Genomic DNA, 57671 nt, shown 5'->3' with positions numbered 1-57671 from the left:
GTTTCTTAATATTTCCTTAACATTTTTTTTACACTGATTCATTATATCTTCTTTTTACCAAAAAGTCATATGCCAAAAAGCACAAAAAAAAGCAGCTAAGCTGCTTTCATACAATTTATCGGTAGGCTATTCCAAGTACCGCTGCTAAAACGATAATAAAAGGGATCCAAAGAATAGTATGTTTTTTTTCTTTTCTTTTACGGACAATAAGCATTTCCATAAGACCAATGAGGATAATGGCAAGTAAACCTTTGACAAAATAAATTCCAGGATATTGCCCCATTATGAGCATTCCAATCCCGCTTCCCAGCATAACTATGTAGAAAAGTCTTTGAAGCATAAGAGAAATTTTTTGTTTGTTCATAAAATAGCTGATCAAGAAAAGGATGATCAGGATAGCCCATGAGGAAGCATGAGTGTGATGCAAGCCTGTTAACATTTTTAATGACGCTCCTTTAACAATGTCTATTTTGGTTCTGAGTGATAACAAACACTATCACTATTATAGCAACTCTATGTTGATAATAAAAATTAAGTTTATGAACTCGTTCTTAATATTTTGCAGTGTTGTTCACAAGTTCGCTATAATTTGAAAGTTTCCACCGCTCTATCCTGTATGTAAAAGTCCATTTTTTATGAAGTATTCCAAAAAACGACGAGTTTCTTCCTATTATACATATAAAGCGGTATTATATAATTCTGAAAACTGACTTGAAACCTATATCCTTTAGTTACAACTAAATTAAAAACTCTTTTAATCTTTAGTGGAGCAGCGGCCTTTAAGAGTGTTGGGTCAACTAATGGCCTGGTAGAGGATTCCGCCGATATTTGTTTTCGAACTATGCACTTTTGCGGTCTGCCTAAAAAACCACCCTCTATAAAGGATGGTTTTTAGTCATGCAGCGAAAGTGCTACTTCTTTAATTTTACTAAATAGCTTTTCATCCACATCGAATAAGATCTCTCTTGCTGCCTCCCATGCTGTCTCTTCTGCTTTTCTTATTAGTGCTCTGGACTGGTGATCATCACTGTCATTTAAACGGTCTGCCAATTCTTGAAGTTCTTCATCCATTGCATGGCCAATTTCATGAGCAAGTACTATAGCATAATAATTTAAAAAATCGGTAACATTGCCAAACAGCATATGACACTGCTCTTTAACGGTTTCAATATACATGGTAATCGATCTTGTTCCAAGATTATACTTACCCCCTACCAGCCTTCCATCGGGGAAACGATTCTCTAATAATACAGGTATATTTTTACCGCTTCTAATTATTAATTCAGAAGTAATTTCTTCAATAGAATGGTTAGTCATTTCACACTTCCAATATCATTTTAATAAATGAGTTTTATTTTATATTCTATATCGGAATAATTCAAGATGTTTTTAACACATACCTATTTTAGATATATGCGATTCTAAACCAAAATTTTCCTAGTAAATTTTGGAATATTTTTAAAGTTTAAAATATTATAGTCAGGCTATATATAGTACTGTAAGGCAAACTATTATGAAGGAGTGGATTAGAATGGCAAAAGAAAAAAATGAAAAAATGACTGTAGAAGAGGCAGGCCGAATGGGCGGTGAAGCTACGTCAAATAATCATGACAAAGAATTTTACCAGGAAATCGGCCGCAAAGGTGGAGAAGCCACATCCGAAAATCATGATAAAGAGTTTTACCAGGAAATAGGGCGTAAAGGCGGAGAAGCGACTTCCAACAACCACGACAAAGAATTTTATCAGGAAATTGGCGAAAAGGGCGGAGAAGCCCGAAATAACAATAAAAACAACAACAATAATAACTAGTATTTTTTTATCGAGAACCTAGCTATATTTTCCTAGCTTCTCCATAATAAAGTGTTCTTAAAACATTCAGGTGCTAGGGCAAACAGTGATGCAAATAAATTTATTTAAAAAAGGACATAGAATATTTAATAGAGTTCGCGCTGGAGAAGCCTTGAAGCAGCAGAAGGATAGATTCTACCCAAACAGATACTTTCATTTGAGAAGAACCTAGATCTTTTTTCCTAGCTTCTTAGCTAATTAAACTAAGTTATATATTTTTAAAACAAACATGATAAAAAGGAGTGTTTGGAATGGCCAATAACAAGGATCGTAAAATGACTACTGAAGAAGCAGGACGTTTAGGTGGAGAAGCAACCTCTAAGAATCATGACAAAGAATTTTATCAGGAAATAGGAAAAAAAGGCGGAGAAGCTACTTCTGAAAACCATGACAAGGAATTTTATCAGGAAATTGGCCGTAAAGGCGGGGAAGCTACTTCTGAAAACCATGGTCGTGAATTCTATGAAGAAATAGGAGAAAAAGGCGGCAACGCAAGGAACAATAACAATAACAATAACAATAAAGGATAATTATTACACGTATAAAATATAGCGGTACCCTTTTAAATAAATCTTTAAGGAACAGGAGTGTTTAATTTGGCAAATGATAATAACAAAAAAATGACTGTAGAAGAAGCTGGCCGTAAGGGTGGAGAGGCTACATCGAGAAATCACGATAAAGAATTTTACCAGGAAATTGGCAAGAAAGGCGGAGAAGCTACTTCCGAAAACCATGACAAGGAGTTTTATCAAGAAATTGGGGAAAAAGGCGGAGAAGCCCGAAATAACCAAAATAATAATTGAGATTAAGATTATTATAGAAAAGAAAGCACCTGAACTGGTGCTTTCTTTTTATTTAAATTGGCACAATTCCAAGTGGATTGACGGCATGTGTTTTATTTTGATTCCAGGGGCCATTATGCAATTCAAAGTGCAGATGCTGGCCACGGGATTCGCCAGTATTCCCCATTATCCCAATCTGCTGTCCTTTCGCAACAACCTGTCCAGAACCGGCGGATCTTGCCTTCAGATGCGCATATACTGTGGTGAATATTTTCCCATTAATGGAATGGGTAATAAAAATCACATTTCCATAGCTCGAAGAAAAATATGATTTACTCACTACTCCATCTGCTGCCGCAACAATTGCAATATTAGATCCAGAATTAGCAATATCTATCCCCATATGATTCTCCCCGCCCCGCTGTCCAAAATTAGACGACAAAATTCCATTAGCTGGAGAAGTGAATGTTCCGCTCGAAATACTTGGCCTTAAAGCAAAGCCAGGCTGGGCAAATTGATTTGCCTGATCAGCTGCCCGCTTTCGTGCAGTCTCCAAATCCGCTAGGCGTTGTTTCTCTAGATTAATAGCCTGCTGAATAGCTGCAGCCTGGGCCGATAAAAGTTCTTCTTCCTCTTTAAGATTCATCTTATGGCTATGTGTTTCTTGTTCTTGCTGTATCAGCTTATGCATTAATACTTTTTTGCTGGCTTTATGGCGTGTTTGTTCAGCTTGGAGATTTGTAAGATCATTAAGCATTGTTTGCAGACCGCTTAATTCTTTTTCCAGTACCTCTTCACTTTCTTCTAAACTAGCTTTATCTTTTTCCTGCTGATGGATAATGTCTCTATCAGCCTGCATAATTGTAGATACCGCTGAAATGCGTTCGATAAAATCACCAAAGTTTTGTGAACCCAGAAGGACTTCTAAGTATTCAACATTCCCGCCATTTTGCTGCATGGCGCGGGCACGTTCCTTTAGAAGCTCCTCTCTTTTGTTAATTCTTTCTTTTATAACTAGTATTTCTTCGTTGAGTTTTTTAACCTGGATTCTAGTTTTTTCAATGGCCGCTGATTTTTCTTCTATCTTTTTAGTTGTTTCTTTCATTCTGCTATTCAAGGCTTCTATTTCTTTAATTAAGTTTCTTTGCTGGCTTTGAAGCTTTATGATCTTATTCTCCGCTGCATGTATTCCTGATTGAACATGTGACCGCTGCAGATTTATTTTATTTTTCTTCGTTTGCATGTCTGTAAGTTTTGCTGCTTGAACAGACGGAACTGTTAATAAAGTTCCAAGACCTAGAATTGCTGCCGTGATTAATGCGACTATTTTCTTCAATCTTTTCCCCTGCCTATTTTCATAGTTATCTTTTTCTTCAAAATCTGCCATTTCATATTATAATATTGGATAAATTGACATCTTTACCCAAAATACATGACTATTATACCACTTAATTCACCACGAAATGTTTCATTTATATTTCAATTTAGTCGAATAGGTTACACTATCTCCGTACAGACAAAAAAAATCACAGCCAATTAGCTGTGATTTCGACTGCTATGAACAACCAGAAAATATATGATGAGCAACCTTATAACCCATCCGCATATTTATTTTTTAAATTCATTTTCATGATTACATTTTGATAAATCCCTATAGATGCCATGAGGAGAATTAAGGATGATCCTCCATAGCTGATAAACGGAAGCGTTATTCCAGTTATCGGAAGAAGACCAGTCGCTCCTCCTAAATTTATTAATACCTGTATGCCAATCATGGAGGATATTCCAATCAAAAGCAGACTTCCAAAAGCATCCTTACATCTTGCTGCCAGCAGGAACCCTCTTAGTACGATAAAGCCAAGACCGCCAATTACAATGGCTACCCCAAAGAATCCAAGCTCTTCAGCAATAATGGAGATGATAAAATCGGTGTGAGATTCAGGCAGGTATCCGTACTTTTGAACACTCTGGCCGAGCCCTAATCCCTTCACACCTCCTGATCCGATTGCAAGAAGAGAATTAGCAAGATGATACCCTTCATCTTTTTCAGTCTTAAAGGGCTCATTCAGACCGGTAAATCGGGAAACTCTCTCTTCTGAAACCACTGTCGAGAAATTGCCTGTAATGACAACTAACAGCCCGATAAGCGCAATCGCCATAGCAAAAATAGCCCCAAGCTTTGAAAGACTTTTCAGAGACATGCCGGAAGACATTAGGATTGCTCCCGCTATTAATAGAATGATAATAACATTTCCATAGTCTGGCTGAATCGCAATAAAAAAACAAATAGTAGATAGAAAGATCATGGTCGGCATAACAGCCTTGTCTATATTATTAATACGGTCTTGTCTTTTTGAATAGATGGCCGACAAATATATAATGACGGCAAGCTTTGCCGCTTCTGCTGGCTGCAAATTAAAGCCGCCTAATACAAGCCAGCTCTGGGCATTTCCTGCTGTATGGCCTGCGAGGAAAACCAGCAGAAGCAATCCGCATGTGCCCCCCATCATTGTAAGTAGAAATCTTGGGTGCTTATAAAGCTGATACGGAAAAAACATTGTTAAGAGCATGACAGCAAACGAGATGATAAAAGCAATTTTCTGCCTCTGATAAAAGTGGTCGTCGGCAAGTCCCCAGCGCGCTACTGCGGTGATCATACTTGAACTGTAGACCATTAATATTCCAAATAAACATAAGACGACAACAGTAAAAAATACCGGATAGTCGTAAGCTTTTAATATTTTCTTTAACATTAACCTTTTCTTCCTTCTCATAGTTCTAGTAAATTATTAAGGTCAAAAACAACAATTGTATTGTCCTTATATTACCACAAATTATATGTATTTATTTATTACATTTTTATTATATGAAATAACGAATATATGAATAAAACCGCTGCTTATTGCAGCGGTGCCCATTGCCTCGTTCTATTATTCTCCCTGATAGTCTTCCTTAATTTTATTTCCGTCAGGATTATCGCCCATTTTTTCGTATAAATCTTTATTCCCTAAGGGATGATCCTCTGTATTGCTGTCCTTGTTCATTTCTGCAGCGTACTCATGGCCAGGCTTACTGGATGTGTTCTGTCCCGTACTATCTTTGGCAGCTTCATAAAATGGTTTCGACATATTCATCCACTCTCCTTTTTTCTCTTCTCTCTACTTTTAACCCTTTCGTTAGTTTTTCAAACAGCATTCATACATATGTAAAGTTTCTGTAATCACAGTGATTTCGTCTTGTTTCTTGAACGCCTGCGATAGTAAAACACAGCTGCAGCCAGCCCTATTGATAGGAATGCCAGTATTAGCTTATCTTTTAAATCCCATTGAAGCACTGCTTTTACAGTAAGAGCCTCAATAATCAGGGCAGGAATTTTCCCCATGGTACTTGCGAGCGCAAAGCCAAGCATACTGACTTTGCTCGCTGCCCCGGCAAGTGTTACTGCGCCTGAAGGGACAAACGGAAAAATCCTTAGTGCAAGAATCAGCAAAAACGCCTCTGTCCCCTTTGTAGACTGAAGCTTATTAATGAGGATTTGACCAGATGTAATCGTAATCCTCTTGATTCCTTTTCTATAAATATAGAAACTTATTATAGCTCCCAATGCTTCTCCAGCTATTGAGAGAAAAAGCCCCTGGCTAAATCCAAAGAATGTAATATTCGCCGCGGTTAAAAATACACTGGGAACTACACCTAAAATACTGATTAAAACATTCATTAACATACTAATTAAATAGGCAAATAAACCACTTTCTTTGAACCAGCTGACAAGTATCTCTTTCATTTTAGCACCCTATAATTAATAAAATGTACTTCATTATCATACCACACTGGCTGCAGCAATTAAGCCTGCTCTTTAGAAGATTGAGAATACATGGTATAGAAAACCTGCCTGATAGAGGAAACATTCAAAATAATTTATAATAAAAACGGACACTATTGCGGTTTGCTTAAGGAGGTAAAGAATGAATCATATTAAATGGCGTTCCTTGTTGGAAATTCTGCTTGTTTCAACTAGACTGGGGCTCACTTCCTTTGGCGGCCCCATTGCCCATATTGGATATTTTCACGAAGAATATGTACGAAGAAGAAAATGGCTGGATGAACGGAGTTATGCTGATTTGGTGGCATTATGCCAATTCCTGCCTGGCCCTGCAAGCAGCCAGGTTGGTATCGGAATAGGAGTAATCCGCGGCGGCGTTCTAGGAGGAATATTCGCTTTTATTGGCTTCACACTACCATCAGTAATTGCTCTTATATTATTCGCGTACATGCTTAAGGATCTTGAATTTACTGACGCTGGATGGATACATGGATTAAAGATTGTTGCAGTAGTTGTTGTCGCCCATGCAATCATGGGGATGGCGCAGAAACTTACCCCTAGGCTGACGGGAAAATCTATCGCTCTATTTGCATTGATTGCAGTCCTTTTATCGCAAACAGCCTTTACACAGGTGGGTGTTATCTTATTATCTGGATTAATTGGTTATTTTGTATTTACTACAAAACAAAAAGAAACCGAATCTATTCAAACGACAGTTCCCGTTTCCCGTAAATTAGGCTTGTATTGTTTAATTCTATTTGCAGGGCTGCTCATGGTTCTTCCGATATTAAAAGGTACATTTCCAGCCAGCTGGATTTCTTTATTCGATAGTTTTTATCGGTCGGGTTCGTTAGTGTTCGGAGGCGGCCATGTAGTTTTGCCTTTGCTTGAGCGGGAATTCGTTCCAGTAGGCTGGCTGGACAAGGAGTCATTTCTTGCTGGGTATGGCGCTACTCAAGCTGTACCAGGTCCATTATTTACATTTGCTGCCTATATTGGAGCCGTAATAGGCGGATGGCAGGCTGGTTTATTAGCTGCTTTTGCCATATTTCTGCCCGCTTTTCTTCTCGTTTTAGGCGCATTGCCTTTTTGGCAGTCAATGCGGCTTAACTCTAAAATACGAGGAGCACTAACCGGAGTGAATGCTGCAGTTGTAGGCATATTACTTGCTGCATTTTATCATCCAATATGGACGAGTTCCATTTTAACATCCATCGATTTTGCTTTTGCAGCGGTTTTATTCAGCATGCTTGCCTTTTGGAAGCTGCCATCCTGGGTCATTGTATTAGTGGGAGCAATTGGCGGATGGGCTCTAGCGTTGTTTTAATTTAGTCCCACATGTCAGCGGCTGGTACTAGGGATATGGACATCCCGCCAGCCCTGAACAAGCTGGCTTTGTTTCACTATTTTTGATTCAGTATTATACTGCCTAACATTATAGATCTATTACAGCGTGTTTCTGTGTATAATTTTTTTAAATAATAGACTAAACCTTAGGAAAATCCACCTAAATAAGCATACAAAAAACACTGGCAATTTATTCTGCCAGTGTTTTCTGTATTAGAAAGGAACAATACCTATCGGGTTTACAGCATTAGACTTGGCTGCATTCCAGGCTCCATTATGCAGTTCAAAATGCAAATGCTGTCCGGTTGATTGCCCTGTGTTTCCCATTACACCGATCTGCTGTCCTTTCGCCACTACCTGCCCGGTGCTCACTCCGTAATTTTGCAGATGAGCATAAACAGTGGTATAAACCTGTCCATTTATAGAGTGAGAAATAAATACTACATTTCCGTAACTGCTTGATTGGTATGCACGGCTTACGACTCCATCTGCTGCCGATACCACTGGCACGTAGCCGCCGCTTGCTATATCCACACCCATATGGGTTGTCCCCCATCTTGCTCCATAGTTAGACGACAGAACTCCTGCTGCTGGTCTCGTAAAACTGCCTCCAGAAATAACTGGAGAAGGAGCTGAAGCCTGCTGTTTCTGCACTTGTACACGTTCACGCCTAGGAGCAGGAGCCTGCTGTTTCCGTACGGCAATTTCCCGCTTAGGTGCCTGATAGGAGCCCGCCCTGGCAGGTTGTTTTATCTCGACAGACTTTTCTCTGGATTTAGCTTCAGCTTCTTGTTGAGCTTTTGCTCTTTGCTGCTCTTTAGCAGCTGCTGCCGCTCTCTGCCTTGCCTCTTCCGCAGCACGCTTCCTTGCCTCTTCTAATTCCGCCTGCCGTTTTGTCTCTAAATTAATGGCCTGCTGAATGGATGATTCCTGTGCAGATAATAACTCTTCTTGCTCTCTCAGATCCATCTCGTGAGCATGTTCTTCTTTTTCTTCAGTTTTTAGTTTTTTCATCAACTCTGTTAATTGTACGATCTGCTGCTTTTGCTTAGTCTTCATTTGTTGGAGCTCATCCATCATTTTCTCTAGATTAGCTAATTTAGTCTCAACCATTTTTTGGTCATATTCTAGTTTTTGTTTATCTGCCTCCTGCTGACGCAGAATTTCTTGGTCGGCCTCCATGATCGCCGCTACAGCGCTGACACGCTCTATGAAATTCCCAAAGCTTTTAGAGTCAAGCAGCACTTCAAGATAATCTGCATTTCCCCCGCTTTCCTGCATAGAACGGGCACGCTCTTTCAACAATTGCTCACGCTGCTCCATCCGCTCTTTAATTACGATAATTTCTTTTTTCAGTTCTTCCACTTCAAGGTTCGTCTGTTGTATTTGTTTAGACTTTTCATTAATCTCCACGGTAGTTTTATTTATTAATTCAGTAAGATTTTGAATTCTAACGGAAACTGATGCCTGCTTTCCTTTAAGGTTTGATATCTCAGTTTTAGAACGGTTTATGTGAGATTCAACCTCTTGGCGTTTCTGCTGAACCTGGTGTTTTTTATCTTCCATTTGGTTTATAGTAGAAGCTTGGACAGGCTGGACGATACTTAATGCGCCTAACCCGGCAGCTAATGAAACGTGTAAAATGATATTTTTCTTCAACATGTTCCCCTCTATCCCTGGTGTGTTTTTCTCTCTATTATAAAAATTAACGAAGTTAACTATTTGAACGTGTTTCTTTTGTGCAGGCTCATTATAGCAAATATTTATCTTGAAAAAGTTACAGTTATGTTTCAAAGTTATTAAAAAATGCATGTAAAGGTTTAAAATGGATATAATTTGGTTTTGCTTTCATGATTGCTAATTTAATGATCTTTCAATATGTAAGAAATTCTAGAGGCAAAAAAGTAATGCAACATCTAAAGGCGAGGTCGCAGAAAAGAACTAAGGGAGGCTTTGTTTTCACAAAGCCTCCCTTAAGCTAAATCATATGATCTGGTGCAAGCTGACACTCAAAGGTGCCCTTCTCGATTTGAATTGTAGCATGCTCAATTCCATAGCTGTCGTGCAGCTCCCTGACGGCTCGAGCGATCAGAGCATCATTATCACTCGTTTCGGTTCTCACAAGATGTACAGTTAACACTGCCTCTGTTGTGCTCATGGGCCAGATGTGTAAATCATGGACATCTACTACCCCTGGAAGGTTTACTAGATATGCTTTTACTTTTTTCAGATCTATTCCCTCCGGAACAGCATCAAGGGATAAGTTAACAGATTCACGCAATAAGCTCCATGTGCCAATTAGGATGACTGCTGCTATTGCTAGGCTTACCACAGGATCAAGCCACTGCCATTCTGTCCATATTATAATCACTCCTGCCGCAACTACCCCAAGCGAAACAAGAGCATCGGCTGCCATATGCATAAATGCGCCGCGTATATTTAAATCTTTTTTTCTGCCTGACATAAATAGCAAAGCTGTTGTGCCATTTATAACAATACCTATAAGAGCTACTATAATTACAGTGCCTCCCTGGACAGGTGCTGGAGAGGAAAATCTGCCTATCGCTTCCCAGGCAATCGCTCCTATAGCAACGAGCAGGAAAATGGCATTAAAGAGAGCTGCCATAATGGAACTTTTCTTTAATCCATATGTCCGTTTATCAGAGGGCGCTTTCTTTCCGAGCCATACGGCAATCCATGCTATGATCAATCCCAGAACATCACTAAGATTGTGGCCCGCGTCAGCAAGTAAAGCGAGTGAGTCCCCTAAAATCCCGTAGATGACTTCAACCACAATAAAAATGGAGTTCAATATGATTCCGAATCCAAAAGCAAATCCATAATTCGCAGGCGCATGGTGATGTCCATGATGATTATGAGAGTGCCCCATACCCTCACTCCTTTATATGAATATATGTTCATATATATATTATGTACGAAAGTACAGATATGTGCCATTATCTTTTACCCTAACGTACCTATCTCATTCGTCCTTTTTGAGCTAAAAAGAAGAACGCCAATCATTACGCAGAAATTCCATTTTTTACAAAAAAGAGGGTGCCAGACTATACTGGCACCCTTATACACATACAATCTAATTATTTCAGCCATTTTACAGCTGTAATGGCTGTACCTTTACCAACTGCCGAATCAATCGAAAAATCATCCATCAGTCTTTTTACGCCAGGTACTCCAGCACCTAATCCTCCTGATGTGGAATAACCGTCTTCTAACACTTTTCTAATGTCCGCTATACCAGGGCCTTGATCTACCGCTGATATTTTTATTCCTTTTTTATTGCCGTCATGAATTTCTTCTATGGATATATCTCCTGATCCTGCATAAAGATAGATGTTCCTTGCTAACTCAGATATGGCAGTCGTGATTCTTACCTGGTCAACAGTTCCAAAGGCAATCTTCTTGGAAATTTCTCTGCCCTTTTGCCGTGCCTGTACAATATCTAATTCATGCTGAATATGAACCGTGTCTTTATTCATCATCAATCACAGCATTCCTTAATAGTTCAATTCCTTTTTCCAGGTCAAGCGCTGTCATTATATTAGGAAGACTGATTCCTAACTCAATTAAAGTAATAGCTACGGCTGGCTGTATTCCTGTTATCACAACTTTTGCTCCCATTAATTCTGCCATACTTACCATATCCCCAAGGACTTTAGCAATAAATGAGTCAATAATATCTAAAGAAGTCAAATCCAGAACCACTCCCCCGGCACCTGTAACATGAATCTTTTGTAGTAAATCCTCCTTCAGCATTAACGCACTTTGATCATCAAGTACAACTTGTATTGAAACGAGCAGCATATCGTTTAACTTCAGTATTGGAATTCTCATTTTCTGGCCCCCATGCAAAACAAACTTACCGATCCAAATCTAAAAAATAAAATAAAAAAAGCCAAAGAGAGGTCTTTAACACTCTCTTTGGCTTATGTCTAGTTCCGTGGCCTAGCTCATTTCTACCATCTATATATGATTGTTAAAAAATCGTTTAATTTCATCTGCGATAAACTGTAAATGGAATTACTAAAAAGAGAATATAGGAATCTAATTCTCTATTAAATTCACATATTATTTAAATGCCGAAAAAGAGACATAGCTTAAGAACCGAGCTTAGTATCTTAGTTCCATCATTCATTATACCTTATTTCAGGGCTAATTTCAAGAATAGTTCTTCATTTTACAGTTCAAGGAAATCCTATTTATTACTATTTACTCAAAAAATCAAAGGCATAATGTGTATTGTCGGCACCTTTTAAAACAGCTATTCGGTGATGGTGGAATCTTTCTGTTATCTATCATGTTTTTTCAAATAAAAGATGAAACACATAAATTGTCACGCGACATCCAGAAAATAAATTAGAAACAGTGTAAGAATTATATGCAGTTTCACACGTTTCTTAGATAAAAAAAGGGCTTCCATTTATCGAATGGAAGCCGCTTTCGGTTATTTATCTTTTAAGCGAAGCAGCCGCAGGCTGTTTAAGGTTACTAATATAGTTGCACCCATATCAGCAAAAATAGCAATCCAGAGCGTTAACCACCCCGGAATAACGAGGAGAAGGGCAAATAATTTAATGCCAATCGAAAACGTGATATTTTGCTTTATGATCATTAGTGCTTTACGGCTTAGCCGAATGGTAAATGGCAGTTTACTTAGATCATCGCCCATAAGAGCTACATCGGCTGTCTCGAGGGCGGTGTCAGTCCCTGCCCCTCCCATGGCAATTCCCACAGTTGATGCAGCAAGTGCAGGGGCGTCATTGACACCATCTCCTACCATGGCTGCCCGGTTATAATCTTTGCGTAATGCTTTAATAAATACTAGCTTATCTTGAGGAAGCAATTCCGCTTTAAAGGAGGACACGCCCACTTTCTGACTAATCGCCTTTGCTGTGCCGATGTTGTCACCTGTAAGCATGAATGTTTTTTCAATACCAAGTGTATGAAGCTGTGAGATTACAGAACGGCTGTTTTCTCTTACTTCATCCGCTACGGCTATCAGGCCTGCCACCCCAAGAGAAGTTCCAAGGACCATTACGGTTTTGCCCTGGTATTGTAATTCCTCAATCCCCTCTTTAATATCTGCAGGAAGATCTTTCTTTATTACTTCTGCTATATATGCCGGACTGCCTGCATGGTACCACTCTCCATTTATGATCCCTTTAATGCCTCTTCCGGTTAGAGAAGAAAACTGTTCAACCGGGATAGATTTATAGAGAATACCCTCCTGCTCAGCCTTTTTCATTATAGATGATGCAAGCGGATGCTGAGATCGGTTTTCCAGCGCTGTGAGTATGGCAAACATTTCATTTTCACTGCAGCCTTCTTCAATAACTATAAAGTCAGTCACCACCGGAACTCCTTTTGTTAATGTGCCCGTTTTATCAAAGGCAATGGCTTTAAGTGAACCCATCTCTTCTAGAAAGACCCCCCCCTTAATAAGCACACCCTTTTTGGCTGCATGACCAATCGCTGTTACGATTGCAACAGGAGTTGAGATAACAAGGGCGCATGGACACCCTACTACTAGAACGGACAAGCCCTGATAAACCCAAGTACTCCAGGAAGCATCAAAAAAAAGAGGAGGAAGAACGGCTGCCAAAAAAGCAATGACTATAATAATCGGTGTATAATACCTGGCAAACTTCTCTATGAACGCTTGGGAAGGAGCCCGTTCAGCCTGGGCTTCTTCTACAAGGTGAATAATCTTGGAGATTGTAGTATCCTCTACACGTCTAGTCACAATGACTTCCAGTAATCCTTCTTCATTTAGCGTGCCGGCAAACACTTCATCATTTACCCCTTTTTCAACTGGTACTGATTCTCCTGTAATGGCTGCCTGGTTAACAGAAGATATTCCGCTTTGCACCATTCCATCCATGGCAATCTTTTGTCCAGGCTTTACAATCATCACATCACCGATTTGAATATCATTTACCTGCACTAAAACTTCTTTTCCATTTCGGCGGACAAGTGCTTCTTTTGGAGCAATATCCATGAGAGAACGGATCGACTGGCGGGCTTTTTGCATGGAATATGACTCCAATACCTCACTGATGGCAAAGAGAATAACAACAACGGCCCCTTCACTCCATTCTCCAATGATAGCTGCCCCAATGATGGCGATCGTCATTAAAGTCTTCATATCAAATTCAAGGTGAATCAGGTTTTTCAGTCCTACTTTAAAAAGAGAAAATCCCCCTATAACAATCCCAGCCCCAAAAGCCATTATGGATTGTGAACTGCCTTCTCCATACAAGGATTGAGACAGGTATCCCATTAACACAAAAAATAATGAAACCAATATATGTGAATGCTGTTTCAAAAAAGATTCCTGCTGAATGTTTATTCCTTCTTTTTCAGGAGCAATCTTGATATTTTCAAAAGCACCTGCTCTTTCTATTTCTTCAACTGAAGCCGTTCCGTAAACAGTGAGTTTTAAGGCTCCAAAGTTTACCTTAGCCTCCTCTACTCCTTCAATTTTTTGGACATTTTTTTCAAATTTATTGGCACATCCTGTACATGAGAAATTAGAAACTCGATAAACTTGTCTTGAAGCTTCAGACACGGACTTTTCCCTCCTCCTGGTGTGCAAAGGCAATGTGGATTATTTGCTTAACATGATCGTCATCAAGGGAGTAATAAACCATTTTGCCGCGCTTTTCATATTTAGCTAATCCCAAATTGTAAAGAAGCCGAAGATGGTGGGAAGCAGCCGCGGTAGAAGCTCCAATAATATTTGCAGCGTCACAAACACACAATTCCTCTTCAAGTGAAAGCGCATAAGCAATCTTAATGCGGTTATCATCTGCCAATGCTTTAAAAATGGAAGCTACATCCCTTGTTTTCTTTTGTTTCAGCTTCTCTTTTACTCTTGTAACTGTGTCCTCATGAACACAGGTAACTTCACAAACATTTTTTTCAGCCAAAGTTCTCACCTCATTATATTCAAACATTCTTTTGACTATTAGTATATGAAATTATCAGAAAACGGTCAATGATATTCAAGTCTTTATTTGAATAATAAAAATGTTAAGCGGGATTGTAATGCTATATGGGCTATCTTATAATAAAATAACCCAAAAAATGGAGGGATGAGGGGTTATGCTGGACGAAGAAGATATTAACGATGAGATAGATGAAGAAACTTTATTTTTAGTAACTCAGACGTTTAAAGCTCTGTCGGACCCTACCCGGCTGAGAATTCTCCATTTATTGTTTAAAGGAGAGTACTCGGTTAACGGGATAGCTGAAAGTCTTTCCCTGCTGCAAAGCACAGTTTCTCATCAGCTCCGATTCTTAAAAAATCTGCGTCTGGTTAAATCTAGAAGAGAAGGTACAACCATTTATTACTCTCATGATGACGAGCATGTTATGGATATATTAAAGCAGACTATTGAGCATTCAAGGCATACTTAAAGAAAAATTCATTACAATTCATAAAAAAATGCACCTCCAATTGTCAGTTGTGTCTAACAATTGGGGTGCAGTTCAGAAAAGCACTGTTTTTCGTTTGCAGTCTATTGATTTTCACTGTTTCTATCTTTTTGTCCTTTAATAATGAGAAAGAATACAAATAAGAGCAGTGCAGCAGAAAAGACTGTCATGACTGCCGCCGCTTTAAAGGGATAGACAGTAAAAGCATATATTGCCTGAATAATTCCTATAGCTAATAATACTATAATGGGAACTCTTCGCTCCATCTTTTCACCATCCTATTCTTCCAGGTTTTAAACTCCTGGTCCCCTATTAGTTTCCTTCTTCCTTAGCTGGATTTCTGCCGGAAGTGTTTCCACCAATGGTATCTTCAGCTTGCTTAGCACGTTTGATAAAGAAAGCCAGCACAAGAGCAAGCCCTGCAATAAAGACGGATACGAAGAAAGCAAAATTGATTCCTTCTAACATAGCTTTCATCGTGATTTGCTGTTTCATGATTGCCAGCGCTTCGGGAGTCGGCTTCCCTGCAGCCTGTTTCATCGCCTCTGCTGCTAATTCTTTTGCATGAGATTCTGCCCGATTAGACATAATTGTTACAAGCAATGCCGTACCGATTGCTCCTGATACTTGCTGCAGTGTATTGTTCATAGCAGTTCCGTGTGGATAGTATCTTGGCGGTAATTGGTTTAAGCCATTAGTCGAAACAGGCATCATAACCATGGACATACCAAACATACGCAGTGAGTATAAAATAATCAAATGTGTATATGTTGTTTCGAGAGTTAACTTGCTGAACATATAACTTGTTACAGTTGTAATGATCAAGCCAATGACAGCTAACATTCTGCCGCCATACTTATCAAACAATTTTCCTGTAACCGGCGACATAACAGCCATTAAAATCGCCCCTGGCAGCAGCATTAAACCCGCATCTAGCGGAGAGATTCCCCTAATAGTCTGCACATAGATCGGCAATAGCAGCATACCCGAAAACATAGCCATAGTAAGAACCATAGAAATGACAGAAGACAAAGCATACATTGGATATTTAAAAATCCTGAAATTAAGCATTGGCTGCTCTTGTCTTAGCTGACGGAAAATAAACCAGGCTAATGCAATCGCCCCAATCGTTATAGTCGAGTATACATAAGGGCTGTCCCAGCCTTTACTTCCTGCAGAGCTGAATCCATATAGAAGTCCCCCAAAACCTACACTTGATAATAGGACTGAGAAAAAATCCAGTTTAATGGATACTTTAGCCTTTTTGTCTTTGAGCATGAAAAAGCCTATTAAAACAACTACAATGGCAATTGGTGTCACAATGTGAAAAAGCATTCTCCAGTCATAATGTTCAATGACCCATCCTGATAAAGTAGGGCCTATTGCTGGTGCACCCATTAAAACTAAACCGAAAATACCCATTGCCGCTCCCCTTTTTTCTATAGGAAAGCTTGTTAGCATTACATTCATCAATAATGGCATAAGGATCGCTGAACCCCCTGCCTGGACCATACGGCCTGTTAACAAGAGTGGAAATGCATGAGCAAAACCTGCGAGAATCGTTCCCGCTGCAAATAATCCCATAGCTGTTAAGAATAAGTTACGTACAGAATATTTTTGAATTAAAAAAGCTGTGGTTGGAATCATAATCCCGTTGACTAACATAAAACCGGTAGTAAGCCATTGTACAGTCGCTGTGTCCACTTCTAAGTCCTTCATGATCGAAGGCAGTGCGATATTGAGCAGTGTATTGTTTAAAAAAGCAATAAAAGCTCCAATCATCAGGACAGCGATAATCCCGTAAGGAGGGCGACTCGTTTTATTTATTGATTGATCCATTGTTATTTTCCCCTTTATACATTCAGTTCATTTTTTTATACTCTTGTTACACATAAATCATATCTTATACCAACGGTTCAAAAATTTCAATACAAAAAAACCCGTAATTTGAGAGATTGAATAATATAAAAATATCGTGTATTATGATTTTTATACCATCAGTACAACTGAAACTACAGGTGATAATTATGAAAGACAGGAAACAGCATGTCATAAAAATGGCTCACCAGTTATTTATCGAAAAAGGGTACCAAGCTACTTCGATTCAAGATATCCTGGATCACAGCGGTATTTCTAAAGGTACGTTTTATAATTATTTTTCATCGAAAACCGAATTATTTATTGCCCTATGCAAATCAATCTTCAAACAGCTTGAACAGTACCGAAATGACTTACTTACCGGACAGGATCCTTCTAATATTGAAATCTTTGTTAAACAAATTGAATTACAGATGAAGATAAATAGAACGAATAAGTTAATTTCTCTTTTTGAAGAAGTAATCTTTTCTAATGATGCGGAACTTAAGCAATTTATGAAGCAGGGCAACTTGATGATGCTCCGCTGGGTTTATACTCGATTTATTGACATCTTTGGTGAAGACAAAAAACCCTATTTATTAGATGCTGCCATTATGTTCACAGGAATCTTAAAATCTTCCCTAAGATACGATTCTATAGCCCATGATTCAACTGGCAGCATTCCACAGGTTGTTCGTTATTGTGTGGACCGCGCAGCGGCAATGGTTGAAGAAGTTTCACAGACTGGGGATGTATTATTTCAAATTGAGACGTTGGAAAAATTGCTCCCAGACTGCCGGATTGAGGACAAATCGTATCAGCAGGCCCTGTATCAAACAGTTTCAGAAATAAAAAGTGCTCTTCCAGACAAAGAAAAGGAAAAGTCTCTCGAACTGCTGGACTTTGTACAAGATGAATTCCTGCAAACACAAACACCGCGAAAGTTCTTGATTGAAAGTGCTCTAAGATCTTTAAAAGCCGCGGAAGTATGTAACAAACAAAAACTGCAAAAGCTAGAACAGCTGGCTGCGGATTATTTTAGGCAGATCGAGCTGTAAATGGAATGATTCAAGCTTACGTACAAGATTGATAAATAAAAACTGATCTTGATCTTAGTTTTTTGCAATCAAAAAGGCGGGATACCTTTAGGTAACCTGCCTTTTTATATAGATAAAAGGTACTTCACGCTTCTTAAAGTTCAAGATGATGTTTGGCCTTACCAAAAAACAAAAACTCAGCAGGGGCAGACTTCTTTACTCTTTCTTTCTTTCATTATCTATCTAGCGCTAAATCAGTTTATTTTTCCATAATTATGGGTATTTAGTTCATATGAATAGAATATATGACTTGAATATCTTTAAAGCGGAACTTATTCGTCTGTATAGTGAATTCCTCAGATGTACAAATAAAGAAATAAAAACAGAGATCCAAAAGGATATGAAACTTATAAAAAAAGCCATTTTCTTATTATAAGAAACTTTCTAGGACAAGGAGGGAAAATGATCTGTACGGTCTTACAAAAAGGAGTTTATTGATAAAACAGCTGTGTGCATAAGAACTGGCTGCCTTTTTTTGGGGCAGCATTTTCTTTTTTGTAAATTCCCCATATTTCAAAGGTTATTTTTATGATTTTTTACGGTTTTGAGCTATTATTTATGTGATGGTCTGCCTTAGGGCATTCATATACCCTCATAAGATAGACTCATGCTGATCACTTTATGTTTGAAGACCTAAGTTAAAGATAATAGGAGAACGGAAGCCTTATGATGAAAGATTTAAATGATCCAACTTTTGTGAAATACTGCCACACTACAACTCCCATGGAAATGTTACAGGAGTTAACAAGCGGAAACATCCGAGGATTAGATAAATTAGCTTTAAGAACGCTGTCTCAGAGAAAACAATTGCCTCTAGCAGTCGTCAATGTATTATTAGTATACTTTTTTTCTACTTATGGCAATAAGGTATATGACAGAAATTCTTTGGCTCGAGTTTACGATCACTGGGCAAAAAATAATGTTCTAACCTTTTCGCAAGCAAAAGAAGCGGCGAGCATTGATATTGTAGATATATTAGAGAATAATAAATAAACCTTTAAGGATATAGATCAATTAAGTGCTGGTATGGCTGGTGGCTTACTACAAGAATACGTTAGTTCTTTTTACACATAGGGGGAAAATAGGTTGAGAATTCCAATTTTAAAAATACAAGATATATTACTTGTTTCTGTGCAAATAGAACTGGATGATCAAAGCGCTTTACAGCTGCAGGAAGATTTATTAATTAAAATACAAGAAACTGCGGCCAAAGGCATCGTTTTAGATTTAACTTCTCTAGACATGGTGGACTCATTTATTGCTAAGGTGCTTGGAGATATTGTTTCCATGTCAAAGTTGATGGGATCCACTGTCGTAATTACTGGTATCCAGCCCGCTGTAGCTATAACTCTAATTGAATTGGGGATTACTTTAAATGATGTGCTTACAGCAATGGATTTAGAAAAAGGCGTAGATCTCTTAAGGAAAGCAGTGTAAAGATAGCACTGTGTTTTTTAAAAGGCTGTTTTAAGCGGACTAAATCCGGACTGGTTTTCAAAGATGGTATTTATATTCGGTCTAAACCAAATTTGTCCATTTACCTATTACAGGCTTGTTCTAACATACGTTCGAAGCTGGCCTTTTGTATAAACTGAAAACCTGCTTTTAGCCTACATTACTGCAGGACAGAAAAAATCCTTAGAATTTTTATCTAAGCTTACATTCTTCCTGCGAATAGAATAAAGGAACAGCCTTATTCCTGTCTAAGCGGAATAAGGCTGTTTAGTCCGTATTATAATTTGCTCTATTTACTCAGCAGTTCTATTAATAAGGGCTCTAAATAAACTTCTGAGTAAAGATCATACAACAAGTGGATTTCTTCTTGTTCCTGCTGTGTAAAAAGTTTTTCCGCTGGTAACGAAAGATTGTCTGCTGCTGCTTTCTGATTCTAAAAGCTTGGAATGATCTTCGCTAGAATGCATAAAAAATGTCTACTTAAGCAGTTACGGCAACTAGAATTTTACCCTTATTAATATCTTCCTCATATTCACGAGCCTCATCTTCATTTAATCCAAGTTCTTGAAGTGCTTTCGATAAACCCCCAGCGTTAGTTGCAAGACCGGCTACTGCTCCACCAAGTATGGTAAAGATTGGACCAGCGGCTAAAATGGGGCCAATTCCAGGGATTGCCAAGTAGCTTAGGCCGAGAAATAATCCAGTTAATCCTATTGCTCCACCAGCCGCTGCTCCTGCAACTAACCCATCTGTTTCTTTAGCTTTAACCTGATCGGCGGAAGGTCCCAGACCCTCGATATTTTTTGCAACAATAGAAATTTCTTTCATACTATAACCTTTGCTCTGTAAATCCTTTACCGCTGCTTGTGCTTGTTCCTCATTTTCGTAGATGCCTATTACTCGTTTCTCCATAATAATTTGCTCCTTTTACCTATTCTCTTCTTTTTATACCCTATCTAGGAGCTTTCAATCAGGCAAATCCTCTCTGATATCTAAGTCACAAACGTGCCCCTTTCTTACTTATTACAGTAATTTTGTGTTCCTCATTTTCCCTAAGGATAAAGTTTATCGAATATACCAGAAACAAGTAATTTTTGATTGTTCCGAGTATCACTCGATCATTGTTTTTTCAACATATTTTCATGAGAGTGCTGTAATAAAGTTTCAACCTCTATCGTTATGGTACGGTTTCATGAAGCCTGGCATAGTTCTTTCCTCAACAGGTAATTCAACGATTGCACTTGCTGCGTGGATTATTGGAGGGGTTATTACTCTGGCAAGCGGGTTAACCATTGCTGAAGTAAGTGTACGAATTTCCCAAAACGGATTCTGTTGGATTTACAAAGTACCGCTATATCCCCTAACGCCGATTGTGGCGATTCTTGGTGTGCTTTACATCGTGGGAAGTTCATTGATGAACAGTCCTTTCGATGCACTCTTATCTCTGGCGGTTACTTTAATAGGCCACCCATTTATTTTAAAGTAAAAGCTAAAAACAAAATCGCAGGACCAGATAAGAACCGGAATATTGACATTTAACTTCATTAAAAATAAAAGAGGAGCAGCCGCTAAATGGCTGCTCATTTTTGTACCTGTACCGAATTTCTTTAATTATCATCCAGCCTTAAAGGATTAGTTTTATAATAATCCCGTTATTTGCAGTAATTGGCGAAGACCTTCAAGAGCAAATATCCCTATAAATCTATATGCAATCAAAGCAATAATAGGCGATAAATCCAGCATACCGATAGGAGGGATAAAGCGCCTAAAGATATTTAAATATGGGTCGACTAGTTTCTTAATCCATATACCTGCCTTTGTGGCGTAAAATTGAGGAAACCATGAACCAAAAATAGAAATTAAAATGACCCAGTAATAGATATCATAGATATACTGTCCGATTTGTAAAATGATAGGTCCCAATATTTTTCTTCCCGTCTATTAAGAATTTTTGCTATTAATTACTCTCTTCATTGAACTATACGTTTTATTCTGAGAAAGGTTTCATATAATGTTTTTAGAATCAGCACTTCATTATAAAAGCCCGCATGACTGCTCAGAGACCTGCTAAATTCACAAGTTAGTAAGTGAGAGCAAGTGATCATTTAAAAAAGTCATGAACACAGGAGTCCTGGAAGTTCAATAAAAATGAAAGAAAGGGCCAATTAAGACCTTTTTTAATTTAATTCTAATATTGGTTATGCCATTATGTGTGTGAATGATGCGGGTACTAAGAGAATGAGATTTAGAGCTTTACTCTCTGAAGACGTAATGCATTCAATACTACCGAAACTGAACTGAATGCCATAGCGGCACCCGCAAGCCATGGAGCCAGCAGGCCAACGGCGGCTATAGGGATCCCGATGACGTTATATGCAAAGGCCCAAAATAAATTTTGCCGGATATTCCGTATCGTTTTTTTACTTATAAAAATGGCATCAGCAATATTGTTTAAATCGCCGCTGATTAATGTAATATCAGCAGCCTCCATCGCTACATCCGTACCAGTTCCCAGCGCCATTCCTATATCTGCCGCAGCAAGTGCCGGAGCATCATTAATTCCGTCGCCAACCATTGCCACTTTCCTGCCTTCACTCTGAAGCTTTTTCACTTCCTCCGCTTTACCCTCAGGCAGAACTTCAGCAATAATCGAGTCAATCCCAGCCTCTTTACCGATCGACGCTGCTGTCCTTGAATTATCACCCGTTATCATGACCACATTCATACCTAGATCCTTTAATCGCTGTATTGCCTCTTTCGATGTTTGTTTTATGGTATCGGCTGCTGCAATCATGCCGGCATATTCGCCGTTAATGGAAACAAGCATTGCAGTCTTCCCATTGTTCTCGAGATTCTCCATTGCGGCCATTGCCCCGCTAATATTAATATTCTCGCGCTGCATAAGCCGGCGGGTGCCAATCAAAATCATTTGGTCATCCACGGCCGCTCTTACACCATAGCCTGGAATGGCCTCGAACTCTTGAGCTTCTTTAAGAGTTATTCCTCTATCTCTGATCCCCTGAATCATTGCCTGAGCCAGCGGATGCTCTGATTGGTTTTCAGCCGCTCCGACGATGGATAAAAATTCCGTTTCATCCCATGCATCTGCAATCACATCTGTTAATTGAGGAGCCCCCTTTGTTACCGTTCCTGTTTTGTCCAGTACCACTGTATCTATTTGGTGGGCGGCCTCAAGATGTTCCCCGCCCTTAAATAGAATTCCAAACTCTGCAGCTCTGCCAGAACCGGCCATGACGGAGGTAGGAGTTGCAAGTCCCAAGGCACAGGGGCAGGCAATTACGAGAACGGCAATTAATTTTTCAAGAGCATCGCCAAAATCACCCGGATTGATCAAGATGAACCAGATCAGGAAAGTAAGAATCGCAATACCTACAACAATCGGGACAAAAATGCCGGAAATCTGATCAGCCAGCCGTTGGATAGGAGCCTTAGAGCCCTGAGCTTCTTCGACCACCTTAATAATTTGGGAGAGAGCAGTGTCTCTTCCGACTCTTGTTGCTTTTATTTTTAAGGAACCATTTTTATTGAGAGTTGCACCGATTACTGTATCGCCTGCCGTTTTATCAACGGGCACACTTTCACCTGTCAGCATAGATTCATCAAGGGCAGAACGCCCTTCAATAATTTCTCCATCCACAGGAACTTTTTCACCAGGCTTGATTAGTACGAGGTCGCCGACTGCTACTTCTTCAAGCGGTATCTTATTTTCAGTTCCATCCCTCAACACTCGTGCTGTCTTAGCTTGAAGGCCCATCAGCTTCTTAATTGCTTCAGATGAGCGTCCCTTCGCTTTTGCTTCAAACAGTTTTCCTAATAATATTAACGAAATCAGAATAGCACTAGTTTCAAAGTACAGTTCAGTCATATGGGCATGGGATCCGATCGATTTAATCGCCTGGTAAAGACTATAGAAATAAGCGGCTGAGGTTCCGAGCGCTACAAGAACGTCCATGTTCGCACTCTTATTTCTTAATGCTTTAAACGCTCCGACATAAAACTGCCAGCCAATGATAAATTGAACCGGAGTTGCCAGGACAAGCTGTACCCATGGATTCATTAAAGCTTTAGGAAGAAAGATGAATTCCAGGAAAGAAAAATGGCTGACCATCGCCCATAGCAATGGCAAAGACAAAATAGCTGAAACAACCAATTTTGTCTGCTGCCTCTTAAATTTCTTACCCCGATAATCAATATCCTCATTTTCTTCTGTCGGAATTGCGTTATAACCGAGTTTTTGTACTCGCTTAATGATGTCCCCTGTATTGATAAGGGAAGGATTGAATTCTACTGTTGCCTTTTCTAATGCCAGATTCACGCTCGCTTTGTTTACACCTTCTAATTTATTCAGAGCTTTTTCAATCCTTGAAGAACATGCAGCACATGTCATACCAGTAACGTCAAATTCCTTCTTCTCCGTTACTATCTCGTATCCAAGTCCTCTGATTTTCTTTTGAAAGTCATCCTCGGAGACAATCTTGGGGTCATATGTTATTTTTGATGATTCCAGAGCTAAATTTACGTTAGCATCTTTCACACCATCCATTTTCTTGAGCCCTTTCTCAATTCTATTCGCACAGGCCGCACAAGTCATACCCGCAATCTGATAATTAGCTTCTTTTACTTCACTGTTCATATCCATCACCTCACATAGGGGTAGGGGGTATAATTTATAGTTAAAGATAACGTGCTCCCCCGAGCACGTTTACCTTGCATTATTTCTCAACATCATATCCCTGGTCATCTATGGTTTCTTTTATTTTATCAAGTGTTACCTGTTCAGGATTAAATTCTACAGCAACTTCGCCTTCATTTAGATCCACTAACACTCGTTCTACACCGGATAACTCTCCGACACTGCCTTCAATAGCCTTTATACAATGATTACAAGACATTCCCTGCACTTTTAATAGCGTCTTTTCCATGGTTCTTCTCTCCTTTTATTTCTTCATTAATTTTTCTATGGTTATTAACACTTCATCTACGGCCTCAGAGTCACCCGCATTAATTCGATCGACAATGCAGCTTTTTAAATGGCCTTCCAAGAGGATTTTTGCCACACTGTTCTGCGCCGACTGAGTAGAGGCTATTTGAGTTATCACATCATCACAATAAGTATCTTTTTCAATCATACCTTTTATTCCGCGGATTTGTCCTTCAATCCGATTTAATCTGGTAACTAAATTTTTTTTCATTTCACTGGAATGATGGCTTTTTCTTTCTTCAGCAGGATTTGCACAATGATCATGGCTTAAATTGGTATCCATTTATCCGCCTCCTTGACTATAGCATATTATACCCCCCACCCCTATGTAAAGAGATATTTTTTTAAATGTTTAGCTCTGTTAAACCTGCCTGTTGATTGCAGCGAAGGGCACTCCCTTTCCGCGGGCGGTCCGGGAGCCTCCTCTCACGTTTACGCCTGCGGGGTCTCCCTTGACCCGCTTTTCCCGCAGGACTCTCGCGCCTGCAGCGAAGATTAACATAGTGCAAATAACAATGGACTTTAACATAGCCAAATGTTTAAAAGAATCCTGTGTTGTTCATTCCATTACATAGTATGGTACGTCTATAACTTGTTTTATAACTCATATGCGTGCTTTTCGTACTCTTTTCTTTTGTCAAAGCGGCCCTTTAGCTGCATTTGTAATATGGAGTGGTTACCAGTCCATAAGAATTGTCTATTGGACTTACAACACAGCTGAAAAAAAGACGTTATCCATTGTGATAACGTCTTTTTATTCCTCTATTATTAAGCAACTAAATTTCTGCATTGATCTGCACATTCAAAGCAAGCCTCTGCACACCTTTGACAATGGTTATGTTCATGTCGATTACATTCATTTCCACAAGCTTCACAAATGGTCGCACATACTTTAGCTAACTCTGAAACAAATGGGGTGCCTTTACTTAATGCTTGTTCAAAGTAAGCACAGAAATCAGCACACTCTCTATCCAATCGAATACACTCCCTCATCATTTCAACATGGTCTTCCATGAGACAAGCATCAAAACAATGATTGCAGGCAGCCATACAATCATGAAGTGACTGAATAAGTGATTGATATTTTTCGTATGACATCATTATCCTCCTTTTTTGCTCTCTATAAATTAATAACCTGTTTGTGAATTCCTAAACGTTCCTTATTATACCTATTGTGTTTGAACCCTTTATCGGGGCTTCTAGTCCATTTTATTGGGACTTATTAGAAGTCGTGGGGATTTCTAGCATATTCACTCTCCATGTATAAAAGGGCGCTGTAGTGGCACCCACGAATATCCCGCAATATGGCCTGCTTAAGAAAGGCAGGACTTAAACGCTGCCCTTTCGCTACAAAGGTTGCCATCCGCCTTCAGGGTAAAATATCTTTTCTTTTGCTTGTATGATGGACAGACTATATTATTAAGGATGGGGATAACATATTTATATTAATCCATTCAGGGTTTGGAGGAAGTACTTTGAATAACGAATTGAAATTACTAGGTGAAATGATTTTAGAAAAAAAGTATGAAATCGCCCAAACCATACATTCTGACAGATTGTCTGAAACGAAAATGTCCGAAAGTGAAAAAAGGGAGTTTCAACAAATAGAAGCACATATTTTAGATATTCGGGCGAACTTTATTAGTTTGTTTGGTGAAGCATTAATTGAACATGTAGACAAGGAAAAAGCCTTTGAAAAAATATTTAAATGGGGTAAGGAAACAGGGGAGTACTTTTATAAGCTGGGAGTACCGCTCGATGAAGCATTAAAAGATACGAGCTTTTACAGAACCTATATATGGAGGGCTATTGAGAAGGAAGCCACATCTCAAAATATGTCTGCATCGACCGTATTTGATGTTATCCATATTATTGATCCCCTCTTAGATCGAGCAGTTTATTGCTTTAGCCTTACATATGTGGAATATCATCAAAAAACGCTGGAAAACGCGAAAAATGCGTTTATGGAACTCTCAGTGCCTGTTGTTCCTCTGACAAAAGGAGTAGGCGTTCTCCCGTTAATCGGCAACTTAGACACAGAAAGAGCTCATTTATTAATGGAAACAACACTTAACCGCTCAGGTGAACTTAAACTATCACATCTTATTATAGATGTGTCTGGTGTGCTGATTGTGGATACGATGGTAGCTAATCAACTGTTTAAGGTAATCGATGCCTTATCTTTAACTGGTGTTAAAACTATCATTACCGGAATCCGCCCAGAGGTTGCCCAAACCATGGTAAGTATCGGATTAAAGTTAACGGATATACAGACAAAGGCAAGCCTTCAGCAAGCATTCGATGAAATACAATTAATGAAAAATTTATAAAAGCGTTGAATGGATTGGTACAATCTGCCCTTTTAAAAAAGAAGTGAAGTCCTTTAGGTTTTAGAACTAAGGGACTAATTCCTTTTATGCTGCCTTCTTTGTTAAAAATGAGGATCTGATATATAGTGGCACTTCTATTTATCTTATATACGGTATTCGAGAAAGGTTTTCTTGCTGAATAGACCATTAAATGTATCCTTTTTTTTATCAAAAGGCTGTTTTCGAAAACTTTGTTGCTATCATCAAAACAAATTGAGTTGTTGATTGCAACGAAAAGGATGCTCGCTTTCCGCGGGGCGGGCGGTGAGCCTCCTCGTCGCTTAAGCGACTGTGGGGTCTCACCTGATAGAAAAGCGGAGGACGGTGCTTTTCACGACTAACTTAATTGAGACAAAAGGAGATACTCTCTATTTATGAAGTAGAATTACACTAGAAAAGCAGACACCTGATAAAGAAGACTTGCTGACTGGCGAGCGTTAGCGAAGACAAAAGCTTAGTCGCCCTTATGCGTTAGCCAGGCATAAGACAAGCGGCAGCGAAAGGCGCTTTTTGCCTTTTGATGGCGGATTGGCTTATGACCGAAGGTGTCAGTCCGGAACTGGACAATACCCGATGCTCCCGCAGGAGTCTCGCACCTGCAGCGAAGATCAACTCTTTATCAACTATTTTGGAATCACAATACCAGTTAAAAGCAACAATCTTTTAGAAAACAGCATATCAAAAATAGATTGTACTTGAAAAAAAGTAACAGTGTATTCTTAAGCGATACACTGTTACTTTTTTTAGTCCGCTGCCCTTCTTTATTTAGCTAAATCTATTGCCGGCCCGAAAAACTCATAATGAATATTTGAATTTTGGATTCCTAAGCTTTTTAACCCGCCTACAATGGCTCTTAAAAATGGTACTGGCCCACACACATAATAATCAGCATCATCGCTGATTACATTCTCCTGCAGCCATTCGGTGTCAATATAACCTTGTTTATTAAAATGAATGTCTTTTTTATCTTCCTCGGAGGGATTCTCAATTATGAAAGAAAGTTCTAAGTTAGTCATTCTCTCCTTCAATAGTTTTAATTCACTATTAAACGGCTGAAGTTTTCCAGTTCTTGAGGCATGAACAAACTTCACCCCACGTTCGGGCTGTTGATCTGCGATAGAGTTCACCATACTCATAAAAGGTGTAATCCCTACTCCGCCGCTTAGAAAGACTACAGATGATTCCTTTCTATTTATAATAAAGTCTCCTGCCGGAGCAGTGCTTTCAATAGAGTCACCGATATTAATGTTATGGTGTAGATAATTTGAAACCTTGCCTTCTGGAGATTGCTCTTCTGCTTCTCTTTTGACGGATATTCTTAGATATTCTTTATTTGGAGCAGCGGATAAGCTATATTGACGATTAGATAAATACTCATCACCGGTTACACGAACTCTTACCGTGATATATTGCCCGGGTTGAAATTCAGGTAAAGCTATTGAATCAACCGGAGTTAGATAAAAGGATGTAATAACTTCACTTTCTTTTACTTTGTCTATTACTTTAAATGATTTGTAATCTTCCCAGGCTGCTTCTTTTGCTTCCTCATACATTTCTTTTTCAATATCAATAAACACTTGAGCGATTACTCCATATGCATCTGCCCATGCCCCGATTATTTCATCTGTTGCTGCATCTCCCAGTACTTGTTTGATTGCCCCAAGAAGATGTTCCCCTACGATAGGATAATGCTCTGGTTTAATCATAAGGCTTCTGTGCTTATGAGCTATTTGCTTTACAACCGGAATAATGGTTTCAAGCTTATCGATATAAGTTGCTGCAGCTAATACAGCATTTGCCAGAGCTGTCTGCTGGCGGCCCCTCTTCTGATTCGTATGGTTAAAAATGTTTAATAATTCGGGATGATTTTCAAATAGATTTTTATAAAATACAGTTGTAATTTCGGTTCCTTTCACTTCTAGAACTGGAACAGTTGATTTAATGATTTCTATTGTTTGTGAAGATAACATAAAATTCCCTCTTTTCATAAAAGTAATATCTCAAATACATCTTTATAATAGGATTTTCCTCAATAAAAGACAATGAACAAATTGTGATTATATAAAGTAAGTTTTGTAACTTTTTTAAAAAGTTCACATTTGATATGATGGATTCAGAATGGTTGGAGAGGACAACGTTATGCGATTAACTTATTACTCAGATTACTCATTAAGAGTATTAATATATCTAGCATCCCATGACAGTGAGAAATTAAGCAATATAAAGGAAATAGCCGAGGCTTATCATATATCTAAAAATCACCTTATGAAAATCATCTATAACTTAGGAAAGATGGGGTATATAACAACCATCCGCGGCCGAAACGGAGGCATCCGGTTAGCTAAAGACCCTTCGGATATTAACATAGGGACCATCGTACGTAAAACAGAGGAAGATTTTTACCTGGTGGATTGTTTTGGGCCAGACAGTAACTGTGCAATCACACCTGTCTGCTCTTTAAAGCACATTTTAAATGCTGCTCTTGAAAGCTTTCTGAAGGTCCTGGATGGGTATACACTTGCGGATATTGTTCAAAACAAGTCTATTCTGGCAGATTATTTTTCTTAGAACAGAACTGAATCTTAAGCCTAATCCTTCCCTTATTTCTTTAAGAATTAAATGGTAAAAGAATTGCTGTCAGCTGCATCAGTTCTTTTTATACTCATATATACTCCCCGTCCCCCTTTAAATTATATACCTTTCCAGCTGAGAAAGATTTCGGTGGCTGAATAATGAAAACAATTTTGGTTGTAGATGACGAACAAAAAATTAGAGATGTAATTGCTTCTTACTTAAGAAAAGAGGGCTTCCGCGTAATAGAAGCAGCGAGTGGAACAGGAGCACTAAACATCATTCATAAAGAGAGACTTCATTTTATCGTGCTTGATTTAATGCTGCCAGATATGTCAGGAGAGGAAGTCTGTCAGAATGTTAGGCGGCAGTTTGCCACTCCAATTTTAATGCTTACTGCTAAAGTGTCGGTAAATGACAGAATTCATGGGCTTTCTATTGGTGCAGATGATTATTTGGTGAAGCCTTTTAGTCCGCGTGAATTAGTGATGCGTGTAAAGACCATTCTTAGGAGGTCTAATAATGATCTTCTTTTGGCCGAAACGATTTCATTTAATAATGGGGAACTTGTCATTGACAGTGCTAAGCAGAAGATTCATTTAAACGGAAAACTGGTTGAACTTACTCCAAGTGAATACAAACTGCTGCTGGTTCTGGCTAAATATCCACAGCGGACTTTTACAAGAGAAGAATTGGTGGAGTATGTTCTGGGCTACGACTTTGATGGAGAAGCAAGGATCGTTGATCAGCATATAAAGAATCTTCGCCATAAAATTGAAATTTATCCAAAAGACCAGACTATTTGCTTACGGTTTATGGGGTCGGATATAAGTTTTCAGGTGAACGGCAATGAGAAAAGGACTGCACGCACGCCTGGCTTTCCATTTTACGCTCACTGCTTCTGCCGTTTTAATATTGACCAGCATTGTTTACGCACTGGAAATTCATTATCACTTTTCAATGTTCCAGCATGAAAGCTCCCTAAATCAAAAAATGGACCCGCTAAGTACCCATCTTGAGCGGGCGTTGCTTGAGTCCATCCTCATTACAGCCATTGGAGCTGTAATTCTTGTTTTTATTGTGAGCTTTTATGTAGCAAGAAAGCTCTCAAGTCCTCTGCTGGAAATGAAGAAAGCAGCGGAAAAAATGGCCAAAGGTCAATGGAAAACCCGTGTATCGATTTCAGGAAATGACGAAGTAAGTGAGCTGGGGCAATCTTTAAACCAATTGGCATTTGAACTAAATCAGCAAGATATAGCCCGCAAAAATATGACGGCAGATATCGCTCACGAACTGCGAACACCGCTTGCCACACTAAAAAGCCACATGGAAGCATTTGAAGATAGGGTTTGGGAACCTACGCCTGAACGGCTGAGTGCATGCACAGAAGAGATAAATCGTCTAATTCTGCTGATTCAAGATTTGGAACAGTTAAATACAATGGAGTCGCCTGACTTTAAAATAAACATTCAGCCAAACGATCTAAAGGAAGTCATTAAACAATGTGCAGCTTCCATTCGGGGAGCTTATCTTCAAAAGAATATTCAGTTGAACCTAGAATTCTCTGGAGAGCTGGACTTTTCTTTCGACGTAGAACGAATGAAACAAGTTTTCCTCAATCTATTATCAAATTCCCTTAAATATACAGAGCCTGGCGGGGTGGTAAGTGTTTTGGCTCATAACGAGGAAGACTCTATGATAATCCAGGTTAAAGACAATGGGGCTGGCATGAAAAAAGAGTTCTTAATGAAAGCATTTGATCGTTTTTACAGGGAAGATAGTTCCCGCAGCCGTCGTACAGGCGGGAGCGGTCTCGGCTTAGCCATTGTAAAACGCCTGGTAAAATCTCACCATGGCGAAGTGTGGATCGAAAGTGTGGCAGGGAAAGGTACAACCGTTTCAATAAGTCTGCCTAAACGGAAGCAATAATGAAACGGCTCAGAACCCTGAGCCGTTTTTTTATTGCTTTTTATACTGATTGTGACGGTCTTTCCACCTTTTAACACCACTTTTTTCACTTTCCTGGACTATTAGGATTAAAAAAGTCATTCATCTTCATAAGTTCTTCAAAAGTGAAGGGTAAACTGGCTTCATATTCCAAAGGAGGTTTACATCTAAATGAAAAAACAATTGGCTGTCCTCAGCACCGCAATCATTTTCGCTCTGAGCGGATGTGGAAACAATACAAACCACGAAAATGAGAATAAGGATTCGTCACAGGAGGAAATGAACCATTCTGATATGAACCATTCCAGTTCTGGGGAAGTTCCTGAAGGGTTAAAAGAAGCAGTAAATCCAGCTTATGAAGCCGGCACCAAGGCGACCGTTAAATCTGACCACATGGAAGGAATGAACGGTGCTGAAGCCACGATCTCAGGTGCTTTCGATACCACTGTCTATGCGATTTCCTACACTCCTGCAACGGGCGGCGAACGAGTTACTAACCATAAATGGGTTATCCACGAAGAGATAAAAAATGCTAGAGATAAACCTTACAAATCTGGAGAGGAAGTGACGTTAAAAGCAGACCATATGAAAGGCATGAAGGGTGCAAAGGCGAAAATCGATTCTGCCCAGCAGACGACCGTATACATGATTGATTTCACCCCGACTACCGGCGGCGAAAAAGTCAAAAATCACAAGTGGGTAACCGAAAGCGAGCTCTCTGACAGCGGTCATTAATAAATTTTTTCTGCTCAGATAAACTGATATAGCCGAGCTAAACTTTAACATTTGCTCGGCTTTCATTAGGGACTTAATGAAAATTGCAATCTTTCTTTTCCAGGTGCTAAAAGTGAAATGAATTTTTTTGTACCTATTATAGAAGCGGATTTTCGCATTTTGTTAACCGGCAGACGGGTAAACACAACCAACGGTGTTCCATTGAATAAGATATTGAAATACAAATATCACGGAGTGACATACATGTGTTTTACTAATAATGTAATCGAACAACGGGCTAACAAAATAAGTGAGGAAATACGAAAGCGTACCATATATCAGTTCATAAAGGCAGTTTCTTCAAGCGGCAGTAGTCCATTTAATACTAAGGTGATTCTTAAAGACAGTCATGGAGTACTGTATTCTGTGGAAACAAATCTTAATGGGTTAAGATTTGCTACCGGTGAACTAACTTATAAAGCATACAAGCAAATTCAAATGAAAGAAACTGTACAGGGGTTTGGCAGCTTTATGGTTATAATATCTTCATTTTTAATCATGATGTGGGCATTGGCCCGATATATGGGAATATAAAAGGAGATAAGCAGGATCGTTTGCCGCCGCTAAGGTCCAGAGTCAAAGTTTCTATGCTGGGCTGGATTTTAGGATCAACTTCCACGTCATCTTTATGTGGGCTTATCCAGAGCCAGTCCTACTCTTGGCTGTCCTCACCCATAGCCTGTAAAATAAACGCGAATGTTCCTGGCATTATACTTACCGACATTTGCTTGAGTATATCCCGGTCCTCGATTATTGATATTCATAAGATCTTTCCTCCCCTATCTATCCATTTACCCTTCTATATTCCTGATCGATTTCTTCTAATGTTGTTACGTTGTGAAAAATTCCTGTTTCTGTTAACCTGGCCTTGAGCCTTGGCTGTGTGTCTAACGAATTAGTCATCTAAAAAAAGATCCTTCAATCTCGATGGACTGAAGGATCTTTCGAAAAAAATCTTAGTTAAAATCAATTCTAATGTTTTTAGCTTTACTGATTGTTTTTTGTTTTTCATCTAGAACATCACTTGTTGTAATATCAATCCAATTAAGTCCAGGAGAGGATTTCTCCACAATGAACCCAAGCGCTCCCTGTTTTGACCCTTTTGGCTCTATTTTACCGCCTAAATATTCAATGTAAAAATCATCCTCAAATACTTTTTTCTCCCCATTGCTTGTATTTATATGGGCTACTGGTCCAAAGTGAACGGTTTTTTCTGTTTTATTAACTAGCTCTACTTCAACTTTGACAAACTGAAAATCTTCATAATGTTCCGTATAAGCGTGAAAATAATCCATTAGAGAGTAAGTCGGCCTATTGTGGATGAGTTTCACATTCTTAATTTTCATATCTACAGATCCAAGGTTGATCGTTTTGTTTAGAGAATTTATACCTTTTAAGGTCATTTCGCCTTTTTCATCTTCAATTGCCTGCCCAGCTTTCAGCAGCTTAGTGTCATCTGTTACCTGAGGATTTGGTACATAAATATCAGACAAAGATTTAGCCCTGTTTTTTTCTTTAGAAGGTGCTTCTTGTGCTGTTTGTTCCTGTTTTTCTTTTGCTTTTGCTGCGGAAGGGTTAGAAATCTGTTCGCTGCTGCAAGCAGATAACAATGCGGTTATTAGTAATAGCGGAATGATTTTTTTCATGAAATAAAAATCCCCTTCTATCTTGGAGTTAATTGTGAGCCATATTTCGTTCAATATTTTAAAAAGTAATCCCGTTGAACTTGAATGCCCAACGGGATGTGTAATTTTTGTTTTATTTGCGTTTAAGAATGTTAAAGATATTTTTCGCCTGATCTGTGTTTTCAATATTGCCAGCAAATAAGTCGCTGCCAGGTCCATATGCATATACGTTTACATCCTCACCTGTATGGCCGCCGGTAGTCCATCCAGTTACAGAACGGATATCATAAACAGCTTCAATTGCGTTATCAATATCTAAAACTTTTTTAGTTTCAGCTGCTTTTTTTACAGATGCAATTTCTTCTGGTTTTAATTCTAGGCCACTGTAAGATTTAAGTGTTTCCTCTACATCGGCACCTTTTGCAATTTGCTCAGCCATGAAGTCTGGTGTGCGTTTTGCAGCTGCAACAGGAGCCCCGAACCAATTGTAGTCTCCTCTTGCCCCGATTGAATAACCGCCAGTAGAATGGTCAGCAGTTGCGACAACCAGCGTGTGCTTGTCTTTCTTAGCAAACTCGATAGCTGACTTATAAGCGCTCTCGAAATCTTCCATTTCACTCATGGCTGCAACTATATCATTATCGTGCCCAGCCCAGTCGATTTGGCTTCCTTCTACCATTAAAAAGAAACCATCTTTATCTTTACTTAACTTTTTCAAAGCAGTGTTTGTCATATCTTTCAACGACGGCATAGAAGCTTCACGGTCAATCATTTTAGGCATACCGCCTTGTGCAAACAAGCCTAATGTACGAGAATTAGTGTCTTTTAACATCTCTTCTTTATTCGTTACATACGAGTATCCGTCTTTTTTAAATTCTTTTGTTAAATCACGGTCTGCACGTACGAAATTGCTTAAACCGCCGCCAAGCATAACATCTATTTTATGCCCGCCTTTAATCATTTCATCGTAATAATCATCCGCAATCGCGTTCATGTTTTTACGGCTGACATCATGCGCTCCGTATGAAGCTGGTGTAGCGTGAGTGATTTCTGAAGTGGCAACTAATCCTGTAGATTTTCCATTTTCTTTAGCCGCTTCAAGAACTGTTTTTACAGAAGAACCATCATTGTCCACACCGATCGCAGCATTATATGTTTTAATTCCTGCAGACATGGCTGTTGCAGCTGATGCTGAGTCAGTAACATTTTGATGCGGATCCTCCGGGTACGTTTTTTGCTGCCCTACTAAATGCTTATCAAATTCTGTCTGCTCAACTTCTTTAGTGTTGGGGTTATCCTTTAAATAACGGTAAGCAGAAGTATAGGAAACTCCCATGCCATCCCCAATTAAAAATATTACGTTTTTAATTTCGGGAGTATTCTCTTTTTTTCCTTTTGCCAGGGCGTCATGATTTGTGAAAGTGGCAAACAGGGACCCTAACGCTACTGTAGATAAGACTGCGACTGGTAACAGCTTCTTTTTAAAGTTTGTTTTTAACAAGGGATAACCTCCTGGAGTATTGTAAATTTATAATCTATTTATAGCTTAGAATAGAATTATTAATCTACTGTTAATAGAGTGTTAAAATTTCTTGTCATTTTGTGGCAGACTCTCCGCTGTTATGTCTATCATTCTTCTTTATGTATGAAACAGGCTTTACCTTACATACAAATAATTTAGACATGGTCATGTTCATCAGTGCTTAGATGTAACGTATCCTGCTGTCCAAACTCAGGATGAAAATCATATACACTACACAGAAGGTTACGTTGTGTTTGAAGATGGCCACACCCATCATAAAGCGTATTCAGGTCCAGCTATACCGGTTGAAAATGGTATGCATGTTCACTATTATGATTTTTATACTACAGAAGACAATGGACATCAACACCGGGTCCGAGGCGTTGATCAACCAGCACCTGGAAATAAATAAAGCAAGTAAAGCTGAGATCTATTTTCATTCAAAATATTCAATAATAGGCAGCTGATATTAAAGAACCATCCCGGGCTGGGATGGTTCTTTATCATTCCCTTATCTCGAAGGGAGAATTCTTTTTCACCCGCTGGAACAGCAGGCTTGCCAAAAAGCAATTCTGCAGTCAGTTTCCAGCTGGCATAATTCCCAAATAAACTCCTTATGATTAGACCAACAAATGGATACGATTTCCTGATGGATCTCTTGTAAGGAGTACACCTTCTTCTTCTTCATGTACAGAAGAGCCAATGCCTTCTAATTGCCTTACCACTCGCTCTCTAGCTTCTTTGCTTGGGAAAACCAATGAATACCAGCTCAGCCCTGCACTATTTTCCGAAGGAGCAGGAGCACCTTCACCGGCCCAAGTATTTAGCCCGATATGATGATGGTATTTACCTGTTGCAATAAAGAGTGCCTGACTTCCTAAGTGGCTGACGACCTCAAATCCTAGACCTTTTATATAAAATTCTTCTATATCGCTAAGTTCAGATACGTGCAAATGAATATGTCCCATTACAGACTTTGCGGGGAGCCCCTTCCATTCTTGTTTGGCCTCAGAAAGCAGGTCCTTAAAATCTAATGGGTCGACTGTCATCTGCACTTCCCCATCTTTCCAAGTCCATTGGGCCGGCACACGGTCAGCGTAAATTTCAATACCATTGCCATCAGGATCGGAAAAATAAAGGGCTTCACTTACTAGATGGTCAGATGACCCGATTGGCAGGCCGATCTTTACGAAATGATTAACGATATCAGCTAAATCGGATCGATTAGGCAGCAGCAAAGCAAAATGATATAACCCCGTAGTATTTCTTTCTTTTGCCGTAACATTTTCAGGCTGCTCAATAGACAATAAGACTGTTTTTCCATTCGCAGAAAGTTTAGCCTTTCGTTCCGATTGTTCTACTATCTGAAAACCAATTACTTCCTGATAAAACCTGAGGGAACGCTCTAAATTTGTTACTTTTAGATTTACTTCTCCTACATAAATGTTTGATTCAGAATGAAATTCCATTTTGTCTTCCTCCAATTATTAAAAGTATTTAATTCTTTTGAGCATGGTATACATTTTCCACAGCATATGCGGATCTGTTCGTGATTACAAGGTAGATAGACAAAACCAGCAAAGCTAAATCAAGTTCATATCCAGCCATTTGGCCATTTCCCAGAAACCCAGCAGAGATTTTTACTTTAACGATGGCACCAATTAGTATAAGGGAGAACAGGAATCCCACTATTCGCGTTCCAAACCCGGCTATCATGGCAATACCACCAATTAACTCAATAAATGCCACTGCATAGGCGAAAAATCCTGGAAGCCCCAGGCTCTCAAAAAATCCAACGGTATTTTCTATTCCATTTTGAAATTTCGTACTACCGTGTATTAAAAAGGCCATTCCTAAAAAAACCCTTACCATTGTCGCAGCTAAATCTTGTTTCTTCATCATTTGTTTACCTCTTTCCTTTGATTAATTTTTCTAAAAGTAGTATAAAACTTTTATTACTTAGTTACTTTATGTAAGTTATTATATTTGTGTTAATTAATATCGTCAAGTAACTTTTTTGTAAACAATAAAGTAGTTATTAAAGATAAATTTATTGTATAATAAAATAAAGGAGTGTTTAATATGGATCAATCAATATGTCCAAGGTTTGAAAAAGCTATAAGCATTCTAAGTCAGCGTTGGACTGGATTAATTATTTACCAGCTGCTCTCTGGTCCACAGAGGTTTGGTACGATTGAATCTGCAATAGGAGTAAGCGGAAGAGTTCTTTCAGATCGATTAAAGGATCTAGAGAATGAGGGAATCGTCAAAAGAGAAGTCTATCCGGAAACCCCGGTACGGATTGAATATTCTCTTACAGAGAAAGGTTCTTCATTTGCACCACTTATGAAAGAAATTGAGAAATGGTCGCAAACGTGGTTGAATAGTCCAGAAGAAAGTAAATAAAAATGCCAATTGTCCTAAAAACAATTGGCATTTTATTATATTGTACCGGTGCACTTAAGCTTGTTAGTAAATGATATATATGTATAAGAAAATAGGAGAGCCAAAAGGCCCTCCATTTAATTTCTTTACGATATTACTGATCTTAACAGCAATTGCCTGTATTCCCCAGTAACACTAGCCCTTTTTTATCACCGCTAAGGTCTAGAATAAGGGTCTCGGTGTTTGGCTGGATTTTCGGATCAATTGCCACAAGTATTTCATTAATTGTAACTGTTATATCATCACGATCTGGCTCATCCAGAGCCAGTCCTACTCTTGGCTGTCCTCAGCCATAACCTGCAAAATAAACACGAATATTCTTTGCATTGTGTTCTAGAAACATTTGGTTTAGTATGTCACGTGCATCATCTGTAATCTGCAATGTTTGATTCTCCTTTCGTTCTGGTACCAGAAGTTATCCTATATCTTTTTTACCCCATTGACCAATGCCCAATCTTTAAATCGGGTAAATTCCAGACAATGCCTCTTTCAGTTTCGAGTTCCAGTGGCTTATTCTTTTACTTTCCCGTTTCAGCAAATGTCTTGATTCTGTGTTCGATTTCATCCCGTACACGCTGAAAAAATGCCCACTTTTCTTCATCTGTTCCTTCTGCTTTAGCAGGATCATCAAATCCCCAATGCTCACGTTTTACATGCGGCGGAGTAACAGGGCAATGGTCTGCTGCATGGCCGCACAACGTTACCACTAAATCAGCGTTATTTAAAATCTCTGGATCGATTACATCCGATGTCTGGTTAGTAATGTCAATTTCTGCTTCTTTCATCGCTTTAACCGCATTCGGGTTTAATCCATGTGCTTCAAGTCCAGCACTTTTAACCTCCCATTCAGGACTTAGATGTTTTTTTGCCCAGCCTTCAGCCATCTGGCTGCGGCAAGAGTTACCTGTACATAAAAAGTAAATGGTTTTTTTAGACATGATGAATTTCTCCTTTTATTGTGTAATTTTTTTATTAATGAATGATTAACAACCAAATATATAGACCTGCCAGTGTAATGAATAAAGTGGGAATGGTCAGAATGATACCTGTTTTAAAATAGGTTCCCCACGATATTTTAACCCCTTTTTGTGAAAGGACATGGAGCCACAACAGAGTAGCCAGAGAACCGATTGGAGTGATTTTTGGACCTAAATCAGAACCAATTACATTGGCGTAAATAAGTCCTTCCTTTATAAGACCAGATGTATTAGTGTCTGCAATTGCAAGGGCATCTATCATAACGGTTGGCATATTATTCATGATCGATGAAAGAATCGCTGCAATGAAGCCCATTGAAATAGTGCCAATAAACAAACCCTGGCTGGCTGCTGCTTGAATAACTTCAGCCAATACATCGGTTAAGCCCACATTTCTTAAGCTATATACCACTACGTACATTCCGATCGAAAAGAACACAATGGCCCATGGTGCTCCTTTAACAACGGATCTTGTATTCACAGCTTTACTGCGGCTTGCCATAAATAAGAAGAATATAGATACAATGCCAGCAATAAAGGATACAGGAATATGTAAAGCCTCACTTAAAAAATATCCCACAAGCAGGATGGCTAACACGATCCAGGAAAGACGAAACATTTTGCGATCCCGTATGGCTTCCGCCGGCTTTCTTAATTGAGCCAGATCATACTGTTTTGGAATCCTCTTTCGGAAGTAAAGATATAAAACCAGAATGCTTGCTGCGAGCGAAAATAAATTTGGAACTATCATTCTGGATGCGTATTCTGCAAATCCGATTCCAAAGAAGTCAGCGGAAACGATGTTCACAAGATTACTCACCACTAAAGGCAAAGAAGTTGTATCTGCAATAAATCCGCTGGCTATGATAAACGGGAAAATCAATTTATCTTCCAGTTTAAGATTCCGGACCATTGCAAGTACAATCGGAGTCAGGATAAGAGCTGCCCCGTCATTCGCAAAAAATGCTGCAACCAATGCTCCGAGAATACTTACATACACAAACATTTTGATTCCGTTTCCTTTTGCGGCTCTTGCCATATGAAGAGCGGCCCATTCGAAGAAACCAATTTCATCTAAGATTAAAGAAATAATAATGATAGCAATGAATGCAAGTGTTGCATTCCAAACAATTTGAGTCACATCGACTACATCTTTAAAGTCAACGACCCCGGCAATTAGAGCCAATATAGCTCCACCGCAGGCAGTCCATCCGATCCCGAGTCCTTTTGGCTGCCAAATGACAATCGTCAGGGTGATCAGGAAGATGATACTTGCTAAAATGACAGAAACCACTGTATTTAATCCTCCTTGTTAGTCACAGCAGATTCTTTTTCCCTGTGTTTCTAATTCATCTAATTTTTGTTTTTGGCTTGGTACTTCACGGATTATGGCGTGAACCCAATCCATATGAGGATGAGATAAATTCAAAGAATAGAAAATCCATTGCCCTTTTCTCGTCTCTTTCACTAACCCGCCATCTTTCAACTTACGTAAATGCTGGCTGACTGCAGGCTGAGTCATTTGAAAGAGCTCCACGAACTCACACACACAGCATTCCTGTTCAGAAATTACTTTTATAATACCGAGCCTGGTCTTGTCTCCAAGCAGTTTTAATATGCTTGCTGCGGTTTCAATATTGGGATAGAGTTTTTTCATGATTGCACCTCACAATCGAATAAGTATTTACGCATAAGTTATTTCTTCATCATTATATTAGTATATTCTTATTTATTCAATCCATTTGATTTAACCTTTACACGATCTTTACAATATCTTTTCCATTGCCATTACTACGTATTCTCCGTCTAGCATGGCCGCCTTCTTAACCTCTTTAGTAACCGAGTAGAATTCCTATTATTGTTCAGGGATATGTATTTGACAGCTATTATGTAATATAAAAAGGCATGAAAACAAATCGATTTGATTCGTTTTCATGCCTTATTTCTAAGCGTTTAAATCATATTGCTGGCCCTTCACCATAAAAACAACACTTTCAGAGATATTTGTTGTATGATCTCCTACTCTTTCTAAATCCCGGCAAATAAAAGATAACTGTGTAACCTGAGAAGTAACCTCTGGATTACGAGCAATGTATTCTAAAAGCTCTTTGACAAGCCTTCCGTACAATTCATCAATTTCGTTATCAAGTTCTGCTGTTTTTAATGCATTATTTACATCTTCTTCATTAAAGGCAGCCATTACTTGAGTTAACATGCCCGCTGCTTTTTCTGCCATTAATGGAATATCCTTCAAAGGCTTAAACAATTCTTTCTGCCCTATTCGAATAGTTGATTTAGCGATATTTACAGCTAAGTCGCCCACCCGTTCTAAGTCTGTTGCGATTTTTATACTTGTGACAAGTCTTCTTAAGTCGGAAGCAACAGGTTGTTGTTTTGCAATCAACCAAATAGCCTTTTCATTAATTTCAATATCCATTCGATTAATTTTATAGTCATTGTCTATAACTTTTAATGCTCGGTCTATATCTTGTGTAACCAGCGCCTCGACCGATTCATTTAAGGCATACGCCGCTTTCGTACCCATTTCCAGAACTAAACTTTTTAAAACAGAAAGTTCTCCTTCAAAACCTTGACGAGCGTTCATTAAATATCCCCCTTTATTTAACCGAAACGACCTGTGATATAATCTTCTGTTCTATTATCACGCGGATTAGAGAAAATGACATCCGTATCATTATATTCAACTAACTCACCACTCAAGAAGAAAGCCGTCTTATCTGAAATACGGGCAGCTTGCTGCATATTATGAGTAACAATGACAATACTAAAGTTTTGTTTTAACTGCTGTACAAGTTCTTCGACTTTTAACGTGGAAATTGGATCAAGAGCAGAAGTAGGCTCATCCATTAAGATTACATCTGGTTCAATTGCTAAGCATCTTGCTATACATAGACGTTGCTGCTGTCCGCCTGAAAGGCCATACGCATTTTCATGTAAACGATCTTTCACTTCGTCCCAGATAGCTGCTCCCTTTAAGCTGGTTTCGACAATTTGGTCTAGAGTCACTTTATCACGAATCCCGTGTATCCTAGGGCCATAAGCAACATTCTCATAAATTGATTTTGGAAAAGGATTCGGCTTTTGGAATACCATGCCTACTTTTGTTCGCAATTCCTCTACGCCGAATTTAGAGCTTAATATATTTTTCCCTCTATATTGAATTTCTCCAGCCATTTTTACAGTTGGAACCAGTTCTACCATACGATTTAAGGACTTAAGAAAAGTAGATTTTCCACAGCCCGATGGCCCAATGATAGCTGTAACATTATTTTCTGCTATGTCAAAATCAATATTTTTTAAAGCCTGGTCTTCACCGTACCAGAGATTAAAGCCTTTCGCCTCGAATACATTTGGTTTTTGTAATTTCTTGTTATTTGGTTCTGCTTGCTTGTTTTTATTTGTAGTTGAAATCAAAAGTACCCCTCCATCCAAGTATTAGTAGCGTTTTGAGAATTTATTTCTGATTAATACAGCGATTGAATTCATTAATAACAGCATAATTAGTAAGACCACAATACCTGCAGCAGCTACGTCATGGAAATCAGTTTGTGGCCGGCTGGTCCAGTTAAAGATTTGAATCGGCATAACTGTGAAACCTGACCAAATATTTTCCGGAACAAATGCAACAAAGGAAAGTGCGCCAATAACGATCAGAGGAGCTGTTTCGCCTACTGCACGGGATAGGGCCAAGATTACGCCCGTAATAATACCAGGAACAGCAGCAGGTAAAACAACCCGCCGAATGGTCTGCCACTTAGTCGCTCCTAATCCGTAAGAAGCCTCTTGAATATCCTTTGAAACAGCTCGAAGTGCCTCTTGTGAAGCAACCACTATAATTGGAACGATTAACAAACTCATTGTTAAACCGCCGGCCAGTACACTTCTTCCCATTTCTAGCATTCTAACAAATACGGTAAGACCCAGTAATCCAAATACAATGGAAGGAACCCCTGCCAGATTGGCAATATTCATTTGAATAAGACGAGTAAACTTATTCTTTTTTGCATATAATTCGAGATAAATCGCACATCCAACTCCTAAAATAATTGAAACAGGAGCTGCCACTGCCATTAACCAAATACTCCCGAAAATGGCTGCTTTTATACCTGCGTTTTCAGGTCTGCGCGAGGCAAAGTTGGTAAAAAAATCGCCGTCCAAATACCCAATACCTTGAGTGATAATGCGATAAATAAGAATGGCCAATACAACAAGACCAAACAGGGTTGCTGCCAAGAAAAGTCCTTTTACAAATGAGTTTTTAGCAGTACGCGAAGCCATTTTGCCTGCTACTTTCTCGTGATTAATAAATCCCATTAATATTCCTCCCTAAAACGCTTAGAGATAAATTGTGCTATAAGGTTCATGATTAGAGTAAATACAAATAACGTCATTCCGACCGCATAGATACTATAATAAATAGTGGATCCAAAAGAAGCGTCACCTAAACTTACCTGCACAATGTAGGCTGTCATTGTTTGAACTGCTTCGGTTGGATTGAAAGTAAGATTGGGAGAAGAACCCCCGGCGATCGTTACGATCATCGTCTCACCGATGGCACGGGATATGCCAAGTACAAATGAAGCAATGATTCCAGAAAGTGCTGCTGGTAATACAACTTTTAATGAGACTTCTAGCTTCGTAGAACCAAGAGCCAATGCACCTTCCCTCATAGCACGGGGAACTGCACTCATTGCGTCTTCTGAAAGAGAGGCTATCATAGGAATAATCATTATTCCTATTACTATACCCGGGCTAAGAGCATTAAAGAAACTTAAACCTGGAATGATTTTTTGCAAAAGAGGTGTAACAAATGTTAAAGCAAAGAATCCATAAACAATAGTAGGAATTCCCGCAAGAACTTCTAAGATAGGTTTAACCACTCTTCTAACGTTATCGCTCGCATACTCACTTAAATAAATGGCAGCAGCAAGCCCAATAGGAATCGCAACTAACATAGCAATTAAGGCAATCAATAATGTTCCTGAAATCAATGGAGCAATCCCGAACTTTGGATCTTGTTCAAAAAATGGGAACCATTCTTTACTTGTAATAAAGTCGAGGATTTTGACTCGATCAAAAAAGGTAACTGTTTCAAATAGCAAAGTAAATACAATTCCAATTGTAGTCAGAATTGAAATTAAAGCTGTGATAAACAAAAAGATTGGAACAGCCTTCTCGATTAACCCCTGTTTATATCTATTCTTTTTTTTATTGTCTTCGATAAGTTTTGCAATAGATACTTTATCTTTCTGCATTGAAAAACCCCTCATCCCTAATCAATAGTAAAGGTGAGAGGATTCCTCCCCTCACCGTTTTAGAGCCATTTTACTTCTTATGCTGCTCTAATTTTTTCAACGCTTCTTTATATTCTTCTTCCTTAAGGCTTACATAGCCCACTTCTTCAGCTAACGGCCCAGCATTTTCAAGTGTAAAGTTTATAAAGTCATATACTTCAGGCTTTTTAAGTGACTCAACATTTGCATAGAAGTATAACGGACGTGAAAGCGGCTCATATTCTCCACTCATAATTGTTTCAGGTTTCGGAGTAACAGCCTTACCCTTGCTGTTTACGATTGGAACTACTTTCAAATTATCTTTGTTTTCAAGGTAATACGCATAACCGAAGTAACCAATAGCGTTTTTGTTTCCTTGAACACCTTGTACTAATACGTTGTCATCTTCAGATAATGTAGTGTCTTTTCTCATCTGTTCTTCTTCAAGGATTACTTCATCGAAATAATCGTAGGTACCTGAGTCTGTACCAGGGCTATAGAATTTAATAGGTTCCTTTGGCCATCCTTCACGAACATCAGCCCATGTTTTTACTTTTCCAGTCTCCAGCCACATTTTTTGTAATTCTTCGACTGTCAGTTTATCGATAAAGTCATTCTCTTTATTAACAACTACGGATAGACCGTCATAAGCGATTTCAAATTCTTCATATTTAATGTTCTTATCTTTTAACGCTTGAATCTCTTCTTCCTTAATAGGACGAGAAGCATTACTTATATCTGTTTCGCCATTAATGAATTTTTCAAATCCTCCACCAGTTCCAGCAACACCAATAGGTGCTTTTACATTTGGCTGTTCAGCTGCATATTCTTCAGAAACAGCTTCCATGATTGGAAATACAGTTGAAGATCCATCTATTTGGACTGTTCCAGACAATTCTTTGGATGAACCTGAACCAGCAGCTCCATTGGATTTACTTCCGTCACCATTTCCACACGCTGCTAGTAAAAGTGCAGAAGATACAGTTAATGTAGCCAATAAAGATTTGAACTTCATTTTTTGACTTCCCCCAATTTGAAATGTTTTTGTTTGGTACAAGACTATATTACTAGTTAATTGTTATTGTAGGGTTAACGCAGTGTTAAGATTTGTAAAGCCTTTGTAAATGGAGGTTTTCTTTTGATTACAAATAGAAACTCCCCAACGGGGATGAAGGGGAGTTTGGTTTATAGTTGTCATGGATGAAGTGACAACTTGATCATATTATAAAGTTTTAATGTTAACGGTGTGTAAATTAAAGATGAAGAAATGTAAAATTAATGCACTTTCAAATTGAATTACACAAGGCATTGTGGCTTCTCTAGTATGTATAATAGAATAGTAATATGGTGGATTATACTCATTGGTTTTAATTCTTTATAATTGGTTCCCTAGATATCACATCTACATATTTAATTGGGCGTTAAACCAATTCCCTATATTGTCCTTATCTTTATCATATAATCACCCCAATTGTCGTTGATGCTTTGAGGTCTAAGCGAATGACAAATAACTAAAACATACGGGATTCCAGTTTAAGGAGCCCCATATGTTCCAACCAATCGTTTACCCGCAGTATAAATCCTTGTTGTCTTCGCTTGAGCCACAGCATGATTCATCGGCAGCTGTGTTTTCTGTGTTTGTTACTTCTTTAATTTCAACTCCGCAGCAGCCAGAGTCTACCTTTTTACCAGTTGCTTTTTTAATGAAATCAAACATCTTATTCACCTCCTTTAATTACCTGGCTCCCTATCTTTTATAACGAGTAAGGGACCTTCGACATTGCCGTCTGATGACACACGATTATTTTCTGTGAGTCTACTCTATGCCTGTATGTTTGATCTCCTGTCTGTAAAATCGGGGACCCACTAATCTAGAGGCAAACACTTTCATCGGAATAAAATATCCTTCATAACCCGGAATTGGTTAGACAAAAGTGAAAATAAATCCAGAAACTGTAGACATAACCACGACTGATACTACGAATGTAATAACTAGTTCTTTTTTAAAGATTGATTTTAAAAGAATGACCTCTGGCAGGCTTGCACCAGCTGAGCTGATCATCAATGCCATTACAGGTCCCAATGCCATTCCCTTAGCAATTAGAATTTGCGAGATTGGTATCATGCTAGATAAACGGATATAAAGTGGTATGCCAATGATGGCTGCAATAGGAATTAACCACCAGTGATCTTTACTAAAGATATTTGAAATCCATTCTGTTGGAACTACACCATGAATGAAAGAACCCACTCCTGCTCCAATAAGGAGGTAAGGATAGACACTTTTCATTAAATCCAACGTTTCTTTCCAGGCTTTCTTGAAGCTGAACTTTTGCTGTTCTTCCTGATACCCTGTCATTACTACGTTTTTAACTGCTTTCTGTAGTCCAAGCCATTCTAAGGTAAATCCAATAATAGCTGAGAATACTGAAGTAATCACAGTGTAGACAAAGGCAACTTTCCAGCCCATCACAACACCCATAATCGTTAAAATGGTTGGATCCAATACTGGAGAAGAAAATAAGAATACCATGACAATCCCGAAAGGCATTTTATTCTTTAGCATATTAACGACTACCGGAATCGTCGAACATGAACAAAACGGGGTAATAAAAGCAAGTACTAAGGCAAAAAATGCACCCGCCAGTTTATTTTCCCCTGCTATTTTTCTTTCGATTTTCTCATAAGGGATAAACCCTTGAAGAATACTGATCGCAAATGATATGACAATAAATAACAAGGTTAACTCTATTGCGATACTGAAAAAACTTTTTATGCTTTCCATCCACATGTTCCATCACTCCTTTTTAGCAGCTGCACGCACATCTTTGCAAGTTGCATTCTTTTGTTGTAAAAATCCCGTTTTTTAAAGATAACTGTTTTTTCGTACATTTCTTTCTTCACATTGAAAGGTTTTGGCTTGAACATGTTGATTCAGTTCCCTCTGCTTTCACTTTCATTAAAATTTTCTAACTCATGATTCATTACTTTTTCGTTGTTAATCAAATTATATTGATTTATTAATCAAAAAAAATTGATGTTTTGTTTGAAAAAATTAGCAGCAGCCTGGCGGTTTAAATAGACAGCAAAACTGTTCAGATAAAAGGGCATTCAGTTCTTTTTGATTTACATGATAATAGCTCCAGGTTCCCCTAGCTTCTTTCTCGATCAAGCCTGCGTCTAACAATATTTTTAGATGATAAGACAGCTTTGATTGTGTCATTTCGATTATAGGCTCTATATCGCATACACACATGCTTCCATTTTGAGTAAGAATGTTCAAGATGTGAAGTCGCTTTTTGTCCGCCAATGCTTTGAATTTACCTTCGTATTTCTCAAACAATAAATCTAAGCTGACATCTTCCAATGCTATTTTGATATCCATCTTTTCATCTCCTTTCATCAAACATTCTTGATGTATTTTTAATATATACCAAACAATTCCATTATACAACTGATAAATCAAAAAAAATTGATGTTTATTTTTATAATTTACTAAAGCAATATCTTTTATTTTTTTGGAAGTTCCTATTGCTCATTCCGATTTGTTTATTTACACGGGAGTTGGTGTGGAAGACTTTGCAGAAAAAGCTGTAGACACTATGAAGATGTAAAGATTCTAAAAGGAGCAGAAGGAATTGACCTATTAACCTCCCCCTGTGATTCTGAAAAAGAACACCATGATAGCCATGAAGAACATGACCACGGTGACCAAGACCCACATGTATGGCTAGACCCTTGTACTTGCCATTGAACTAGCAGACAATATAAAAACTCATTGTCGGAAACAAATGCCAGAACATGCTGCTGAGTTTGAATCTAATTGTTTCGATTTAAGTAAAGACCTGAATAAGCTGCATCAACAATATAAAATAGCCTTGTGAATTCGAGTACAAAGTATTTACTAGTTTCTCATGCTGCGTATTGTTTTTGGGAGAAGAGATATGGAATAGAGCTAGATGCCGTTTCAGGTTTATCACCTACACAAGAACCAACACAAAAAGAATTACAAAATATTATTAAAGAATCTAAAGAACAAGATATTTATTACGTAATCTTTGAACAAAATGTCCAAGCAAAAGTGGCAAAAATTCCTCTATCTCGTCATGGGCCAGCTTACTTATATCATGATAGAGGCAGCCGGTTTACAGGAGCATCAAAAACCGCCGAAGCAGCCAAAAATTCAAATAACTCTCCACTTCACTAAAAAAGTGAACTAAGCGGCTGCATTAGTTCACTTTATTATTTTATATTAATTTAACGAAATTTAATGGCATCTGCCGGAACATAAAAGTCTTTGCCGTTAAACACAGCTACACCGCTTAAATTCGTTTTTTTGCCGTTCATCCACATTTCATTTTTATTAGCCGGTATTTTAATTTCAACCTTTCCTTTTTTTGCAATGAATATAGGATTGAACTCATCGGTTTTATTAATTTCTGTAGTATAGCCTGCTTTTTTGAATAAATCGGTTGCACCAGTAAATAAATTACTGCTCAGCTTGCCTAAATCAAAGCCCATAAAACGGGACATTGCTAAAGCGAGATCCGTGTTCTCAATGACGCCTGTAGGTCTTGTCGGACCATACGTATAAAGAGTCATATCCTCGCCAGTGTGACCGCCTGTCGTAAAACCTAAATTAGCCCGTTTAGACAGCATATCTGACATTAAAGCACCTAATTTAGGTGATTCTTTTAATTTATTTAATTCTTCTTCAGTCAGGTTATCTAAACCGTATAATTCTGCTACCTCTTTAATGTTGGATTTATCTTCTTTTAGCTGGGAAACAGCACCTTCAACTGTCATTTTAGCTTTTTTCAAAGGATTAATATACGCAGAAACCGGCGTATTTGGATAAGAGCTGTTAGTATTAACGTTGCCCATGGTGATACCGCTGTTACCATGATCACTTACAGCAATAACAAGCGTATTTCCATCTTTTCTAGCAAACTCTTTTGCTTCTTTCACAGCTGCATCGAATGCAAGTGTTTCACTAACCATACCTATTGGATCATTAGCATGTGCTGCCCAGTCAACCTGGCTCCCTTCTACAAATAAGAAGAAACCATCTTTATCCTTTGATAATGTGCTTACTGCCTTCTTGGTCATGTCTGCAAGAGTCGGCTCTTCTGCTCTAGTAACAGGGCGGTTAAAATCATAGGCCATAGCATCCTGAGAAAAGCTTCCCCAGATTTTATCTGACTTAGAATTCATCAAATCCTGCCTATTTTCTACAAAGTCGTATTTTTTACCCTTGATGACATTAACCATGTTTTCGCCATCTTTTCTTGCATCGCCTTCAGTGCCAGGAAGAAGTGCTTCCTTTCCTCCGCCAAGCACAACATCGATGTTTTGATAAACCTGCTGTTCAGCAATGTCTCCAAAAAGACTTCTATGAACAGCATGAGACGAGAATGCAGCAGGTGTTGCATGCTGAATTTGAGAAGTAGCAATAATTCCAGTAGCTTTTCCTGCCTGTTTAGCCCCTTCTAAAACGTTTGCAACCGGCTTTTGCTGGTCCTGAGTTTTAATTTGTTTTAGACCAGGTGAGCTTACTTCAGAAGGCAGAATTCCTATATATTTATCATTCGACTTATTCCCAGTGGCCATCGCTGTACCAGCTGGAGCTGAGTCGGTTATTGCAGATTCTGCTGAATATGTACGAACCGCTCCTGACGCCATGGAGTCTATAGCTAAGTTTTGTCCTTTGTACCATCTCGACAGAGTCGTTGTTCCAGCACTTGTTCCGTCCATAACCATCATGATTACATTTGTTGGCTTTTTGCGTTTGTTATCTGCAGAAGCATGCGATTCCAAATTTTTTGATACTCCTAGACTACCAAGTGCTATAGCACCGGATAATGTAAGACCAAGTGTCTTATTCTTCCAATTCCCCTTCATTTAGGTGAAACCTCCCATTATTTATTCCTGCTATCCTATTTTAAAAATTGTTTATAAAGCTCTCATTACAGAAGAGTAAAGAATAAGTTAACTTATTTAACAGAAATGTAAACAAAAAACCGCTGCACAAAGTAGGTTTTTATAATTTTTTAGGTTTTTCAAGCATTTTTCCAAACTCTCTCTTCTGCATATTTTAGTTATATGAAAGCTGAATGGTCAACAGGCGGGGGTTTTTAGAGGTCCAATTTTATGCAGGAAACAGAAGGTATAAACAGCGTGTAATTGCTCCTAGTGTGCCTGAATCACCACCAATACAATGAACAGTTACTAGAACAACTATAGGGGCTGCCGCAGCAGCCCCCTTTCCACTAACGCACTCGTTAGTTTTAAAAATCATTTATAACACTCACTTCAAATATATAGGAAAGCTATTCCCTTTCTTCTGTTGAGTTTCTAGGAATTGGAGCAACTCTGCTTTCCGGAGGTACACTTTCATTTCCCATGTAATTATCACTCACTTGCTCATGTGTTATAGCTAAACCATTCGAAACCTGGTCCTCTCTGTAATAATCACCCGGCTGATAGTACCTGTTCGCTAATTTTAGACTCTCTTTATTTTCTTTATTTTCCATAGTTAACCCTTCTTTCGTTCTTGGATATTTTTCGTCAAAAGCATCTTATTCATACAGCAAGCCTAATCAAATTCAAAAGCAGCTATTTAGAAAATCTTTTGCTTCCCGCCAAAGGCTCTTTTTATTCTTTTCCCAACAGAACAGACGCCTTTCAATAAGAAAAAATGCTTTCCGGCACACACAATCTAAATAAGTTTAACTGAACCATAAATAAAAGCCCCTTTTCAGGAGCTGCTTTGAGTGATTGTTATTATCTTCGTTTCACAACCTTTTTAAATACCATATATCCAATTACAATTACAGCTAGAATTAAAATTACTTTCATCAAAATCAACTCCTCCCACTATTTGTCTATTTTGTTATATTCCCTTAATGGGTTATTAAGAAACCAATAAGATAAAGACAGAGTTAACGGCATTAGCAGCATCAATCATACTTTTCATAATCATTAAGCCTGTTAATTTTCATTTATGTTTAACCAAAGAAAATGGATGTATAAGCCCGTATTTGGTGAGAGATGTCCTAAGCCCTTTTGGTTTACAAATACAAAAAAAAGGAGTAATTTTGTTCATTGTATTCTGTATAAATAAGCTGCAGCAAATTTAAAATAAATATCATTCAGAATAGAAGGAGTTACACAGCTATGACTACACAAAAAACTAACGACTTTAATGAAATTGTTAAAGGGCGCCGTTCAATTAAGAATTACGATCCAACAGTAAAAATCAACAAGGAAGAAATGGAGGAAATCCTTTCACTCGCGACTACTGCACCTTCTTCCGTTAATATGCAGCCATGGAGGTTCCTTGTAATCGAGAGCCGCGAAGCAAAAGCAAAGCTTGCACCTCTTGCCCGCTTCAATCAGAACCAGGTAGAAACTTCTGCTGCTATGATTGCAGTGTTTGGGGATCTCAATAACTTCGAGAAGTTTGAAGAAATTTATGGCAAGGCAGTAGCAGAAGGGCATATGCCGCTTGAAGTGAAGGAAGGAATTCATAAGTCATTCGCTGGCTATTTCGAGACTATTTCCCGTGCAGAGATGGAAGATGTAGTACTAGTAGATGGAGGTCTTGTATCGATGCAGCTCATGCTTGCTGCCCGAGCATATGGGTATGATACTAATCCTATAGGCGGTTATGAAAAGGACAAAATTGCCGAAGCATTTGGTTTAGACAAGGAACGTTATGTTCCAGTTATGCTTATCTCCATCGGTAAAGCTGCAGACACTGGACACAAATCTGTTCGCCTTCCCATCGATCGAGTCGCACAATGGAAGTAAGCTGTTAAAAAACATAATGAAAAGGATGACTTTTTATGATTATTATTCACGCTACATTCCACGTTAATCCTGCCAAGCATGATGAATTTTTAACAGAGCTGCAGCCGCTTATCGCTGCGTCACGTAAAGAAAACGGAAATGTTTCGTACAATCTGTACAAAAATACAGAAAATGATAATATATTCATGATGGTTGAAGTCTGGAAGGATGCACAGGCAGTTGACAGCCATAACCAAAGCAGCGATTTTACTTCATTCGTTGGCAAAGTGAAGGAATTTCTGACTGCACCGCTTGATGTAAAAGCATTTGATGGACAGCCTGTTACATTATAAATTTAACGATGAGAGACCTTTAGTGGTCTCTTTTTTATAAAAAGAGATGAGAGTAAATAGCGATCTCTTCACATTCTTTCAACATAGTTTGAAGAAGTTACTTTTTAGTCGTCCTCATTTTAATCACAGTTAGCGAACAAATCCCTTTTACCCCTAACGCACCCGGTAGTGAAATAAAGAAAAGGACTGCCAAAGCAGCCATCATTAAACTATGATACCCTATAGTAACTTAAGCTAAAAATTAATTCATGTTTGTTGCGAAGGATATTGGTGAAGTTTTAAGGATACCAGCTCCATCTTTAGATTTCACTACAAATGACGACTTTTCAGAGCCTTCGAGCATCCTTAAAGGATTTGCCATCGAAACCATTAACACCCTGATTATTAGGTTTGAATTGTGTTTCTCCTACAATTCGACCAACTTTTATATCGACATTAACCTTTGGTCCAAATGTAACTCCTCTTTGATCCTGGGTTTTAAATGAAATTGTATACTCACCTTCAGCACTCAGCCCTTTAGCTAAAACAATGAAATCCACCGTTTTATCATTAATAACCGTAATTACAAGAACCTCGGTTATCTTGAAAAGGGAATTCTTAAATTTGTTTTTTTCTAAATCTACTACTTGCTCCTTTAGAGACTTTTGAGTAGAACCCGCAATAGTCATAAGAATGGTAAAAAGAAATATTGTTAATTTAATTTAATTTAATATCCCCCCTCGTGTTCAGGTCATCAAATAACTATTCTTTATATTTATCTGATTTTTCTTCTAGATTCCTGGTGAATATTAGACAGACAATGCTATGAAAAAATCCGCTATAAAACTAACGCACCCTTTAGCCATCCCTGCAGCGAAAGAATCTCGCTGCACCACAGAGAATGAATATGGTTAGGACCTGTCCATACTGATACTGTCCTTAATCCAGTCACGCCCTCCTCATTTTTTGACGATTGAGCAGGGCCTTAAATATTGCTTTTTTCTAAGTCTAGAGGAAACTTATTTTCATGGAAGTTTAAGTACGTTACTTCACAAAAACTAATTAAGCTCTTTAAAATAAAAGTAGGTATTACTCCACATGAAGTAATACCTTGTTTCTTCACTGTAGTATTTATTTAATGAAAACACTAAAGACTTTCACGAAGGGAGATTTAGCTGCCACGATACTCCATACCGATCATTTAGCCAACCAAACCTTTGACTAAAACCATAATCACCAATTGGCATAAGGGCTTGTCCACCCTCGATAAGTTTCTGATAAAGGTTGTTAATTTCTTCTTCAGTATCACAAGTAACAAAAAATGAGAATGAAGGAGTAAAGGAAAACTGATGCTTCACATTACTGTCAATGCACATAAATTCTTGCCCTTTTAAGGAAAAAGCAGCCTGCATTACAGTTCCTTCGTCTCCAGCTTCATTCGCTCCATAGCGAACAATACTTTTAATTTCTGAATCGTCAATGATTGATATGTAATGATTCATCGCTTCTTCTGCTTTACCATCTTGAAACATTAAGAATGGTGTAACTTTTTCCATTAAAAATCAACTCCTTTAGTCACTTAATTAAAGCCTTCATTATTTAATATAATAAAAGGTGACTTTAATTAATAATGACATTTCATAAAAAATAATTCAATCCGATTCATACTTCAACTAACGGACCCGTTACTTTAAGTACGATCTTTCACAATCTGAAGAGAAGCTGCCACTATGACAGCTCCGTTCCACTCTTTAAAATTCAATTTGTTTAATATTCTTGCTGGGTTCCCACCCACCACTACATTTTCTGGCATGTCTTTAGTAACTACTGCACCTGATGCTATAACAACATTATCTCCTACCGTTACTCCTGGGTTTATTACGGCACTTCCTCCAATCCATACATTGTTTCCAAAAGTAATCGGTTTTGCATATTCCTTACCTGAATTACGTTCAGTTGGATTAAGTGGATGTGTTGCAGTATAGATTTGTACTCCAGGTGCAAGCACACATTTATCCCCCAAATCGTACTTCACAAACATCTAAAATGGTACAGTCGAAGTTTGCAAAAAAGTTATCTCCTACGTGTGTGTTATAACCATAATCAAATCGTATATTTGGCTCCATATATACGTATTCTCCAGTTGTTCCAAGTAATTCCTTTAATAATTTAGTCCGCTTTTCTCCTTCAGTTTCAATAGTTTGATTATATACCCTTACCTTGCTTCTTGCTTCCTCACGTTCCTTTAATAATACTGGATCAGCAGGATTGCACATTTCTCCAGCCAACATTTTTTCTTTTTCAGTTTTCATTTTAGACCTACTTTCAAAAGTGTTTGATAGCGTATAATTGAATTTACTTGTATATACAAGCATATTCAATCTCAATTACTTTCCTTATTGCACTAACGCACCCCTTTTGTTTAACAGTTTGGCTAATCAACCTAATTACACAAATTACATAGTGACTCGACCTTAGTCCGGCTAAGCCAGCAGATACCAATAAATTGTGTATCTTTGGTGTTATTCCATGTTTTTCACATCTAATTGAACATTTAGTTAGTTTTTTTCAAAGCTCCTTTTTTTGATACGGGAGCATTTTTGCCAAATATAACAGAAAAGACAACAATCACTGCTATTACAAGAGTGAACAATGTGATGGATTCATCTAGAAATACTGTTGCAAATAGAATCATCAAAAATGGTTGTAAGTATTGAATCTGACTAACTCTTGCTATTCCGCCCATAGCCATTCCGCTATACCAAGCAACATATGCTAGAAATTGACTAACCACTGCGAGATATATAAAACTAACCCAAGCTTGTATTGGGGCATGGAGCATTTCAGATGTAAGGTTTAACCCAACTGGGATAACGAAAAATGGAGCACCGATCATAATTGCCCAAGCAATCACTTGCCAGCTGCCTAATTCTTTCGCTAATTTCCCACCTTCTGCGTAACTAAGTCCAAGTATAAGCACAGCTGCTAGTAAAGCTAAATCGGCAAATTTTAATTCACCGAATCCAAGATGAATTGCATACATAATAACAGCTAAAGATCCGATTATACTTGAAATCCAGAATTTGAGAGAAGGAATTTCTCCTGCTCTAAACATAGCAAATCCGGCTGTTGCTAGCGGTAAAAGGGCTAGTTCCACAGCTCCATGAGAAACAGGCAGGGATACCATTGCCCAAGAAGTAAGGAGAGGAAATCCTAAAACTGCACCTGCAGCAACAATAAGCAGACGTTTGAATTGGCGGGGAGAAGGTAGTTTTTCTTTTCGCACAATCAATACTACGGCTACTAAAATAGCGGCTGCAACTGTTCTTCCTAAACCAACGACCGTAGTACCAAAATACTCTACTGCAATACTTGTAGAAGGGAGCGTTAAGCTAAAACAAATGACGCCTACTAATCCCAAAAATAATCCTAATTTCTCTCTTGTTTCTCCCTGCATCTTATCCAACCCCAATTTTCTATATTTCAAATCACATCTGTACCATTTCTTACCAAAAAATTCTGATATAATTAACATACTATGAGTACATCCAATAAAAATAAACCATTTAATAATCCATCTGTCCTGGTACAGTTAAAGGAGGATCTCTACATGAACTCAAAATATATTAAGATAATGGAAGAAATTAAGATTCAGATAGCAGATGGTTCGGTAATTGCAGGCAGTAAACTCCCTTCTGTTCGTCAGTTATCTGAGTATTTTTCATGCAGCAAAAATACGGTCATGAAAGCATACGCCGAACTTGAAAAAGAGCATTTAATTTATTCTGTTCCTAAAAGCGGCTACTATGTTGTGAATGAATTTCAAAAAGCGACGGAAATAAATGAGGTGATTGATTTCTTGTCTGCCGGTCCAGATAAAAATGCTATGCCTTATGTGGAATTTCAACATTGTATTAATCAAGCAATAGACCAATATAAAGAAGAGCTTTTTACATACTCTGATCATCAAGGGCTTTACTCACTACGAGTACAGCTAGTGAAATATTTGCAAAATTTACAGGTGTTCACTGAACCTGAAAGATTAGTGGTAGTATCTGGCTCGCAGCAAGCCCTAAATTTATTGGTTTCTATGCCATTTCCAAATGGAAAAAACAATATTCTAATTGAGCAGCCTACTTATTTCGGATTTATCGAGTCAATCAAACTGCACCAAGCTACTACTTTTGGAATCGAGTTATCGATGGAAGGTATTGATCTTGAACGTCTGGAATACATTTTTCGAAATAATGATATAAAGTTTTTCTATATTGTCCCGAGATTTAACAATCCACTTGGACATAGTTACACGAATAGCGAAAAGAAAAAGATCGTTGAGTTAGCTGAAAAATACGATGTATATATAGTGGAGGATGATATTTTAGGAGACCTTGATCCAAATCCAAAATCAGATCCTTTATTTTCTTCTGATCCTTCGGGGAGAGTGATTTATATTAAAAGCTTTTCGAAAATTTTCCTCCCCGGGTTAAGGATTGGTACTGTTGTTCTTCCTGCATTAATGCTAAACAATTTTTTACGATACAAATTTACTTCGGATTTTAATAGTCCAGCACTTTCTCAAGGTGCACTAGAAATCTATTTAAAAAATGGTATGTTTAATAGCCATCTTAAAAAAATAAAAGAGGTATACCGTATTAAAATGCAAATCCTACAAGAAGCATGTGAATTATTTCTACCGCCTAATACTGATTTTTCGAAACCGACTTCAGGATTCTATTTATCCATCAGTTTGCCCGAGAATATGACCGCAAAACAGGTGGTTCATATGCTAAACGAGCAGCATATATATGTTGATGATGCCTCTAGAATGTTTTTACCTGAATATAGAAAGGAAAATCTCCTTCGATTAAGTATCTCTCAAGTGAACGAGAATCAAATAAAACTAGGGATAGAACGATTGGCTCGCTGTATTTCTTTAATTGACAGTAGAAAAAATCATAATACTCCAAATAAACATTTACTCCTATTTTAGAGTAATTGAAGAAGATACTTAAAATACCTGGAAAATAAGGATTGATTATGACCTGTTTGCCAGTATTGATATTTTTAAGGTAACGTTTATTAAATTCAAAAATTCTTATTCAACAATAGAAGTTATTGTGCTAACGGGGGCTTTTCCTGAATAAGACAGTCCTTTTCCTAAATCTATTAAAAAGGAAAAACCCCCTCTTATTGTCATGAGATTGAGGGTTTTTCTTTAGGTAATAGAGCTGTGGTTTCCTCTAAACACATAGACTACATTGAATAAGAAACTCACATGATTACTTGACTCACACCCCAAGATGAAAATATTTCATCTTGGGTTTTTGTATTGCTCGCTATTCCCATAATGGTTAATG

General features: G+C 38.3%; 57 protein-coding genes and 5 pseudogenes. 21 read left to right on the top strand and 41 right to left on the bottom strand.

From position 1 onward, the window contains the following. Positions 1-115: 115 nt before the first annotated feature. Both JOC77_RS17130 and JOC77_RS17125 read right to left on the bottom strand, forming a co-directional pair. Positions 116-439 carry a DUF1516 family protein gene (locus JOC77_RS17130; RefSeq protein WP_204545795.1) on the bottom strand — a complete coding sequence of 108 codons (324 nt, stop codon included), beginning with the start codon at positions 437-439 and terminating at the stop codon, positions 116-118. A gap of 452 nt (positions 440-891) precedes the next feature. Next, the gene (locus JOC77_RS17125) at positions 892-1317 is read right to left on the bottom strand and encodes a hypothetical protein (RefSeq protein WP_204545793.1); all 426 of its coding nucleotides are present in this window, start codon (positions 1315-1317) and stop codon (positions 892-894) included. A gap of 214 nt (positions 1318-1531) precedes the next feature. Here JOC77_RS17125 and JOC77_RS17120 point away from each other — a divergent pair, with 214 nt between their 5' ends. The 3 genes and pseudogenes from JOC77_RS17120 to JOC77_RS21390 all read left to right on the top strand — a co-directional run. Continuing rightward, a complete protein-coding gene (locus JOC77_RS17120; protein WP_204545790.1) occupies positions 1532-1810 on the top strand; it encodes a KGG domain-containing protein in 279 nt (92 codons plus the stop codon). A gap of 290 nt (positions 1811-2100) precedes the next feature. Continuing rightward, positions 2101-2379, top strand: coding sequence for a KGG domain-containing protein (locus tag JOC77_RS21395; protein WP_239558855.1), 279 nt, complete (start codon positions 2101-2103; stop codon positions 2377-2379). A gap of 90 nt (positions 2380-2469) precedes the next feature. Next, positions 2470-2646: pseudogene (locus tag JOC77_RS21390) on the top strand (KGG domain-containing protein); the annotation flags it as partial. Positions 2647-2704: 58 nt separating this feature from the next. Here JOC77_RS21390 and JOC77_RS17110 read toward each other — a convergent pair. From JOC77_RS17110 to JOC77_RS17095, 4 genes are all read right to left on the bottom strand, one after another. After that, complete coding sequence (locus JOC77_RS17110) at positions 2705-3967, bottom strand: murein hydrolase activator EnvC family protein (protein ID WP_239558853.1); 1263 nt, start codon at positions 3965-3967, stop codon at positions 2705-2707. A gap of 253 nt (positions 3968-4220) precedes the next feature. Then, positions 4221-5384 carry an FtsW/RodA/SpoVE family cell cycle protein gene (locus JOC77_RS17105; RefSeq protein ID WP_204545783.1) on the bottom strand — a complete coding sequence of 388 codons (1164 nt, stop codon included), beginning with the start codon at positions 5382-5384 and terminating at the stop codon, positions 4221-4223. 177 nt (positions 5385-5561) lie between these two features. Continuing rightward, positions 5562-5759, bottom strand: coding sequence for a hypothetical protein (locus tag JOC77_RS17100; protein WP_204545780.1), 198 nt, complete (start codon positions 5757-5759; stop codon positions 5562-5564). Positions 5760-5851: 92 nt separating this feature from the next. After that, entirely contained in the window at positions 5852-6415 is a 564-nt protein-coding gene (locus tag JOC77_RS17095; RefSeq protein WP_204545777.1) for a TVP38/TMEM64 family protein, read from the bottom strand. Between the two features lie 181 nt (positions 6416-6596). On the opposite strand from JOC77_RS17095, the gene chrA reads away from it, so the two are divergent. Beyond that, complete coding sequence (chrA, locus tag JOC77_RS17090; RefSeq protein ID WP_204545774.1) at positions 6597-7781, top strand: chromate efflux transporter; 1185 nt, start codon at positions 6597-6599, stop codon at positions 7779-7781. Positions 7782-8014: 233 nt separating this feature from the next. Here chrA and JOC77_RS17085 read toward each other — a convergent pair whose 3' ends face one another. The 6 genes from JOC77_RS17085 to JOC77_RS17060 all read right to left on the bottom strand — a co-directional run bounded on the left by JOC77_RS17085 (position 8015) and on the right by JOC77_RS17060 (position 14748). Next, positions 8015-9463 (bottom strand): murein hydrolase activator EnvC family protein, encoded by a 1449-nt coding sequence (locus tag JOC77_RS17085; protein ID WP_204545771.1) that lies wholly within the window; start codon positions 9461-9463, stop codon positions 8015-8017. Positions 9464-9779: 316 nt separating this feature from the next. After that, entirely contained in the window at positions 9780-10691 is a 912-nt protein-coding gene (locus tag JOC77_RS17080; RefSeq protein ID WP_204545769.1) for a cation diffusion facilitator family transporter, read from the bottom strand. A gap of 208 nt (positions 10692-10899) precedes the next feature. Then, positions 10900-11301: an anti-sigma regulatory factor gene (locus JOC77_RS17075; protein WP_204545935.1), complete on the bottom strand. Its 402-nt coding sequence runs from the start codon at positions 11299-11301 to the stop codon at positions 10900-10902. Beyond that, positions 11291-11653 carry an STAS domain-containing protein gene (locus JOC77_RS17070; protein WP_204545767.1) on the bottom strand — a complete coding sequence of 121 codons (363 nt, stop codon included), beginning with the start codon at positions 11651-11653 and terminating at the stop codon, positions 11291-11293. The genes JOC77_RS17075 and JOC77_RS17070 overlap by 11 nt, the downstream gene beginning before the upstream one ends. A 610-nt stretch (positions 11654-12263) precedes the next feature. Then, positions 12264-14387 (bottom strand): heavy metal translocating P-type ATPase, encoded by a 2124-nt coding sequence (locus tag JOC77_RS17065; protein ID WP_377337570.1) that lies wholly within the window; start codon positions 14385-14387, stop codon positions 12264-12266. Next, on the bottom strand, positions 14380-14748 hold the full coding sequence (locus JOC77_RS17060; protein ID WP_204545765.1) for an ArsR/SmtB family transcription factor: 369 nt from the start codon (positions 14746-14748) through the stop codon (positions 14380-14382). The genes JOC77_RS17065 and JOC77_RS17060 overlap by 8 nt, the downstream gene beginning before the upstream one ends. A gap of 175 nt (positions 14749-14923) precedes the next feature. Between JOC77_RS17060 and JOC77_RS17055 the strand changes: the two genes are divergently transcribed. Further along, on the top strand, positions 14924-15238 hold the full coding sequence (locus JOC77_RS17055) for an ArsR/SmtB family transcription factor (protein WP_204545763.1): 315 nt from the start codon (positions 14924-14926) through the stop codon (positions 15236-15238). 101 nt (positions 15239-15339) lie between these two features. Here JOC77_RS17055 and JOC77_RS17050 read toward each other — a convergent pair whose 3' ends face one another. Together JOC77_RS17050 and JOC77_RS17045 are read right to left on the bottom strand one after the other, a co-directional pair. Further along, positions 15340-15522 (bottom strand): hypothetical protein, encoded by a 183-nt coding sequence (locus JOC77_RS17050; RefSeq protein ID WP_204545761.1) that lies wholly within the window; start codon positions 15520-15522, stop codon positions 15340-15342. A 46-nt stretch (positions 15523-15568) separates the two neighbouring features. After that, the gene (locus JOC77_RS17045) at positions 15569-17095 is read right to left on the bottom strand and encodes a DHA2 family efflux MFS transporter permease subunit (RefSeq protein ID WP_204545759.1); all 1527 of its coding nucleotides are present in this window, start codon (positions 17093-17095) and stop codon (positions 15569-15571) included. Between the two features lie 188 nt (positions 17096-17283). On the opposite strand from JOC77_RS17045, the gene JOC77_RS17040 reads away from it, so the two are divergent. From JOC77_RS17040 to JOC77_RS17030, 3 genes are all read left to right on the top strand, one after another. Continuing rightward, positions 17284-18171, top strand: coding sequence for a TetR/AcrR family transcriptional regulator (locus JOC77_RS17040; RefSeq protein ID WP_204545756.1), 888 nt, complete (start codon positions 17284-17286; stop codon positions 18169-18171). 705 nt (positions 18172-18876) lie between these two features. After that, entirely contained in the window at positions 18877-19203 is a 327-nt protein-coding gene (locus JOC77_RS17035) for a hypothetical protein (protein ID WP_204545754.1), read from the top strand. Positions 19204-19296: 93 nt separating this feature from the next. Beyond that, positions 19297-19647, top strand: coding sequence for an STAS domain-containing protein (locus JOC77_RS17030; RefSeq protein WP_204545751.1), 351 nt, complete (start codon positions 19297-19299; stop codon positions 19645-19647). A 498-nt stretch (positions 19648-20145) separates the two neighbouring features. On the opposite strand, the gene JOC77_RS17025 is transcribed toward JOC77_RS17030, so the two are convergent. Next, complete coding sequence (locus JOC77_RS17025) at positions 20146-20577, bottom strand: general stress protein (protein WP_204545748.1); 432 nt, start codon at positions 20575-20577, stop codon at positions 20146-20148. 277 nt (positions 20578-20854) lie between these two features. On the opposite strand from JOC77_RS17025, the pseudogene JOC77_RS21880 reads away from it, so the two are divergent. Beyond that, a pseudogene (locus tag JOC77_RS21880) lies at positions 20855-21022 on the top strand (serine/threonine protein kinase); the annotation flags it as partial. A gap of 281 nt (positions 21023-21303) precedes the next feature. Here the strand turns inward: JOC77_RS21880 and JOC77_RS17015 are convergent. The 5 genes from JOC77_RS17015 to JOC77_RS16995 form a co-directional block, all read right to left on the bottom strand. Continuing rightward, the gene (locus tag JOC77_RS17015) at positions 21304-21588 is read right to left on the bottom strand and encodes a YggT family protein (RefSeq protein ID WP_239558852.1); all 285 of its coding nucleotides are present in this window, start codon (positions 21586-21588) and stop codon (positions 21304-21306) included. Positions 21589-21910: 322 nt separating this feature from the next. Further along, positions 21911-24319, bottom strand: a complete 2409-nt coding sequence (locus JOC77_RS17010; protein ID WP_204545747.1) for a heavy metal translocating P-type ATPase — start codon at positions 24317-24319, stop codon at positions 21911-21913. 79 nt (positions 24320-24398) lie between these two features. Further along, on the bottom strand, positions 24399-24608 hold the full coding sequence (gene copZ / locus JOC77_RS17005; RefSeq protein WP_204545744.1) for a copper chaperone CopZ: 210 nt from the start codon (positions 24606-24608) through the stop codon (positions 24399-24401). 15 nt (positions 24609-24623) lie between these two features. After that, on the bottom strand, positions 24624-24950 hold the full coding sequence (locus tag JOC77_RS17000) for a metal-sensitive transcriptional regulator (RefSeq protein ID WP_204545742.1): 327 nt from the start codon (positions 24948-24950) through the stop codon (positions 24624-24626). A gap of 485 nt (positions 24951-25435) precedes the next feature. After that, on the bottom strand, positions 25436-25765 hold the full coding sequence (locus JOC77_RS16995) for a four-helix bundle copper-binding protein (protein WP_204545740.1): 330 nt from the start codon (positions 25763-25765) through the stop codon (positions 25436-25438). 377 nt (positions 25766-26142) lie between these two features. Here JOC77_RS16995 and JOC77_RS16990 point away from each other — a divergent pair, with 377 nt between their 5' ends. Beyond that, complete coding sequence (locus JOC77_RS16990; protein ID WP_204545738.1) at positions 26143-26997, top strand: STAS domain-containing protein; 855 nt, start codon at positions 26143-26145, stop codon at positions 26995-26997. Between the two features lie 800 nt (positions 26998-27797). On the opposite strand, the gene hmpA is transcribed toward JOC77_RS16990, so the two are convergent. Next, positions 27798-29006 carry an NO-inducible flavohemoprotein gene (gene hmpA / locus JOC77_RS16985; protein ID WP_204545736.1) on the bottom strand — a complete coding sequence of 403 codons (1209 nt, stop codon included), beginning with the start codon at positions 29004-29006 and terminating at the stop codon, positions 27798-27800. Positions 29007-29175: 169 nt separating this feature from the next. On the opposite strand from hmpA, the gene JOC77_RS16980 reads away from it, so the two are divergent. From JOC77_RS16980 to JOC77_RS16960, 5 genes and pseudogenes are all read left to right on the top strand, one after another. Next, positions 29176-29604, top strand: a complete 429-nt coding sequence (locus JOC77_RS16980) for an RrF2 family transcriptional regulator (RefSeq protein ID WP_204545734.1) — start codon at positions 29176-29178, stop codon at positions 29602-29604. Positions 29605-29768: 164 nt separating this feature from the next. Beyond that, positions 29769-30460, top strand: a pseudogene (locus tag JOC77_RS16975) (response regulator transcription factor). Next, the gene (locus tag JOC77_RS16970; RefSeq protein ID WP_204545733.1) at positions 30457-31536 is read left to right on the top strand and encodes a sensor histidine kinase; all 1080 of its coding nucleotides are present in this window, start codon (positions 30457-30459) and stop codon (positions 31534-31536) included. The pseudogene JOC77_RS16975 and the gene JOC77_RS16970 overlap by 4 nt, the downstream one beginning before the upstream one ends. A gap of 189 nt (positions 31537-31725) precedes the next feature. Further along, on the top strand, positions 31726-32289 hold the full coding sequence (locus JOC77_RS16965; protein ID WP_204545730.1) for a YdhK family protein: 564 nt from the start codon (positions 31726-31728) through the stop codon (positions 32287-32289). Between the two features lie 117 nt (positions 32290-32406). Further along, positions 32407-32862: a hypothetical protein gene (locus tag JOC77_RS16960; RefSeq protein WP_204545727.1), complete on the top strand. Its 456-nt coding sequence runs from the start codon at positions 32407-32409 to the stop codon at positions 32860-32862. Positions 32863-33284: 422 nt separating this feature from the next. On the opposite strand, the gene JOC77_RS16955 is transcribed toward JOC77_RS16960, so the two are convergent. Then, positions 33285-33974: a membrane lipoprotein lipid attachment site-containing protein gene (locus JOC77_RS16955; protein ID WP_204545724.1), complete on the bottom strand. Its 690-nt coding sequence runs from the start codon at positions 33972-33974 to the stop codon at positions 33285-33287. 112 nt (positions 33975-34086) lie between these two features. Further along, complete coding sequence (locus tag JOC77_RS16950) at positions 34087-35454, bottom strand: alkaline phosphatase (RefSeq protein WP_204545721.1); 1368 nt, start codon at positions 35452-35454, stop codon at positions 34087-34089. A gap of 184 nt (positions 35455-35638) precedes the next feature. Between JOC77_RS16950 and JOC77_RS16945 the strand changes: the two are divergent. Next, positions 35639-35887, top strand: a pseudogene (locus tag JOC77_RS16945) (YmaF family protein); the annotation flags it as partial. A 208-nt stretch (positions 35888-36095) separates the two neighbouring features. Here the strand turns inward: JOC77_RS16945 and JOC77_RS16940 are convergent. Both JOC77_RS16940 and JOC77_RS16935 read right to left on the bottom strand, forming a co-directional pair. Next, positions 36096-36944 (bottom strand): VOC family protein, encoded by an 849-nt coding sequence (locus JOC77_RS16940; RefSeq protein WP_204545719.1) that lies wholly within the window; start codon positions 36942-36944, stop codon positions 36096-36098. A 28-nt stretch (positions 36945-36972) separates the two neighbouring features. After that, on the bottom strand, positions 36973-37377 hold the full coding sequence (locus JOC77_RS16935) for a DoxX family protein (RefSeq protein WP_204545718.1): 405 nt from the start codon (positions 37375-37377) through the stop codon (positions 36973-36975). Between the two features lie 180 nt (positions 37378-37557). On the opposite strand from JOC77_RS16935, the gene JOC77_RS16930 reads away from it, so the two are divergent. Beyond that, entirely contained in the window at positions 37558-37881 is a 324-nt protein-coding gene (locus JOC77_RS16930) for a winged helix-turn-helix transcriptional regulator (protein WP_204545715.1), read from the top strand. Between the two features lie 557 nt (positions 37882-38438). Here the strand turns inward: JOC77_RS16930 and arsC are convergent. The 11 genes from arsC to JOC77_RS16875 all read right to left on the bottom strand — a co-directional run bounded on the left by arsC (position 38439) and on the right by JOC77_RS16875 (position 47576). Further along, the gene (gene arsC / locus JOC77_RS16925) at positions 38439-38858 is read right to left on the bottom strand and encodes an arsenate reductase (thioredoxin) (protein ID WP_204545713.1); all 420 of its coding nucleotides are present in this window, start codon (positions 38856-38858) and stop codon (positions 38439-38441) included. Positions 38859-38892: 34 nt separating this feature from the next. After that, positions 38893-40191, bottom strand: coding sequence for an arsenite/antimonite efflux transporter (locus tag JOC77_RS16920; protein WP_204545712.1), 1299 nt, complete (start codon positions 40189-40191; stop codon positions 38893-38895). Positions 40192-40209: 18 nt separating this feature from the next. Beyond that, positions 40210-40554, bottom strand: a complete 345-nt coding sequence (locus JOC77_RS16915) for an ArsR/SmtB family transcription factor (protein ID WP_204545710.1) — start codon at positions 40552-40554, stop codon at positions 40210-40212. Between the two features lie 288 nt (positions 40555-40842). Further along, complete coding sequence (gene phoU, locus JOC77_RS16910) at positions 40843-41502, bottom strand: phosphate signaling complex protein PhoU (protein WP_204545707.1); 660 nt, start codon at positions 41500-41502, stop codon at positions 40843-40845. 17 nt (positions 41503-41519) lie between these two features. Then, positions 41520-42329 (bottom strand): phosphate ABC transporter ATP-binding protein PstB, encoded by an 810-nt coding sequence (gene pstB, locus JOC77_RS16905; protein ID WP_377337596.1) that lies wholly within the window; start codon positions 42327-42329, stop codon positions 41520-41522. 24 nt (positions 42330-42353) lie between these two features. Then, the gene (gene pstA, locus JOC77_RS16900; RefSeq protein ID WP_377337599.1) at positions 42354-43196 is read right to left on the bottom strand and encodes a phosphate ABC transporter permease PstA; all 843 of its coding nucleotides are present in this window, start codon (positions 43194-43196) and stop codon (positions 42354-42356) included. 35 nt (positions 43197-43231) lie between these two features. Further along, positions 43232-44173, bottom strand: a complete 942-nt coding sequence (gene pstC / locus JOC77_RS16895; protein WP_204545697.1) for a phosphate ABC transporter permease subunit PstC — start codon at positions 44171-44173, stop codon at positions 43232-43234. A gap of 70 nt (positions 44174-44243) precedes the next feature. Continuing rightward, positions 44244-45206 carry a PstS family phosphate ABC transporter substrate-binding protein gene (locus tag JOC77_RS16890; RefSeq protein ID WP_204545694.1) on the bottom strand — a complete coding sequence of 321 codons (963 nt, stop codon included), beginning with the start codon at positions 45204-45206 and terminating at the stop codon, positions 44244-44246. A gap of 549 nt (positions 45207-45755) precedes the next feature. Then, positions 45756-45908, bottom strand: coding sequence for a hypothetical protein (locus JOC77_RS16885; protein ID WP_204545691.1), 153 nt, complete (start codon positions 45906-45908; stop codon positions 45756-45758). A 207-nt stretch (positions 45909-46115) separates the two neighbouring features. After that, positions 46116-46982 (bottom strand): permease, encoded by an 867-nt coding sequence (locus JOC77_RS16880; protein WP_204545688.1) that lies wholly within the window; start codon positions 46980-46982, stop codon positions 46116-46118. Positions 46983-47246: 264 nt separating this feature from the next. Further along, positions 47247-47576 carry an ArsR/SmtB family transcription factor gene (locus tag JOC77_RS16875; RefSeq protein WP_204545685.1) on the bottom strand — a complete coding sequence of 110 codons (330 nt, stop codon included), beginning with the start codon at positions 47574-47576 and terminating at the stop codon, positions 47247-47249. 495 nt (positions 47577-48071) lie between these two features. Here JOC77_RS16875 and JOC77_RS16870 point away from each other — a divergent pair, with 495 nt between their 5' ends. Beyond that, positions 48072-48398, top strand: coding sequence for a metal ABC transporter solute-binding protein, Zn/Mn family (locus tag JOC77_RS16870; RefSeq protein ID WP_204545682.1), 327 nt, complete (start codon positions 48072-48074; stop codon positions 48396-48398). A gap of 50 nt (positions 48399-48448) precedes the next feature. Here JOC77_RS16870 and JOC77_RS16865 read toward each other — a convergent pair whose 3' ends face one another. Together JOC77_RS16865 and JOC77_RS16860 are read right to left on the bottom strand one after the other, a co-directional pair. After that, positions 48449-50092, bottom strand: a complete 1644-nt coding sequence (locus JOC77_RS16865; RefSeq protein ID WP_204545666.1) for an alkaline phosphatase — start codon at positions 50090-50092, stop codon at positions 48449-48451. 428 nt (positions 50093-50520) lie between these two features. Next, positions 50521-50724, bottom strand: coding sequence for a YozQ family protein (locus JOC77_RS16860; protein ID WP_204545663.1), 204 nt, complete (start codon positions 50722-50724; stop codon positions 50521-50523). 643 nt (positions 50725-51367) lie between these two features. Here JOC77_RS16860 and JOC77_RS16855 point away from each other — a divergent pair. Next, a complete protein-coding gene (locus JOC77_RS16855; protein WP_204545660.1) occupies positions 51368-52003 on the top strand; it encodes a nitroreductase family protein in 636 nt (211 codons plus the stop codon). A 35-nt stretch (positions 52004-52038) separates the two neighbouring features. Continuing rightward, entirely contained in the window at positions 52039-52335 is a 297-nt protein-coding gene (locus tag JOC77_RS16850) for a putative quinol monooxygenase (protein ID WP_204545658.1), read from the top strand. Positions 52336-53471: 1136 nt separating this feature from the next. Here JOC77_RS16850 and JOC77_RS16845 read toward each other — a convergent pair. From JOC77_RS16845 to JOC77_RS16835, 3 genes and pseudogenes are all read right to left on the bottom strand, one after another. Continuing rightward, a complete protein-coding gene (locus tag JOC77_RS16845) occupies positions 53472-53870 on the bottom strand; it encodes a VOC family protein (RefSeq protein WP_204545656.1) in 399 nt (132 codons plus the stop codon). 200 nt (positions 53871-54070) lie between these two features. Further along, positions 54071-54626: pseudogene (locus tag JOC77_RS16840) on the bottom strand (sugar O-acetyltransferase); the annotation flags it as partial. A 242-nt stretch (positions 54627-54868) separates the two neighbouring features. Beyond that, a complete protein-coding gene (locus JOC77_RS16835) occupies positions 54869-55771 on the bottom strand; it encodes a DMT family transporter (RefSeq protein WP_204545929.1) in 903 nt (300 codons plus the stop codon). A gap of 153 nt (positions 55772-55924) precedes the next feature. On the opposite strand from JOC77_RS16835, the gene JOC77_RS16830 reads away from it, so the two are divergent. After that, entirely contained in the window at positions 55925-57304 is a 1380-nt protein-coding gene (locus JOC77_RS16830) for an aminotransferase-like domain-containing protein (RefSeq protein ID WP_204545654.1), read from the top strand. Positions 57305-57671: the final 367 nt, after the last annotated feature.

The sequence above is a fragment of the Peribacillus deserti genome, from assembly GCF_016909175.1.
GTDB classification, from domain to species: domain Bacteria; phylum Bacillota; class Bacilli; order Bacillales; family DSM-1321; genus Paraperibacillus; species Paraperibacillus deserti.
The sequence above is the reverse complement of the archived record's forward strand: the minus strand, read 5'-3'. Positions and strand labels throughout refer to the sequence as shown.

Coding starts and splice junctions, on each gene's coding strand:
- JOC77_RS17130 (WP_204545795.1), bottom strand. CDS start 439: ATGTTAACAGGCTTGCATCACACTCATGCTTCCTCATGGGCTATCCTG.
- JOC77_RS17125 (WP_204545793.1), bottom strand. CDS start 1,317: ATGACTAACCATTCTATTGAAGAAATTACTTCTGAATTAATAATTAGA.
- JOC77_RS17120 (WP_204545790.1), top strand. CDS start 1,532: ATGGCAAAAGAAAAAAATGAAAAAATGACTGTAGAAGAGGCAGGCCGA.
- JOC77_RS21395 (WP_239558855.1), top strand. CDS start 2,101: ATGGCCAATAACAAGGATCGTAAAATGACTACTGAAGAAGCAGGACGT.
- JOC77_RS17105 (WP_204545783.1), bottom strand. CDS start 5,384: ATGTTAAAGAAAATATTAAAAGCTTACGACTATCCGGTATTTTTTACT.
- JOC77_RS17100 (WP_204545780.1), bottom strand. CDS start 5,759: ATGTCGAAACCATTTTATGAAGCTGCCAAAGATAGTACGGGACAGAAC.
- JOC77_RS17095 (WP_204545777.1), bottom strand. CDS start 6,415: ATGAAAGAGATACTTGTCAGCTGGTTCAAAGAAAGTGGTTTATTTGCC.
- chrA (WP_204545774.1), top strand. CDS start 6,597: ATGAATCATATTAAATGGCGTTCCTTGTTGGAAATTCTGCTTGTTTCA.
- JOC77_RS17085 (WP_204545771.1), bottom strand. CDS start 9,463: ATGTTGAAGAAAAATATCATTTTACACGTTTCATTAGCTGCCGGGTTA.
- JOC77_RS17080 (WP_204545769.1), bottom strand. CDS start 10,691: ATGGGGCACTCTCATAATCATCATGGACATCACCATGCGCCTGCGAAT.
- JOC77_RS17075 (WP_204545935.1), bottom strand. CDS start 11,301: ATGATGAATAAAGACACGGTTCATATTCAGCATGAATTAGATATTGTA.
- JOC77_RS17070 (WP_204545767.1), bottom strand. CDS start 11,653: ATGAGAATTCCAATACTGAAGTTAAACGATATGCTGCTCGTTTCAATA.
- JOC77_RS17055 (WP_204545763.1), top strand. CDS start 14,924: ATGCTGGACGAAGAAGATATTAACGATGAGATAGATGAAGAAACTTTA.
- JOC77_RS17050 (WP_204545761.1), bottom strand. CDS start 15,522: ATGGAGCGAAGAGTTCCCATTATAGTATTATTAGCTATAGGAATTATT.
- JOC77_RS17045 (WP_204545759.1), bottom strand. CDS start 17,095: ATGGATCAATCAATAAATAAAACGAGTCGCCCTCCTTACGGGATTATC.
- JOC77_RS17040 (WP_204545756.1), top strand. CDS start 17,284: ATGAAAGACAGGAAACAGCATGTCATAAAAATGGCTCACCAGTTATTT.
- JOC77_RS17035 (WP_204545754.1), top strand. CDS start 18,877: ATGATGAAAGATTTAAATGATCCAACTTTTGTGAAATACTGCCACACT.
- JOC77_RS17025 (WP_204545748.1), bottom strand. CDS start 20,577: ATGGAGAAACGAGTAATAGGCATCTACGAAAATGAGGAACAAGCACAA.
- JOC77_RS17010 (WP_204545747.1), bottom strand. CDS start 24,319: ATGAACAGTGAAGTAAAAGAAGCTAATTATCAGATTGCGGGTATGACT.
- copZ (WP_204545744.1), bottom strand. CDS start 24,608: ATGGAAAAGACGCTATTAAAAGTGCAGGGAATGTCTTGTAATCATTGT.
- JOC77_RS17000 (WP_204545742.1), bottom strand. CDS start 24,950: ATGGATACCAATTTAAGCCATGATCATTGTGCAAATCCTGCTGAAGAA.
- JOC77_RS16995 (WP_204545740.1), bottom strand. CDS start 25,765: ATGTCATACGAAAAATATCAATCACTTATTCAGTCACTTCATGATTGT.
- hmpA (WP_204545736.1), bottom strand. CDS start 29,006: ATGTTATCTTCACAAACAATAGAAATCATTAAATCAACTGTTCCAGTT.
- JOC77_RS16980 (WP_204545734.1), top strand. CDS start 29,176: ATGCGATTAACTTATTACTCAGATTACTCATTAAGAGTATTAATATAT.
- JOC77_RS16970 (WP_204545733.1), top strand. CDS start 30,457: ATGAGAAAAGGACTGCACGCACGCCTGGCTTTCCATTTTACGCTCACT.
- JOC77_RS16965 (WP_204545730.1), top strand. CDS start 31,726: ATGAAAAAACAATTGGCTGTCCTCAGCACCGCAATCATTTTCGCTCTG.
- JOC77_RS16960 (WP_204545727.1), top strand. CDS start 32,407: ATGAATTTTTTTGTACCTATTATAGAAGCGGATTTTCGCATTTTGTTA.
- JOC77_RS16955 (WP_204545724.1), bottom strand. CDS start 33,974: ATGAAAAAAATCATTCCGCTATTACTAATAACCGCATTGTTATCTGCT.
- JOC77_RS16940 (WP_204545719.1), bottom strand. CDS start 36,944: ATGGAATTTCATTCTGAATCAAACATTTATGTAGGAGAAGTAAATCTA.
- JOC77_RS16935 (WP_204545718.1), bottom strand. CDS start 37,377: ATGATGAAGAAACAAGATTTAGCTGCGACAATGGTAAGGGTTTTTTTA.
- JOC77_RS16930 (WP_204545715.1), top strand. CDS start 37,558: ATGGATCAATCAATATGTCCAAGGTTTGAAAAAGCTATAAGCATTCTA.
- arsC (WP_204545713.1), bottom strand. CDS start 38,858: ATGTCTAAAAAAACCATTTACTTTTTATGTACAGGTAACTCTTGCCGC.
- JOC77_RS16915 (WP_204545710.1), bottom strand. CDS start 40,554: ATGAAAAAACTCTATCCCAATATTGAAACCGCAGCAAGCATATTAAAA.
- phoU (WP_204545707.1), bottom strand. CDS start 41,502: ATGAACGCTCGTCAAGGTTTTGAAGGAGAACTTTCTGTTTTAAAAAGT.
- pstA (WP_377337599.1), bottom strand. CDS start 43,196: ATGGCTTCGCGTACTGCTAAAAACTCATTTGTAAAAGGACTTTTCTTG.
- pstC (WP_204545697.1), bottom strand. CDS start 44,173: ATGCAGAAAGATAAAGTATCTATTGCAAAACTTATCGAAGACAATAAA.
- JOC77_RS16890 (WP_204545694.1), bottom strand. CDS start 45,206: ATGAAGTTCAAATCTTTATTGGCTACATTAACTGTATCTTCTGCACTT.
- JOC77_RS16885 (WP_204545691.1), bottom strand. CDS start 45,908: ATGTTTGATTTCATTAAAAAAGCAACTGGTAAAAAGGTAGACTCTGGC.
- JOC77_RS16880 (WP_204545688.1), bottom strand. CDS start 46,982: ATGTGGATGGAAAGCATAAAAAGTTTTTTCAGTATCGCAATAGAGTTA.
- JOC77_RS16875 (WP_204545685.1), bottom strand. CDS start 47,576: ATGGATATCAAAATAGCATTGGAAGATGTCAGCTTAGATTTATTGTTT.
- JOC77_RS16865 (WP_204545666.1), bottom strand. CDS start 50,092: ATGAAGGGGAATTGGAAGAATAAGACACTTGGTCTTACATTATCCGGT.
- JOC77_RS16860 (WP_204545663.1), bottom strand. CDS start 50,724: ATGGAAAATAAAGAAAATAAAGAGAGTCTAAAATTAGCGAACAGGTAC.
- JOC77_RS16855 (WP_204545660.1), top strand. CDS start 51,368: ATGACTACACAAAAAACTAACGACTTTAATGAAATTGTTAAAGGGCGC.
- JOC77_RS16850 (WP_204545658.1), top strand. CDS start 52,039: ATGATTATTATTCACGCTACATTCCACGTTAATCCTGCCAAGCATGAT.
- JOC77_RS16845 (WP_204545656.1), bottom strand. CDS start 53,870: ATGGAAAAAGTTACACCATTCTTAATGTTTCAAGATGGTAAAGCAGAA.
- JOC77_RS16835 (WP_204545929.1), bottom strand. CDS start 55,771: ATGCAGGGAGAAACAAGAGAGAAATTAGGATTATTTTTGGGATTAGTA.
- JOC77_RS16830 (WP_204545654.1), top strand. CDS start 55,925: ATGAACTCAAAATATATTAAGATAATGGAAGAAATTAAGATTCAGATA.